At 57.9% G+C, this 57,671-nt stretch carries 50 protein-coding genes and 1 tRNA gene (1 of these 51 running past the window's edge); 29 read left to right on the forward strand and 22 right to left on the reverse strand.

The genetic code is table 11. The features are described 5' to 3' along the window. The 4 genes from AC2FLZ_RS05650 to AC2FLZ_RS05665 form a co-directional block, all read right to left on the reverse strand. A partial coding sequence (locus AC2FLZ_RS05650; RefSeq protein WP_496881932.1) for an ammonium transporter occupies positions 1-1,124 on the reverse strand: 1,124 nt, incomplete at its 3' end. A 210-nt stretch (positions 1,125-1,334) separates the two neighbouring features. Then, on the reverse strand, positions 1,335-1,802 hold the full coding sequence (locus AC2FLZ_RS05655; protein WP_480517247.1) for a CinA family protein: 468 nt from the start codon (positions 1,800-1,802) through the stop codon (positions 1,335-1,337). Further along, complete coding sequence (locus tag AC2FLZ_RS05660; RefSeq protein ID WP_480553687.1) at positions 1,799-2,296, reverse strand: phosphatidylglycerophosphatase A family protein; 498 nt, start codon at positions 2,294-2,296, stop codon at positions 1,799-1,801. Before AC2FLZ_RS05660 ends, AC2FLZ_RS05655 begins: the two co-directional genes overlap by 4 nt. Then, a complete protein-coding gene (locus tag AC2FLZ_RS05665) occupies positions 2,293-3,423 on the reverse strand; it encodes a bifunctional 2-C-methyl-D-erythritol 4-phosphate cytidylyltransferase/2-C-methyl-D-erythritol 2,4-cyclodiphosphate synthase (RefSeq protein ID WP_480624460.1) in 1,131 nt (376 codons plus the stop codon). The genes AC2FLZ_RS05660 and AC2FLZ_RS05665 overlap by 4 nt, the downstream gene beginning before the upstream one ends. A gap of 181 nt (positions 3,424-3,604) precedes the next feature. Here AC2FLZ_RS05665 and dusB point away from each other — a divergent pair, with 181 nt between their 5' ends. From dusB to AC2FLZ_RS05700, 7 genes are all read left to right on the forward strand, one after another. Further along, on the forward strand, positions 3,605-4,588 hold the full coding sequence (dusB, locus tag AC2FLZ_RS05670; protein WP_496811950.1) for a tRNA dihydrouridine synthase DusB: 984 nt from the start codon (positions 3,605-3,607) through the stop codon (positions 4,586-4,588). Continuing rightward, positions 4,585-5,673 (forward strand): two-component system sensor histidine kinase NtrB, encoded by a 1,089-nt coding sequence (locus AC2FLZ_RS05675; protein WP_480473074.1) that lies wholly within the window; start codon positions 4,585-4,587, stop codon positions 5,671-5,673. Before dusB ends, AC2FLZ_RS05675 begins: the two co-directional genes overlap by 4 nt. Then, complete coding sequence (locus AC2FLZ_RS05680; protein WP_480473072.1) at positions 5,673-7,040, forward strand: response regulator; 1,368 nt, start codon at positions 5,673-5,675, stop codon at positions 7,038-7,040. The genes AC2FLZ_RS05675 and AC2FLZ_RS05680 overlap by 1 nt, the downstream gene beginning before the upstream one ends. 123 nt (positions 7,041-7,163) lie before the next feature. Next, positions 7,164-9,428, forward strand: a complete 2,265-nt coding sequence (locus AC2FLZ_RS05685; protein WP_480476753.1) for a sensor histidine kinase NtrY-like — start codon at positions 7,164-7,166, stop codon at positions 9,426-9,428. After that, entirely contained in the window at positions 9,425-10,834 is a 1,410-nt protein-coding gene (ntrX, locus tag AC2FLZ_RS05690) for a nitrogen assimilation response regulator NtrX (RefSeq protein WP_480473070.1), read from the forward strand. Before AC2FLZ_RS05685 ends, ntrX begins: the two co-directional genes overlap by 4 nt. Positions 10,835-10,888: 54 nt before the next feature. Next, positions 10,889-11,470 (forward strand): helix-turn-helix transcriptional regulator, encoded by a 582-nt coding sequence (locus AC2FLZ_RS05695; protein WP_480553683.1) that lies wholly within the window; start codon positions 10,889-10,891, stop codon positions 11,468-11,470. Positions 11,471-11,513: 43 nt separating this feature from the next. Further along, a complete protein-coding gene (locus AC2FLZ_RS05700) occupies positions 11,514-12,695 on the forward strand; it encodes an MFS transporter (RefSeq protein ID WP_496715604.1) in 1,182 nt (393 codons plus the stop codon). 26 nt (positions 12,696-12,721) lie between these two features. On the opposite strand, the gene AC2FLZ_RS05705 is transcribed toward AC2FLZ_RS05700, so the two are convergent. After that, positions 12,722-13,201 (reverse strand): hypothetical protein, encoded by a 480-nt coding sequence (locus tag AC2FLZ_RS05705; RefSeq protein WP_480473064.1) that lies wholly within the window; start codon positions 13,199-13,201, stop codon positions 12,722-12,724. 96 nt (positions 13,202-13,297) lie between these two features. Between AC2FLZ_RS05705 and trkA the strand changes: the two genes are divergently transcribed. The 5 genes from trkA (at position 13,298) to AC2FLZ_RS05730 (ending at position 18,184) form a co-directional block, all read left to right on the forward strand. Then, entirely contained in the window at positions 13,298-14,674 is a 1,377-nt protein-coding gene (gene trkA, locus AC2FLZ_RS05710; protein WP_480553681.1) for a Trk system potassium transporter TrkA, read from the forward strand. Then, positions 14,674-16,212 (forward strand): TrkH family potassium uptake protein, encoded by a 1,539-nt coding sequence (locus tag AC2FLZ_RS05715; protein WP_480553679.1) that lies wholly within the window; start codon positions 14,674-14,676, stop codon positions 16,210-16,212. The genes trkA and AC2FLZ_RS05715 overlap by 1 nt, the downstream gene beginning before the upstream one ends. Positions 16,213-16,344: 132 nt before the next feature. Further along, positions 16,345-16,584, forward strand: coding sequence for an RNA chaperone Hfq (gene hfq, locus AC2FLZ_RS05720; RefSeq protein WP_005982826.1), 240 nt, complete (start codon positions 16,345-16,347; stop codon positions 16,582-16,584). Next, positions 16,584-17,855 carry a GTPase HflX gene (gene hflX, locus AC2FLZ_RS05725; RefSeq protein WP_480473058.1) on the forward strand — a complete coding sequence of 424 codons (1,272 nt, stop codon included), beginning with the start codon at positions 16,584-16,586 and terminating at the stop codon, positions 17,853-17,855. Before hfq ends, hflX begins: the two co-directional genes overlap by 1 nt. 20 nt (positions 17,856-17,875) lie before the next feature. Further along, positions 17,876-18,184: a putative quinol monooxygenase gene (locus AC2FLZ_RS05730; RefSeq protein ID WP_480493062.1), complete on the forward strand. Its 309-nt coding sequence runs from the start codon at positions 17,876-17,878 to the stop codon at positions 18,182-18,184. A gap of 1 nt (position 18,185) precedes the next feature. On the opposite strand, the gene AC2FLZ_RS05735 is transcribed toward AC2FLZ_RS05730, so the two are convergent. The 4 genes from AC2FLZ_RS05735 to hemB form a co-directional block, all read right to left on the reverse strand. Beyond that, complete coding sequence (locus AC2FLZ_RS05735; protein WP_480517229.1) at positions 18,186-18,581, reverse strand: nuclear transport factor 2 family protein; 396 nt, start codon at positions 18,579-18,581, stop codon at positions 18,186-18,188. 108 nt (positions 18,582-18,689) lie between these two features. Beyond that, complete coding sequence (locus AC2FLZ_RS05740) at positions 18,690-21,152, reverse strand: penicillin acylase family protein (protein WP_496714366.1); 2,463 nt, start codon at positions 21,150-21,152, stop codon at positions 18,690-18,692. 165 nt (positions 21,153-21,317) lie between these two features. Further along, positions 21,318-21,890: a lipid-binding SYLF domain-containing protein gene (locus AC2FLZ_RS05745; RefSeq protein WP_480473050.1), complete on the reverse strand. Its 573-nt coding sequence runs from the start codon at positions 21,888-21,890 to the stop codon at positions 21,318-21,320. Positions 21,891-22,033: 143 nt separating this feature from the next. Next, a complete protein-coding gene (gene hemB / locus AC2FLZ_RS05750; protein WP_480553669.1) occupies positions 22,034-23,032 on the reverse strand; it encodes a porphobilinogen synthase in 999 nt (332 codons plus the stop codon). 119 nt (positions 23,033-23,151) lie between these two features. Here hemB and AC2FLZ_RS05755 point away from each other — a divergent pair, with 119 nt between their 5' ends. After that, complete coding sequence (locus AC2FLZ_RS05755; protein ID WP_480486469.1) at positions 23,152-23,676, forward strand: component of SufBCD complex; 525 nt, start codon at positions 23,152-23,154, stop codon at positions 23,674-23,676. A gap of 21 nt (positions 23,677-23,697) precedes the next feature. After that, positions 23,698-27,156 (forward strand): transcription-repair coupling factor, encoded by a 3,459-nt coding sequence (gene mfd / locus AC2FLZ_RS05760; RefSeq protein ID WP_480517223.1) that lies wholly within the window; start codon positions 23,698-23,700, stop codon positions 27,154-27,156. A gap of 145 nt (positions 27,157-27,301) precedes the next feature. Here the strand turns inward: mfd and AC2FLZ_RS05765 are convergent, their stop codons facing one another. From AC2FLZ_RS05765 to AC2FLZ_RS05780, 4 genes are all read right to left on the reverse strand, one after another. Beyond that, the gene (locus AC2FLZ_RS05765; protein WP_480517221.1) at positions 27,302-28,960 is read right to left on the reverse strand and encodes a tetratricopeptide repeat protein; all 1,659 of its coding nucleotides are present in this window, start codon (positions 28,958-28,960) and stop codon (positions 27,302-27,304) included. A 58-nt stretch (positions 28,961-29,018) separates the two neighbouring features. Continuing rightward, complete coding sequence (locus tag AC2FLZ_RS05770) at positions 29,019-30,227, reverse strand: multidrug effflux MFS transporter (RefSeq protein WP_480517219.1); 1,209 nt, start codon at positions 30,225-30,227, stop codon at positions 29,019-29,021. Positions 30,228-30,303: 76 nt separating this feature from the next. Beyond that, positions 30,304-30,963 (reverse strand): DsbA family oxidoreductase, encoded by a 660-nt coding sequence (locus tag AC2FLZ_RS05775; RefSeq protein ID WP_480517217.1) that lies wholly within the window; start codon positions 30,961-30,963, stop codon positions 30,304-30,306. Then, positions 30,960-32,477 carry a class I adenylate-forming enzyme family protein gene (locus tag AC2FLZ_RS05780; protein ID WP_480517754.1) on the reverse strand — a complete coding sequence of 506 codons (1,518 nt, stop codon included), beginning with the start codon at positions 32,475-32,477 and terminating at the stop codon, positions 30,960-30,962. Before AC2FLZ_RS05780 ends, AC2FLZ_RS05775 begins: the two co-directional genes overlap by 4 nt. A gap of 65 nt (positions 32,478-32,542) precedes the next feature. On the opposite strand from AC2FLZ_RS05780, the gene AC2FLZ_RS05785 reads away from it, so the two are divergent. Further along, a complete protein-coding gene (locus AC2FLZ_RS05785; protein ID WP_209503779.1) occupies positions 32,543-33,166 on the forward strand; it encodes a helix-turn-helix domain-containing protein in 624 nt (207 codons plus the stop codon). On the opposite strand, the gene AC2FLZ_RS05790 is transcribed toward AC2FLZ_RS05785, so the two are convergent. Together AC2FLZ_RS05790 and AC2FLZ_RS05795 are read right to left on the reverse strand one after the other, a co-directional pair. Beyond that, positions 33,155-33,394, reverse strand: coding sequence for a hypothetical protein (locus AC2FLZ_RS05790; protein ID WP_480517215.1), 240 nt, complete (start codon positions 33,392-33,394; stop codon positions 33,155-33,157). The two genes, AC2FLZ_RS05785 and AC2FLZ_RS05790, sit on opposite strands and share 12 nt — an antisense overlap. Positions 33,395-33,948: 554 nt before the next feature. Next, positions 33,949-35,766 (reverse strand): extracellular solute-binding protein, encoded by a 1,818-nt coding sequence (locus AC2FLZ_RS05795; protein WP_480624452.1) that lies wholly within the window; start codon positions 35,764-35,766, stop codon positions 33,949-33,951. On the opposite strand from AC2FLZ_RS05795, the gene AC2FLZ_RS05800 reads away from it, so the two are divergent. From AC2FLZ_RS05800 to AC2FLZ_RS05810, 3 genes are all read left to right on the forward strand, one after another. Continuing rightward, a complete protein-coding gene (locus tag AC2FLZ_RS05800; RefSeq protein ID WP_480493162.1) occupies positions 35,705-35,929 on the forward strand; it encodes a hypothetical protein in 225 nt (74 codons plus the stop codon). The two genes, AC2FLZ_RS05795 and AC2FLZ_RS05800, sit on opposite strands and share 62 nt — an antisense overlap. 137 nt (positions 35,930-36,066) lie before the next feature. After that, positions 36,067-36,840, forward strand: coding sequence for a 3-hydroxybutyrate dehydrogenase (locus AC2FLZ_RS05805; RefSeq protein WP_496714354.1), 774 nt, complete (start codon positions 36,067-36,069; stop codon positions 36,838-36,840). A gap of 64 nt (positions 36,841-36,904) precedes the next feature. After that, the gene (locus AC2FLZ_RS05810) at positions 36,905-37,930 is read left to right on the forward strand and encodes a patatin-like phospholipase family protein (RefSeq protein WP_496714353.1); all 1,026 of its coding nucleotides are present in this window, start codon (positions 36,905-36,907) and stop codon (positions 37,928-37,930) included. On the opposite strand, the gene AC2FLZ_RS05815 is transcribed toward AC2FLZ_RS05810, so the two are convergent. The 3 genes from AC2FLZ_RS05815 to AC2FLZ_RS05825 all read right to left on the reverse strand — a co-directional run bounded on the left by AC2FLZ_RS05815 (position 37,931) and on the right by AC2FLZ_RS05825 (position 40,478). Then, the gene (locus AC2FLZ_RS05815; RefSeq protein ID WP_480553649.1) at positions 37,931-38,611 is read right to left on the reverse strand and encodes a DUF502 domain-containing protein; all 681 of its coding nucleotides are present in this window, start codon (positions 38,609-38,611) and stop codon (positions 37,931-37,933) included. Between the two features lie 65 nt (positions 38,612-38,676). After that, complete coding sequence (locus tag AC2FLZ_RS05820) at positions 38,677-39,588, reverse strand: pseudouridine-5'-phosphate glycosidase (RefSeq protein WP_480603481.1); 912 nt, start codon at positions 39,586-39,588, stop codon at positions 38,677-38,679. Next, a complete protein-coding gene (locus AC2FLZ_RS05825; RefSeq protein ID WP_496714351.1) occupies positions 39,585-40,478 on the reverse strand; it encodes a PfkB family carbohydrate kinase in 894 nt (297 codons plus the stop codon). The genes AC2FLZ_RS05820 and AC2FLZ_RS05825 overlap by 4 nt, the downstream gene beginning before the upstream one ends. A gap of 170 nt (positions 40,479-40,648) precedes the next feature. Between AC2FLZ_RS05825 and AC2FLZ_RS05830 the strand changes: the two genes are divergently transcribed. Beyond that, positions 40,649-41,791, forward strand: a complete 1,143-nt coding sequence (locus AC2FLZ_RS05830; protein WP_496714350.1) for a HupE/UreJ family protein — start codon at positions 40,649-40,651, stop codon at positions 41,789-41,791. Here AC2FLZ_RS05830 and AC2FLZ_RS05835 read toward each other — a convergent pair. Beyond that, the gene (locus tag AC2FLZ_RS05835; protein ID WP_480603486.1) at positions 41,788-42,408 is read right to left on the reverse strand and encodes a thiamine phosphate synthase; all 621 of its coding nucleotides are present in this window, start codon (positions 42,406-42,408) and stop codon (positions 41,788-41,790) included. The genes AC2FLZ_RS05830 and AC2FLZ_RS05835 overlap by 4 nt on opposite strands. A 154-nt stretch (positions 42,409-42,562) precedes the next feature. Between AC2FLZ_RS05835 and AC2FLZ_RS05840 the strand changes: the two genes are divergently transcribed. The 4 genes from AC2FLZ_RS05840 to yghX all read left to right on the forward strand — a co-directional run bounded on the left by AC2FLZ_RS05840 (position 42,563) and on the right by yghX (position 46,945). Continuing rightward, complete coding sequence (locus AC2FLZ_RS05840; protein ID WP_480473016.1) at positions 42,563-43,306, forward strand: RNA methyltransferase; 744 nt, start codon at positions 42,563-42,565, stop codon at positions 43,304-43,306. Positions 43,307-43,365: 59 nt separating this feature from the next. Then, positions 43,366-44,511, forward strand: coding sequence for a heme A synthase (ctaA, locus tag AC2FLZ_RS05845; RefSeq protein ID WP_496881933.1), 1,146 nt, complete (start codon positions 43,366-43,368; stop codon positions 44,509-44,511). Positions 44,512-44,515: 4 nt separating this feature from the next. Further along, positions 44,516-45,985, forward strand: coding sequence for a carboxypeptidase M32 (locus AC2FLZ_RS05850; RefSeq protein WP_496808764.1), 1,470 nt, complete (start codon positions 44,516-44,518; stop codon positions 45,983-45,985). A gap of 63 nt (positions 45,986-46,048) precedes the next feature. Next, the gene (yghX, locus tag AC2FLZ_RS05855) at positions 46,049-46,945 is read left to right on the forward strand and encodes a YghX family hydrolase (protein ID WP_480517197.1); all 897 of its coding nucleotides are present in this window, start codon (positions 46,049-46,051) and stop codon (positions 46,943-46,945) included. A 42-nt stretch (positions 46,946-46,987) separates the two neighbouring features. Here the strand turns inward: yghX and gyrA are convergent, their stop codons facing one another. Then, entirely contained in the window at positions 46,988-49,678 is a 2,691-nt protein-coding gene (gene gyrA / locus AC2FLZ_RS05860; RefSeq protein WP_480553885.1) for a DNA gyrase subunit A, read from the reverse strand. A gap of 222 nt (positions 49,679-49,900) precedes the next feature. On the opposite strand from gyrA, the gene AC2FLZ_RS05865 reads away from it, so the two are divergent. Next, a complete protein-coding gene (locus AC2FLZ_RS05865) occupies positions 49,901-50,170 on the forward strand; it encodes an usg protein (RefSeq protein ID WP_496881934.1) in 270 nt (89 codons plus the stop codon). 111 nt (positions 50,171-50,281) lie between these two features. On the opposite strand, the gene AC2FLZ_RS05870 is transcribed toward AC2FLZ_RS05865, so the two are convergent. Then, on the reverse strand, positions 50,282-51,235 hold the full coding sequence (locus AC2FLZ_RS05870; RefSeq protein WP_480517191.1) for a radical SAM protein: 954 nt from the start codon (positions 51,233-51,235) through the stop codon (positions 50,282-50,284). Between the two features lie 163 nt (positions 51,236-51,398). On the opposite strand from AC2FLZ_RS05870, the gene zwf reads away from it, so the two are divergent. The 4 genes from zwf to AC2FLZ_RS05890 all read left to right on the forward strand — a co-directional run bounded on the left by zwf (position 51,399) and on the right by AC2FLZ_RS05890 (position 56,941). Further along, the gene (gene zwf / locus AC2FLZ_RS05875; protein WP_496881935.1) at positions 51,399-52,853 is read left to right on the forward strand and encodes a glucose-6-phosphate dehydrogenase; all 1,455 of its coding nucleotides are present in this window, start codon (positions 51,399-51,401) and stop codon (positions 52,851-52,853) included. Beyond that, positions 52,850-53,521, forward strand: coding sequence for a 6-phosphogluconolactonase (gene pgl, locus AC2FLZ_RS05880; protein ID WP_480473002.1), 672 nt, complete (start codon positions 52,850-52,852; stop codon positions 53,519-53,521). Before zwf ends, pgl begins: the two co-directional genes overlap by 4 nt. 4 nt (positions 53,522-53,525) lie before the next feature. Beyond that, a complete protein-coding gene (gene pgi, locus AC2FLZ_RS05885; RefSeq protein WP_496881936.1) occupies positions 53,526-55,136 on the forward strand; it encodes a glucose-6-phosphate isomerase in 1,611 nt (536 codons plus the stop codon). 185 nt (positions 55,137-55,321) lie between these two features. Further along, positions 55,322-56,941, forward strand: a complete 1,620-nt coding sequence (locus tag AC2FLZ_RS05890) for a long-chain-fatty-acid--CoA ligase (protein WP_496714340.1) — start codon at positions 55,322-55,324, stop codon at positions 56,939-56,941. A gap of 22 nt (positions 56,942-56,963) precedes the next feature. Here the strand turns inward: AC2FLZ_RS05890 and AC2FLZ_RS05895 are convergent. Then, positions 56,964-57,038, reverse strand: a tRNA-Asn gene (locus AC2FLZ_RS05895). A 170-nt stretch (positions 57,039-57,208) separates the two neighbouring features. Here AC2FLZ_RS05895 and AC2FLZ_RS05900 point away from each other — a divergent pair. Further along, positions 57,209-57,671, forward strand: the 5' portion of a protein-coding gene (locus tag AC2FLZ_RS05900) for a hypothetical protein (protein WP_480553633.1). 302 nt of this gene lie beyond the right edge of the window; 463 of the gene's 765 nt are visible here — the first part of the coding sequence; it begins with the start codon at positions 57,209-57,211; its stop codon lies beyond the right edge, outside the window.

Here is a 57,671-nt window from a genome sequence, read left to right on the forward strand (position 1 = left end):
TCGGTCTCGGCGTTTACGCGAAGTGGTGTGATCTGTGCAACCAGTTTGACCAACACAAACGTGACAACTGCCGTGAAGGCACCCACGATAACCAGCCCACCCAACTGGGCAGTCCATGTGCCAAGGCCAAACAGGGCGATCATGATGGTGCCGAAGATGCCTCCGACGCCATGTACCGCGAACACGTCCAGCGTGTCGTCGATATTCAGCTTGTTGCGCACCAGACTGACGGCTTCCTGACACAGAATGCCCGCAACAGCACCGATGATGAGGGCCTGAACCGGACCCACAAAACCCGAAGCGGGCGTGATCGAGGCCAGACCTGCAATTGTTCCGGTAACAAGACCCACCATCGAGGCTTTGCCAAATCGGATGCGTTCCCAAAGCGCCCATGTCAACGAGGCAGTAGCGGCGGACAGGTGGGTAACGGTCATCGCCATCGCAGCACCTCCGTCCGCGGCCAGTTGCGAGCCGCCATTAAAGCCGAACCAGCCGACCCACAGCATCGCGGCGCCCACCATGACATAGCCGGGATTATGCGGCGGGGTCGTGCGGTTGCGGCGCGGGCCAAGGATGACGGCGATGATCAGGGCTGCCAGACCAGCGGTTTCGTGCACCACGATACCACCTGCGAAATCACGCACGCCAATGTCGCCCAAAATACCACCATCGGCCAGCATTCCACCGCCCCAGATCCAGTGAACCACCGGCGCATAGCACAGCAGCATCCATAGCGCCGAGAAGGTCAGTACAAAGCCAAAGCCTACCCGTTCGACATATGCGCCCACGATCAGGGCCGGGGTGATGATGGCAAAGGTCATCTGAAAGGCAAAGAACAGGATTTCCGGTAGAGTGCCAGCAAGGCTGTCCACATCAACACCGTTGAGGAAAGCCTTGCCCAAACCACCCCAAAGCCCACTTTCACCGGGCCCAAAGGCGATGGAGTACCCGGCCACCAGCCACAGAATGCTCATCAAACAGGCAATGGCAAAGCAATGCATAAAAACGCTGAGCACGTTTCGGGCACGTACGAGCCCGCCATAAAACAAGGCCAGCCCCGGCAATGTCATGAAAAGGACCAGTGCTGTAGCAACTATGATCCAGGCTGTATCGGCTCCATTCATGGGCCGCTCTCCTTTTCCCTGCATGGTTTCCCGGGCAGGTCATCTGACAACGCTCCGGGGTCGAGTGAGTGTATGTGCAGAGCCTTGAAGCGGAGGGCAGGTGAGGAAAAAAGAGGCAACACCCAAATTGGTCGCCTATTTTGTCGCCTTTTGTTCAAGTGATGACAGTTTTGGCGGCTATGGGCAGATAATGCCCAAAAATCGTGCGCGTTATGAAAGGCCAGTCAGAAGCAACGCCAGCGCATGATCCCGCGCGGCGCGGCGCACCGCATCCCGCCCTTGCGCGCCAAACTCAATCGTTTCGGTTTGGGTTTCCCGGCCTTCTCTTGCCAGTCCGAAACATACGCGCCCTTCGGGTTTGAACTCAGACCCGCCCGGCCCGGCAATGCCGGTAATCGCGACGGCAAGCTGAGCTTGTGAGTTGCGCAATGCGCCTTCGGCCATTTCGCGAGCGACCTGCTCGGACACTGCGCCGAAAGCCTGCAGGGTTTCTGCCAGCACACCCAGCATGTCCTGTTTGGCCCTGTTGGTATAGGTAACAAAACCCCGATCCACGACGGCCGAACTACCGGGTATATCCGTCAGGGCCGCAGCGACCATACCGCCGGTGCAGCTTTCCGCTGTCGCGATCACAACGCCCTGCGCCTTGGCGCGGTTCAGCAGGTCGGGCACGTTCATAGGCCCAGAACCCCGTGCGCGATGCCTGCCAGAACCATCACGCCAACGGCTGCGAAAATACCCGCAATCACGTCGTCCAGCATCACTCCAATAGGATCGCCGCGACGATCTGCCCAACCGACGGGGCCGGGTTTGGTGATGTCGAACAGGCGAAACAGGGCGAACCCGGCAACCCAGCCGGGCCAGAGGGCGGTAATGTCGATCCCATGCGCCCAGGACGGATATGAGATCGCCCAGAGTGCAATGAACTGGCCCGCAACCTCATCAATGACGATTTCCGACGGGTCGTGATCGTCCTGACCGTCGGTCATCACGCGCGTGGCCCACAGGCCGCCTGCGAACACCACGAGCGTTGCGATTGCCAGCAATGGGAATCCGCCCAGCGTGTGCAGGACCCAAGCCATCGGCAGCGCGGCCAGCGAACCCCAGGTGCCGGGGGCAGGGCGTATATATCCGACGCCGCCAACGGTGCCAATCAACTGCGCCGCGTTCATGATTTCACCAGACAGGCCGTCGCAAGCGATGCGATGCCTTCACTGCGACCGGTGAAGCCCAGACGCTCGGACGTGGTGGCCTTGACCGAGATCTGATCGACGCACAAGCCCATGATTTTGGACATTTCTTCTCGCATGGCAGCGGCGTGAGGGCCAATCTTCGGATATTCACAGACCAGCGTGCAATCCACGTTCGAGATGCGATATCCCATCTGTCCGGCCAATTCGACCGCGTGACGCAGAAAGATCTTGCTGGCGGCACCTTTCCATTGTGGATCCGAGGGCGGGAAGTGCTGCCCGATATCGCCTTGCGCCAATGCGCCATAAATCGCGTCGGTTACAGCATGCATCCCGACATCTGCATCCGAGTGCCCCTGCAACCCGCGATCATGGGGAACCTTTACACCGCAAAGGACAACATGATCCCCGTCGCCAAATCGGTGCACGTCATAGCCGTTGCCAAGTCTTACATCCATATCCATTCCCATGATACGTTCCGCCCGGGCAAAATCCTCGGGGCGGGTGATCTTCAGGTTGTCCGCATCGCCCGGTACGATGCAGACATCTACCCCCGCAGCGCGTGCAACCTCAACATCATCAGCAGCACCGCCCGGATGCGCCGCATGGGCGGCGGTGATGGTGTCATAGTGAAAGCCTTGCGGTGTTTGCGCCGCAAACAGGTTGCTGCGGTCTTGTGTGCCAGTCACGGCCCCGCCTTGTCCTATCCACAAGGCGTCAGTCACCGCCAGTCCGGGGGCGGCGGCCTGATGTGCATCCAATGCGTTCAAGACGTCCTGAATGGTGCGCAACGAAACGCAGGGTCTGGCAACGTCATGAATCAGGACGCGCTTCACGTCGAGGTGCGCCAGGGCCTTCAAACCGTTGCGCACAGAACCCGTGCGATCTGTGCCGCCCGAGGCGAGGATCAGATCGGTATCACGAAACTCCTCCCAGACCTGAGTGTCTTCGTCGGATAAGACCAGAACGATATGGGCGACCTGTCCGCGGAACCGATCGATTGTCCAGTCTGCCACGCGGCGTCCTGCAAGGCTGCGCCACTGTTTTGGGACATCGCCCCCTGCGCGTAGGCCGCGGCCTGCGGCGACTATGATGGCAGCTGTGGTCATGCCGCGCGCCCTCCATTTTGTTGCGTTTGTTTAGGCGGCGGTGATTGCAGAGGCAATCACCTATGGTCATGTGATTAAAAAATAGGCAGTTGATGGTTCTACAGGCTTGTTGCGCGTCGTTTTGTTGTTCATATGCGTAGAATTCGATATCAGAACTGCAGTTGCCCAAGGATTAAGCACGTTGACTTTGCGCTTCGCTGACAAACTCGTAACACCGCCGGTTTTGCTGGCCCCGATGGCCGGAATCACCGATCGCCCATTTCGGGATCTAGTTATGCGCTTCGGCGCCGGCATGGTCGTCAGTGAAATGGTCGCCAGTCAGGAAATGGTGCAGGCCAAACCCGGAGTGCGGGAGCGCGCCGAATTGTCTGCCGATGTGGAAAATACAGCTGTGCAACTGGCAGGGCGCGAGGCGCACTGGATGGCCGAGGCGGCGCGTCAGGTTGCTGATCGTGGGGCGCGGGTGATCGACATCAACATGGGGTGTCCCGCCAAGAAGGTTACAAATGGGTATTCCGGCTCGGCCCTGCTGAAAACACCAGACCATGCGCTGACGCTGATCGAGGCCGTAGTCAGTGCAGTTGACGTTCCGGTGACATTGAAAACCCGTCTGGGGTGGGATGACACCCTGCTGAATGCCCCTGAGGTCGCACGCCGTGCACAAGACGCAGGCGTTCAGATGGTTACGATCCACGGACGCACGCGATGCCAGTTCTACAAGGGGCGCGCTGACTGGAGCGCGATCCGGGCCGTGAAACAAGCCGTGTCGATTCCGGTCATTGCGAACGGAGATATCACGGATACTGCCGCCGCGCGAACGTCGCTGACTCAGTCTGGTGCAGATGGGGTCATGGTCGGGCGTGGCGCGCAGGGTAAACCGTGGCTTTTGGCGCAGATCAGTCACGACCTCTACGGGGAGGATGCGCCGGATATTCCGGTCGGGAATGTCCTGATCGACATGGTGCGCGCGCATTATCAGGCGATGCTGGGATTTTACGGTGCCGATCTGGGCCTGCGTGTCGCCCGCAAGCATCTGGGATGGTACATGGATCAGGCCGCAACCCCTGCGCCGCTGCGCCGGGCAGTTTTGACGTCGCGAAGCACGGATGAAGTCCTGCGTCTGCTTGGGGACGCACTTGCCGATACGGGCGAGGTGGCGGCATGAATTCCAACGCCAACATCTGGAACTCATTGCCGGTTCCGGCCTTCATAATCGATGAAGAAGATCGCATCGCAGATGTGAATTCGGCGGGCGAGGGGTTTTTGAATGCCTCGCGCCGGTCGGTAATCGGGCATCCGGTATGGGACCAGATCGCCGTTGACGCACCGCTGGAGGAAGCATTCCTGCGCGCCCGTTCTCAAGGCACGCCACTGTTCGTAAACGATGTGGATGCTGGTTCGGGGAACCGTGCGCCGTTGCAATGTGCGTTGCAGATCGCGCCTCTGGTTGGGCATCCGGGGTCGATGATCATGATTATATCACCTCGTGAACTGGCGGGCCGGATGACCTTGGGCAACACGGTCAAGTCAGCGGCGCAGTCGGCGATTGGCATGGCCGAGATGCTGGCGCACGAAATTAAGAACCCACTGGCCGGGATTACCGGTGCAGCGCAACTGCTGAGCATGAATATTTCGCCACAGGATCTTGAACTTACAGACCTTATTGTGGCCGAAAGCCGAAGGATCGTGAAGCTTCTGGAACAGGTCGAGCAATTCGGCAACTTGCAGAAACCGGACCTCAGGCCGGTCAATATCCACGATGTACTGGACCGTGCAAGGCGGTCCGCGCTGCTGGGATTTGGCGCGGATATGACAATCATCGAGGATTACGATCCGTCATTGCCGCTGGCCTATGGCGATCCGGACCAGTTTCTTCAGGTGGTTCTGAACCTGCTGAAAAACGCATCCGAGGCCGCAGGGCCTCAGGGCGGAACAATCCGTCTGCGCACGTATTTCGAACATTCCTTCCGGCTGCGCAGAAGTGATGGGTCGGGTCACTCGCTGCCGTTGCAGATCGAGATCATCGATGACGGTCCAGGGCTGCCCGAGGATATCCGCGGTGACATTTTTGACCCGTTTGTGTCGGGCAAGGAAAACGGCACCGGTCTCGGGCTGGCGCTGGTCAGCAAGATCGTTTCCGACCATGACGGCTGGATTTCCGCCGATTCCGTGCCTGGCCGCACCGTTTTCAAACTGTCGCTGCGCCGCGCGCCGCGAGATGCAACAGAACACAAGAAGGAGAGCACCTGATGGATGGCACCGTACTGGTTGCGGATGACGACCGCACAATCCGCACCGTTCTGACTCAGGCGCTGACGCGGGCCGGATGCAAGGTGCACGCAACGTCTTCGCTAACCACCCTGATGCGTTGGGTCGGCGAAGGTAAAGGCGACGTGGTGATCTCGGACGTTGTCATGCCTGATGGCAATGGTCTGGAGATGCTGCCGAAGATCGCAAAGGATCGCCCTGGATTGCCGGTTATCGTGATTTCCGCACAAAACACGATCATGACCGCGATTCAGGCGGCTGAGGCAGACGCATATGACTATCTGCCCAAACCGTTTGACCTGCCGGATTTGATGAAACGCACGGCGCGGGCACTGGATCAGAAGCAGCGCGCACAGCCAGAACCCAAACAGGCAGGCGGTGAGCGTCCGGATGAGCTGCCTCTGGTCGGCCGCACGCCAGTCATGCAGGCCTTGTATCGGTTGGTCGCACGCGTGATGAACACCGACCTGCCGGTAATGATCTCGGGTGAAAGCGGAACGGGTAAATCGCTGATTGCCCGGGCAATTCACGACTTTTCGGATCGGCGTACATTACCCTTTGTCACAGTCACCGCAGCCGACCTAAGCGATTTGGAGGGCCCGGCCCGCGTGATGGCGCGGGTGCGTGGAGGTACGCTGCTGATAGATGAAATCGCAGATATCGGCGATGAAATTCAAGCCCGCGTGGTGCGTATGATGGATACGCCCGGCGATCATGCTCCGCGTTTCATGGCTACCAGCCAGACAAACTTGACCGATGGGATGGAAAACGGCCGTATCCGTCAGGACCTGTATTATCGTTTGTGCGGGGCGACGATCCACGTGCCATCGTTGCGCGAAAGGGTCGACGATATTCCGCTGCTGGCCGAACATTTTCTGGCCCGGGAAGAGAAGGAAAACGGAAACAAGCGGTGGCTCAGCTCTGATGCGGTGGAACTGGTGCGGCGCTATTCATGGCCGGGGAATGTGCGACAACTGGAAAACGCTGTTCGCCGTTTGGGGCTGACCAGCCGGGCAGATGAGATTTCAAAGGCCGAGGTGGAAATGGTGTTGGGCAGCCAGCCCGAAGCCGCACCGGTTCTGAGCGGTGGCGAACGTGAAAAGCTTTCAACTTCGGTCGAGCGTCATCTGCGACGGTATTTCGATCTGCACGGCAACATTTTGCCGCCACCGGGCCTTTATCAGCGGATTTTGCGTGAGGTTGAGGCTCCGCTAATCGAAATCGCACTGGATGCAACTGGTGGGAATCAGGCAAAATGTGCTGATTTACTGGGGATTAACCGAAATACGCTGCGAAAAAAGATTACTGACCTCGATATTCAGGTGACACGGCGTCGCAAACTGATGTAATATCGCCACACAAACCGTGGCATCCTGGCACCTGTCAGGAAAAGATCACGATATATGGCGGTAAGCCGCACAAGCGGCACATCAGGATGAGGGCAGACGGTGGCAACCCGAGCACAGAGCGGGATGATCCTATCGATTGGTCGATGGCGTAAATCACGGAAACTGCGCAATTTCGGCACCTTTGGGCTGGTCCTCTTGGGGCCAGTTCTGGCGCTTGCCACATATCTTGTCATTGGTCCCTTTGATCTTGGTGCGACCGCGCCGACATTGCGGCTGATTCTGCTAGCCGATCTAGTCTATGTTCTGGTCGTTGCGGCTTTGGTGCTCAGTCAGTTGGGTAGCCTGATTGCGGCCAGGCGGGCCAAGTCGGCGGGCTCGCGCCTGCATTTGCGCCTCATCGGGGCGTTTACGCTGCTCGCGCTGGTTCCGACCGTTACGGTCGCCATTTTTGCCGGCCTTACCGTGAATATCGGTCTGGAAGGCTGGTTTTCGGATCGCGTACGGCAGGTTGTCGGGTCCTCCCTGACGGCGGCAGAGGCTTATGAGCAGGAACATCGCAGTGGTCTGACGCAGGACGCAACCGTTCTGGCGCGGTTCCTGAACAACGCACGTTCGGTGGAGTTTTACATTTCTGATGCCGAACTCCGCGAGGTTCTGGCGCAGGGGCAGGCCCGGATTCAGCGCGGGTTGCGCGAGGCCTATGTCATCGACGGCACGGGCGAAATCCGGTCGCGCGGGGATCGGTCCTATCTGTTCAACTATGAGGCGCCAACAGCCGAGCAAATGACGGAAGCGGCAGAAAAGGGGCTGCTGATCATTGCTGACTGGCCAAACAGTGAATTCCGCGCGCTGGTCCCGCTTACCGCCTATCTGGACCGTTACCTGTATGTCAGCCGCGAAGTGGACGGGCAGTTGTTGACGCTGCTGGATGACACCAAGGAAACGGCGCAGTTCTATCAGCAGCTGGAAAGTGAACGGGGCAGGGTGTTGTTCGAATTCGGCCTGCTCTATCTCGGCTTTGCGCTGATCCTGATCCTGGCTGCGATGTCACTGGGGATGTGGTTTGCCGAACGGCTGTCGCGCCCAGTCGGACGATTGACCACGGCAGCACAGCGGGTCGGTGCCGGAGACTTGAGCGTTCAGGTCATCGAAGAGGCCAGCGACGACGAGATCGCGATGTTGGGCCGATATTTCAACCAGATGACCCGACAACTAAAAGGACAGCGGGACACGCTGCTGGAAAACACCCAGCAAATCGAAAGAAGGCGTCGCCTGTTTGATTCCGTGCTCAGTTCGGTCACATCCGGTGTTGTCGGCGTGGACCCGGATGGATGCGTTACCTTCGTCAACCGTTCGGCCGAGCGCTTGCTGGACTGGTCACGAGGCGAAGAACACCTGGCTATCGGCATTGCAGTTCCCGAGTTTCTGCCCTTGTTTGAAAGCCTCAAGGACAGCGGGCAGGAGGCTGTTCAGGGTGAGGTTAAGGTCACACGCAAGGGGCGGCTGGAAAACCTGCTGGTTCGCATGGCCATCCGTCGCGGAGAGGATGGCGGGCTGGAAGGCTATGTGGTTGCCTTTGACGATGTAACCGATCTGGTCAGCGCACAGCGAATGGCGGCGTGGGGGGACGTGGCCCGCCGCATTGCACATGAAATCAAGAACCCATTGACGCCGATCCAGCTCAGCGCAGAGCGCATCAAGCGCAAGTTCGCCCGCAAACTGGATGAGGAAGACAGCGGCAGCCTTGAGTCGATGACCGGCGTCATCGTGCGGCAGACTAACGACCTGCGGCGTATCGTGGATGAGTTTTCCAAGTTCGCACGGATGCCCGAACCCGTTCGACGAGAGGAAGACTTGGTTGAACTGGTGCGCGAAGCCGTTCTTTTGCAGCAGGCGGGACAGCCGGACGTACAGATTGACGCCGATCTGCCGCAGCAGCCGATCATGGCGGATGTAGATGCGACCATGCTCAACCAGGCATTGACCAACCTGATTAAGAACGCTGGGGAAGCTATTGTTACCTTGCAAGAAAAGGGCGCCCCGAGCAACCTGGTGCCACAGATCAAGGTGGCGGTATTAAGCGACAGTGCGGGTACGGTCATTACCATTGCAGACAATGGAATCGGTCTGCCGGAGGACCGGGCGCGTTTGTTTGAACCTTATGTTACGACACGCGACGAAGGGACCGGGCTGGGCCTTCCGATCGTCAAGAAAATTATAGAAGAGCATGGCGGCGCGCTGACCCTTGAGGACGCGCCCGTATTTGACGGGCAGGACCATTTTGGCGCAATGGCTGTGATCCGTTTGCCTGGGGCAGGTATGTCCCCAACCGTTGCGCCGCAGAAGCAGGCAATTAGAACCAACAAACTGAAAGCAGGCCAAAGATGAGCGACATTCTGATCGTAGATGACGAGCGCGATATTCGCGAGCTGGTGTCCGACATTCTGGAGGACGAAGGCTATTCAACCCGGCTGGCAGCCAACTCGGACGAGTGCATGGCGTCGATCAATTCCGAACCGCCGGGGCTGTTGATCCTGGATATCTGGCTGAAGGACAGCCGTATGGACGGGATTGATATCCTCAAGTCGGTAAAACGCGATAACCCGGATGTGCCGGTGGTGATTATTTCGGGCCACGGCAACATCGAAATCGCTGTTGCTGCTATCAAACAGGGTGCTTACGACTTTATCGAGAAGCCCTTTAACATTGACCAGTTGATGGTGGTGATCCGCCGCGCGATGGAGACGTCTCGTCTACGGCGCGAGAACGCGTCGCTGAAGCGGAAAGAGGTCAACAACTCCGACATGATCGGCAAATCCGCGTCGTTCCGGGCGATGCAGGGGCAGTTGGACAAGGTTACCAAGTCAAACGGTCGCGTCATGCTGCGCGGGCCTGCGGGTTCTGGAAAGGAAATTGCCGCGCGCTATATCCATGCCCACTCCAACCGCGCAAACGCTCCCTTCGTGACCGTCAACTGTGCCGGGATTGAGCCTGAGCGTGTGGAAGAAGTTCTGTTTGGCCGGGAATCGGCCGAACGTGGTGTGGAATCCGGATTGCTGGAAGAAGCCCACGGCGGCGTGGTCTATTTTGATGAAGTGTCCGACATGCCTTTGGGTACACAGTCCAAAATCCTGCGTGTGCTGGTGGATCAGCAATTCCAGCGCGTGGGTGGCTCGGACAAAGTGCGCGTGGATCTTCGGGTGATCTCATCGACCAACAAAGATCTTGATGATGAAATCGCGGCCGAGCGGTTCCGGGAAGAGCTGTATCACCGTCTGAATGTGGTTCCGATCACCGTTCCATCACTCGAGGACCGGCGCGAGGATATTCCGGTTCTGGCCCAGCATTTCATCGAAATGTGCAACGAAACCCAAGGGTTGCCTATGCGGGAGCTGTCGGACGAGGCGGTCGCTTTGCTTCAGACAATGACGTGGCCGGGTAACGTGCGCCAGCTGAAAAACTTGATCGAACGTGTTTTGATTCTGGGTGACGGCACCGGCCCAATTGAGGCGCGCGAGCTGCCAAGCGAAGAAGACAAGGCCGAAGAGTCGGGCCGCGTTGTCTTGTCGGGGGCGCTGGCCACTTTGCCGCTGCGCGAGGCCCGCGAAGCGTTCGAGCGTGAGTATCTGCTGACCCAGATCAACCGCTTTGGCGGCAATATCAGCCGCACCGCCAGCTTTGTCGGGATGGAACGCAGTGCGCTGCATCGCAAGCTAAAGTCGCTGGGTGTTGTGACCTCAAACAAATCCGGTGCGCGGGTCGCGCAAATCGACGAGCCCGAACCAGCAGAATGAGTCTGGGGTCATAGTTCACGGGCAGATGGATGTGTGGAAGGGATGGCGAGAACGGTGAACTCTGATCGGTCTGGCCGGTTCGTCGAAGGCTACCCGGCTTTTGGCAGGCGGTTAAAGCGACTTCGACGGTCGATCGGATTGAAACAATCCGCGCTGGCAGAGGTTCTGGAGGTCGATCAGACCACGGTTTCCAGATGGGAAAACGGGATTCAGATTCCGACAACTGATCTGCAACACTCGGTGTTTGCTGCGCTGGCTCCTTTCAGGGCGGATGACAACGCGTTAAGACGGCTTGTCGTGAACTCGGCCGACTGCATCCATCTGGTTGAGGAGGCCAGCCATATGTGCCTGGCCTATTCCCGCCGGCGGGCGCGGGACTGGAAAACCACCCAACGGGCACTGCTTGGCGTGTCCCTCTGGCAATTTGCAACGGAAGAGATCCGGCAGGCTGAGGCCGAGCTACAGGACGAGGGGTGGTGGGATTTGCAAGCGCCCAACCCCAAGTCGTTTGTAACTTCCGAAGCGCGGCACGACCGTATCCGGATCAGCGCCGGACAGATCACCTGGGAACGGTTGTACCTGTCGGATGGAACGCCGGTTAGGCTGGTCAGTGGGGCACGGTCGGGACGCGCATAATTTATGCGTATTCCTGTGCGGTCGGGTGCAGTAGAACCGGGCTATGCCCCATCCATTACGCATCTTGTTACAGGTTTTGTTGCTTTGGCTTGCCGGGCTAGGTGCGGCGACCCAATTCGCCAAGATAGCGGTTCCTTTTGTTCAGGTCGCGGCCCTCTATCCTGCGCACGCGGATAAGATTGGCTGGCTTTTGTCAGTCATCAGCCTGATTGGCGCGATTCTTGGTGCATTGTCCGGCGCGATAGCGGGGCGGGTGGGGCCTGTCCGGTTGCTGATGTTTGGCTTGATCCTTGGCGGGGCGGTGTCCCTGTTTCAGGCCAGTATCCCCAGTTTAGGCCTGATGCTGGTCAGTCGCGTTGTCGAAGGGGTCTCTCATCTGGCCATCGTTGTCGCCGCGCCGACTCTGATTGCGCAAATCACGATTGGAAAATGGCGCAACGCGGCAATGGTTTTGTGGAGCAGTTTCTTTGGTGTCGCCTTTGCCCTGAACGCATGGCTTGGGCTTCCATTGATCGCTCAGGTCGGGCTGCCGGTTTATTTTGCTACCCATGGCGTTCTGATGTTTCTGATCGCCGTCCTGATCGTATCTTTCCGTCCCAACAGTGCATCGGCTTTGGTGAACAATCCTTTTTGGAGCGTTCGAACACTGATTGACATACACGTACAGACCTATCGCTCTGCATTTGTGTCGGCTCCGGCGCTCGGATGGTTCTTTTACACGCTGACCTTTGTCTCGCTGCTGGCCATTCTTCCGGGAAGATTGCCGGAAGATGTCAGTGCGATGATCGCAGGTTTGATGCCGTTGGCCGGGATCGTGATTTCCTGGCTTACCGTCCCAGTGTTGCTGAACGTTTGTTCTGGCGTATTCGTTGTTACCCTTGGTTTCGGGCTGTCTATCCTGACGATAGGCGCCCTGTTTCTTGGTGCCCCGTTGCCCGTTGTCTGCGTTGCGCTTTTTGCGGTGCTGGGGCTTGTTCAGGGCGGCAGCTTTGCAGCGGTACCGCAGTTGAACTCGACACCCGAAAACCAGGCGCTTAGCTATGGTGCGATGGCGCAGATGGGGAATGCGGGTAACCTTTTGGGCACACCTGTTTTGCTTGCAATTCTGTGGCGGACCAGTGAAGCAGGCATGTTGATTGCCGTGGTCGGGTTCTATGCTGTTGCCATGGCGCTGCATCTGTGGCTAGCCGCGCGGCGCAAACGCGCTTCGACCGAGCTGGATTGATCAAACATGCGGAACAGTGGTTTTTCTTATCCGGATTGCCCCGGTGTGATGATCTGAAACGACCCGTCATCGAATTTCACAAAGCATGAGGCACTGTTGAGGGGCGGCAATGTCGTTGTTCGCGCCAGTGGCACCCGTGATTTCACGTTTTGCTTGCAGGGCGGTAAGCTGACCGGACGAAATCCCTTCTCGGCCATGCATTGCGCCTCGACCGTGTTTCGCAGTCCCTGGTTGACATCGACGGTATAAACCCTGCCGGGTTGCCACCAGCCTGGGGATTGATAGCAACGACCCATGCCATCACAATACGTACGCCCAGGCCAATAAGTCGGCGGGCTTTGACGGATCTGATTGGCAACCGGCACCTCTTTTACCGCCCTAAGCTGGCACTGGGTGGTCTCTTTTTGCAGACGTGACACGGTTTCACCCTCACGATAGTAAAGCGAGAGTGGCCCACACGAGGACAGCACCATCAGGGGCACGAGCATAGGAAACAGCGTTTTCATATGCTTATCTTGCCGCAGCTGATCAGCGATGACAATTCAATTGACCGCTTTGGGGGCATCTGTCATTCAATCCTTTCAGGCAGAAGGGCCAGAAACATGAAGGTCATTATTTGCGGCGCGGGTCAGGTCGGCTGGCAGATTGCGCGGCACCTTTCGGGCGAATTGAACGATGTCACCGTTGTCGACAACAATCCCGATCTGGTACGGCGGGCGACCGAAACACTGGATGTGCAGGGGATCGCCGGGTTTGCAAGTTACCCCGATGTGCTTGAAAGGGCAGGCGCGCGCGATGCGGACATGATCATCGCTGCGACCCATTCGGACGAGGTGAACATGGTCACTTGCCAAATGGCGCATTCGGTCTTTTCGATCCAGCGCAAGATCGCGCGACTGCGGTCGAAATCCTATCTTGAAGCGATCCATTCGGACCTTTACCGGCGCGATCATCTGCCGATTGATGTGGTGATCAGCCCCGAACGCGAAGTGGCCGCAGCCGCGATGCGCCGCCTGTCGGCCCCGTCCGCCTTTGACACCGAGATTTTCATGGACGGCAAGGCGCAGCTTTTGGGAATTCGCGTTGATGAGGAGTGCCCGATCGTGAACACGCCCTTGCGGCAACTGACCGATTTGTTCTCGACGCTCAGTTCGATCGTAGTGGGGGTGCGTCGCGATGGAACGCTGTTTGCACCAGAATCCGAGGATCAGCTGTTTGTCGGCGACGAATGCTACGTCTTTACCAATGTAAAAGACGTGGATCGCACCATGGAGGTGTTTGGCAAGACCCAAAAGCGTCAGGATCGCGTGGTGATCGTGGGCGGCGGCAATGTCGGGCTTGAAGTGGCGCGAACTCTGGAAGAACAAAAAAGCCGCGTGCGCGCCAAAATCGTCGAGCGGGATCGCCGGTGCGCCGAGATCGCCGCCGAGGCGCTGGAACGAACGATTGTGCTGCACGGTGATGGTCTTGATGCCAGTTTGTTGAGCGAGGCCGGTATCGACAGGGCGGATGCAATGCTGGCGGTTACGGATGATGACCGCACGAACATGCTGGCCGCTGTGCGGGCCAAGGCCGAGGGTTGCACGTTGGCGATTGCTTTGATCAATGATCCCAGCATGGTGGCGTTGATGGGACCTTTGGGGATCGACGCGTATATCAATCCGCGGGCAACCACCGTCAGTTCTATCCTGCGCCACATCCGTCATGGCCGGGTGCGACAGGTCTACTCGATCGGAGATGCTGAGGCCGAAGTGATCGAGGCCGAGGTTCTGTCAACCTCTCCCATGGCGGGGCAAAAGCTGCGCGATATCGATTTTCCCGAAGGCGTACTGGTGGGGGCTGTGCGTAAGGGAGATGAGGTGATGCGACCGACGGGCAGCCTCAGGATCGATGAAAAGGATGTCGTCGCGATTTTTGCCATGGCCAAGGACGTGCCTGAGGTCGAACGCCTGATGCAGGTTTCAATCGATTTCTTCTGATGGCGCATGCGGGGATACAACAGATCGGGCTATTGCGGCGGTTGCCGCTGTTTCTTCTGATCTGGGCTATTGCGTCACTGGCAATGTGGGTTCCGGCAGTTTACGCGCTGGCGCTGGATGATCACGACACATCCCGATCGTTTCTGTATTCCGGTATCATAGGGTTGTTTCTGGTCGCCAGTATCGCATTGGCCTCGTCCAATCGCGTGCCACGGCGTGGGACTTTGGGACAATTGGCGGTGATGCTCGCATGTTTCACCATTCTTCCCGTCTTTCTTGCAATTCCATTTCACGACGCGCTGGGAACGACCACATTCCTGAACGCTTACTTTGACATGGTTAGTGCCCTTACGACCACAGGGGCGGATCTGTTTCCGGATCCAGACCGCCTGACGGCCCCGCTGCACCTGTGGCGTGCCTTGGTTGGATGGATGGGCGGTTTGCTGATGTGGATTGCCGCCGCGGCAATCCTTGCGCCTTTGTCGCTAGGTGGGTTCGAGGTCACGGCACGCGGTCAGCCGGGTCGCCCGGTATCGGGTGTTGCGCAAAGCGAACGCGTTGATCCACGAGGCCGGCTGCTCCGTGTGGCAAAGGGACTGACCCCGGTCTATGCCGGGCTGACGGCAGTGATCTGGATCCTTCTTCTGATCGCTGGCGAAAATGGTCTGACGGCCGTTTGCCACGCAATGTCGGTCATGGCGACGTCGGGAATTTCTCCGGTGGGTGGTATGGAAGGCGCGCAAGCGGGATTCACGGGCGAGGCGATCCTGTTTCTGTTCCTGTTCTTCGCCCTTTCGCGCCTGACATTTTCGACCGACACGGCAACATCCGGTTATTCCCGACTGGATACGGACCCGGAGTTTCGCATTGGCCTGATGATTGTGCTGGCCGTTGCTGCGTTACTGTTCTTTCGCGTTATTGCAGGCGTTACGGAAATCGGCGGGCAAATCGAACCTTTGCAGGCATTGCAGGTCATCTGGGGTATGCTGTTCACTGTTCTGGCCTTTCTGACAACCGCCGGGTTTGAAAGCGCAAACTGGGATGATGCGCAGCAATTGTCTGGTCTGGGAACGCCCGGATTGTTGCTGATGGGGCTGGCGCTGATCGGTGGCGGGGTCGCCACTACGGCTGGCGGTGTCAAACTGCTGCGCGTTTTTGCCCTGTACCTGAATGGTGCGCGCGAGATCGACCGGTTGATCTATCCCTCGTCAGTCAGCGGGGTTGGAGGCGGTAACCGACGCATTCAAAGGGACGGCGCGTTTATCGCCTGGATTTTTCTAATGCTCTTTGCGCTGACATTGGCAGTGTTCAACCTTTTGCTGGCCGCTATGGGGGCCGGGTTCGAACAGGCCATGGTGCTCAGCGTCGCAACGCTCAGCACGACGGGTCCGCTGATTGAACTGGCCACTGATGTTCCGATCCGGTTGATAGACCTGTCCGCAGGGGCCAAGCTGACGCTGTGCGCGGCGATGGTCATTGGCCGGCTCGAGACACTTGCGATCATCGCCCTGATCACTCCTTCGCTGTGGCGGGATTGAAGCGGTTGGGTCCGGCCGTTTTTTCTGCTTAATTTTTCGTCTGGAATATCTTTACGCGGCGCTCCATACTGAACCGGAGGGAGCGTGTTGGTCCGCAACGCGTGGCAAGAACAATGGCGAGATTATATAAATATGGCTTCGGACAGACAGAATCTTCAGGATGCCTTCCTGAACAATGTACGGAAAGCTAAGGTTCCGGTTACAATTTTTCTGATCAATGGCGTGAAATTGCAGGGTGTGATCACCTGGTTCGACAATTTCTGTGTATTGTTGCGCCGCGACGGACAGTCGCAGCTGGTGTACAAGCACGCGATTTCAACCATCATGCCATCACAGCCGATCAACCTGTATGAGGGCGAAGACGCCTCTTGATGGAACATGACCGGACGCGCACCCGGGCCTGGGTGCTGCATCCCGAAATCAAATCAGATGAACAGCGCCGCGTTCCCGAACCGGCGCTGGCCGAGGCGGTTGCGCTGGCCGCCGCTTTGCCCGATCTGGACGTGATCGGGTCTGAAATCGTTCGCCTGCAACGCGCCCAGCCCGGCTATTTGTTTGGCAGTGGCAAGATCGAGGAACTGGGCGAGCGGCTTCGTGAAAACGAGGTTGAACTGGTTCTGATCGATGGGCCGGTGACCCCGGTTCAGCAGCGCAATCTGGAAAAGGCATGGAAGGTCAAGATCCTCGACCGGACCGGGCTAATCCTTGAGATTTTCAGCGACCGTGCGCGTACCCGCGAAGGGGTGTTGCAGGTCGAAATGGCTGCGCTCAGCTATCAGCGGACGCGGCTGGTGCGGGCCTGGACCCACCTTGAACGTCAGCGTGGCGGCTTGGGATTTGTCGGCGGACCTGGCGAGACCCAGATCGAAGCCGACCGTCGCGCCATTGACGAACAACTTGTGCGTCTGCGTCGCCAGTTGCAGAAAGTAGTCAAGACCCGCACGTTGCACCGTGCTGCGCGGGCCAAGGTGCCATATCCGATCGTTGCATTGGTTGGATATACCAATGCCGGGAAATCTACTCTGTTCAATCGGCTGACCGGGGCCGAAGTGTTGGCCAAGGACATGCTGTTTGCCACGCTGGATCCAACTATGCGCCGCGTGCAACTGCCCGATGGCCCGGAAGTGATCCTGTCGGATACGGTGGGTTTTATCTCGAACCTGCCGACCGAGCTTGTGGCGTCTTTTCGGGCCACGCTTGAAGAAGTATTGGGCGCTGATCTGATTGTTCACGTACGTGATATCAGCCATGAGGAAACCGAAGCGCAGGCGCAGGATGTCGAAGCAATCCTGACCTCGCTTGGTGTCGACGAAGAACGCCCCCGGCTTGAGGTTTGGAACAAGACTGACTTACTGAGTGCCGAAGAAAAAGACGCTGCATTGGCAAGGGCGGATCGCGATCCGGCCATATTTGCCATCTCGGCAGTTACCGGCGAAGGCGTGACCCCTTTGCTTTCCGAGATTGCAGCAATCCTGCAAGGGGCCCGGCACGAGGATGTTTTGAACCTTAGCTTCGCTGAAGGTAACAAGCGGGCGTGGTTGTTCCGGCAGGATGTTGTACAATCCGAAGAGCAGACCGAAAAAGGGTTCCGTATTACTGTCCTTTGGACGGATAAACAGGCTGCTCAATTCGAAACACTATAGAAACGGCGAAGTGGCGGAACTTGTCTGACACATTGGATCAAAGAGTATTTCTGACCGGATTTATTGATGTCCCAGCGGATCGCCTTGAAGATGTGCGCGCCGCTCTGCCCACGCATATCGCCCTCACAAAGGCGGAAGAGGGTTGCCTGTCGTTCGATGTTGTCGAGGATCAGATCACACCCGGACGGTTCACTGTATCAGAGGTTTTTGTGAATCAGCGGGCATTTGATGCGCATCAGCGGCGGACGAAGGCATCCGAGTGGTTTCTGATTACGCAGGGAATACCGCGGAATTATGCGATAGAAACCGCGGGCAAAAAGACAACCTAAGTCATGTGCCGTAAAGTTGCCGCTGTATATCATCGGTGTCGAACCAGCCGACTGACGATTGTACAAGATGGTCAGGTGCAAGTTCCCATTCATCCCATCCGCGCGCGATAACATAGTTGCCGGTCTGGGCATGATGCCCTTCACGTGTCCAGACAAACAGGGCGTGAGAGCCAGCCCATCGCATCATGTCGCACCGCACTTCCAGATCCGGAAAATCGGCATAGACTTCTCGGGCCATTTCGGCAATCGCGGCACGCCCTTCGACAGGCTCACCCCGGTTGGTTGTGATCCGACCGTCCTGCGTGAAAAAACTGGCAACGGCATCGGCGTCACCTGAACTCCAGGCGATCGCGTAATCTCGGGCAAAGTTGTTCAGAGTATCCCGAATGCTGGCCATAGTTTCCCCCTGGTCCGAAACAGTTCGCCCGGTGATGGTAGGCGAAACTGCCGCGTGGCGTCCACGGTCCGGACAAAAAGGGGCGGGGACTCGCCGAAACCCCGTTGCTTAGCGTGGGATCAGATTGGTCACTCCGACAGCAGCGGCGCGGGCAAGGTCAAGGTCCAGCGACATGGGAATATATTCGCCACGCCGCCACAGCTGCGCCTGATCGTCGTAATAACGCGACAGGAAATGGCCCGATTGGCCGGTAGCCGTGATAAAGACCGAGCTGTTGGGATCGGCAAAGTCATACACACCGCGATACCCGGCTCCGTGCACGTTCTGAAACGGGTCGAGCCCTTCGCCCGACGTGCGCCCGCGCAGCAAGGTGTTGTCGCCGCCACTGGTCGATTGTCGAATGTTCACAAAATACCGAAGTATTGGCACGTTTCCCAGAACGGGGTGATCGTGGGTTGCCTGATGCGCATCACCCCAGCGTAGGGATTCAAGTGTGCTACCATAGCGTTCGGTGATCCAGATCAGCGCATCATCCAATGCAAGTCGAGCCATTTCGGTACAGGTTTCAATCGGCGCGCTTTGTCGTACATCGCACCAGACACCGGCGCCATCAATGTCACGATAGACCCGCTCGATGAACAAAGGCTCGACATGTTTGAATTCGCTGGCCAGCGGCCCCAGCTCGTCCGAGATCAGGCGGATCTGAAGGGCCCGCACCCAGGCTGCGTAGATCAGCGGTTCGGGCAGATGCTCGTTCATCTCGCCATTCCAGTCCGCCAGCAGCGACAGCGCAATCTGGCGCTGGCGCTCGGGCGTCCCTTCGGGGGCCGAGGCACCGGTATACCAAAGGTCAGCACCGATCAGTGGCAGTAGAGAGCGCGCGGTGAAACTGACGGTATCCAGTTGCGCTTCGATGAAACTGTCGCGGGTATGCACCTCACGCGATTGCATCAGGCGTTCCCAGCGATGCACGCGCTGAGTGTCTCCCCATTCGTAGGACACATGATCCGGGAACGGGCGGTTGATGATCTTGTTATTCGTGTTGCCTAGAACGCCGCCAGCAGGGGCCACAAATTCCGGGTTTTTGGTGTAGGGTAGGCGACCTTGCCAGCGGTTTGCTTCAATCCAGCCGGGTGTCGGAATGCGTCCGCGGCTCTGGTTTTGCAGATCACGCCGGGGCATGGCGCCAATCAGTTTCATCCCTATCGTCGTTTTGTCGACCAGTGACAGGTTCTGCGAAGGCGCAATGAATTGCCGCGCCACGGTTATGGCGTCCTGCACGTTGTCCGCGTTCATCAGGGCCATGGACGCCGACATCGAAGTGTCTTGCGGGCTGAGCGCAGTCCAGGACAAAGACGCAACATGGCCTGGCGGTGTGATAGTTTCCAGCTTGTAATCCGTACCGGGCAAAACCGGCCCGTTTTCAGTCCAGCGCAACGTCAGTGTAACCGGAGCTTCCCCTTTGATTTCAATTATCGAAGGACGGGTCTTGAATTCCTGATAACCGTCCGGGGTCAGGTATTCTTCGGGGTTGTCCGGGTTCAGCTGCTCAATGTGAATGTCCTGATCGTCAAGATAAGATGACGTCACCCCCCAACCCAACCGGTCACTACGGCCGGTCATGATTGTGGGAATACCAGGGATCGAGGCCCCAATGACGCTTCCCTTTGCCAGACCAAGATGTGCCAGATACCACACACCGGGGGCTGTGAAGCCCAGATGTGGGTCGTTGGCCAGCAACGTCCCACCGCTTGCCGAGCGCGAAGGCGCAGCAGTCCACGCGTTTGATGCGCCCGCCAACCCGCGTTTGGGAAGGGGTGACAGAGGTGTTTCGGGAAAACTCGTACCAGCGGCATAGCGTGGAAGGTTGGGAAACAGCGAAGCATATTCAGGCAGCGCGGCGATGCCGGGGCCGGGAACATCGGGCAGAATATCTGCCAGTCTGTCCGGATTGCTCAGCATCAAAGACGTCCGCGCCCGCAGAACCTCGTCGGTCAGGTGACCGGACAATTGCAGCGCCATGAGCTTGATCACGGCAATACTGTCGCCCGGTTGCCAAGGCGAGACGGGGGCATTGAACAGGAACATCTCTGGCGCGCCGCGCCCCAATGCCTCGTCGTTGATCTCGGCTAGGCGTGCGTTGACCCCGGCAGCATAAGCACGAAGGGCAGCCTTGGTATAATCGTCCTGTACCTCGACCGAGCGATGGGCAAGGCCGTACAGATCCAGCCGGCGCAACAGCTTGTCAACGCGCAGGGTGCGCGGGCCAAAGATCTCGGACAAGCGGCCCTGCGCGGTGCGGCGCATGACTGTCATCTGCCACAACCGATCCTGCGCGTGGGCATATCCAAGACCGAAAAACACATCCGGGTCATTTTGGGCCAGAATGTGCGGCACATTGGCGGTGTCGCGCACGATCTCAACCGGAGCGGTCAACCCGTTGACTTCAAGCGTCTGGTCATAATCCGGCAGGGATTGACTGGCCAGAAAATAGACGAGGCCCATTGCGGCGAGGATCAGCATGATCAGACCCGACACGATGCGCACCAGCCAGCGGAAAACAAGACCCATTACTGCCCCAAATTCTAGTACATGAAGGTTGCGCGGAGATTAGTGGATGGCGGGTCCAACCGAAAGAGGAACGCGGCGAGAACCTGCGCGGAAAGGATGAAAACAAACACCCCACCGCAGCATTCCGCTGTGATGGGGTTTGTCAGAAGAAGTGGGAAGCCCGAATTATGGGATAATTCGGGTATATTTCGTGCCTTCCACGGTCGCACCGATCTGAAGCCCAGCCTGTCCGAAGATGGCAGCCAGAACGGGCGATCGCAATGTCGTTGTGTCTGTCGACACGGAATCGCCCTGATCGCTGACCACATAGCCAATATCTGCTCCGGCTGTCCAACCACTGGAACGACGGAAATCGTTCAGGGCGTCTTCGGTCATGAAAAACAGGACATGCGCATATTGCTGCGCGCCGATCTGTAGCCCGGCCGTGCCCTTGACCGCCGAGTAGAAGTCAACTGTTGCACCGCTGATGCGCAGCGCGCCGCGGCCGTAACCGCCACCGAACACGAAACCGGCTTCGGTAATCAGCGGCATGACCAGCATGCCGTTGGCCTTGTTCGCAATTTCAACCGTGTTGGGATAGCGGCTGTACATCTCGGTCAGCGTGGCGTCGACACGGGCATCGATTGTTGCTGCGTTGGAATTGCCGACGCCGTTGCCACAGGCGGCGGTCAAGCTCAGACCTGCCATGCCCAAGGCAAAGCCGCGACGATTCAGTCGGGGGGAATTGGAACTGCTCATGGTTTTTTATCTCTGTAACTGTGCCTGAAATGCCGGGTGATCCCGGTCTTGGCGGCAAGGATACGCCGATCAGGGCGATGTGTCACGGGAAAGCTGCCCGATCGGGAAATCTTATCGGCGAAATATCGCGAAACTTGCGGGCTTTATCCCTGCAGGATGCGCGCAACCTGAGGAGAGAAATAGGTCAGAATTCCATCGCATCCGGCGCGTTTGAAGGCCAGAAGGCTTTCCAGCATCACCTTCTCGCCATCGATCCAGCCGTTCTGGGCTGCGGCCTGAACCATCGCGTATTCGCCCGATACCTGATAGGCATATGTCGGCGCACCGAAACTGTCTTTCACGCGGCGGCAGATATCCAGATAAGGCATGCCCGGCTTGATCATCACCATATCGGCGCCTTCAGTCAGATCGCGTTCGATCAGGCGCAGGGCCTCGTCCGAGTTCGCGGGGTCCATCTGGTAGGTCTTTTTGTCGCCCGTCAGGGCCCCCGATGCACCGACTGCGTCGCGGAAGGGTCCGTAGAACGCACTGGCATATTTGGCGGCATAGCTGAGGATCATCACGTTGTGATGGCCCGCACGTTCCAGCGCGCGACGCATTTCCCCGATCCGGCCGTCCATCATGTCCGACGGGCCGATGATATCCGCACCGGCGTCTGCCTGTGCCAGTGTCATCTTTACCAGCGCCTCGACGGTCTGGTCGTTCACGATTTCTCCATCAACGACATATCCGTCGTGGCCGTTGATGTTATACGGGTCAAGCGCCACATCCGTCATTACGGCGACGTCTGGGGCCGCCGCCTTGATTGCCCGGATGGCCCGGTTTGACAGGTTGTCGGGGTTCCATGCCTCGGCGCAGTCTTCGGTTTTCAGCGCTGGGTCGGTGTAGGGAAAGATGCAAATTGCAGGAATCCCAAGGGCCTGGGCCTCGACCGCCGCTTTGGCAATCAGGTCAACCGATCTGCGAACCACACCAGGCATCGAGGGCACGGGCTCTTCAATACCTTCGCCATCGCGCACGAAAACCGGCCAGATCAGGTCATCCGTTGTCAGAGTGTTCTCACGCACCAGCGCACGAATTGCCTGTGATTGACGGGCTCGGCGAAAGCGGGTCATGGGAAATGGGGCAATGGTCGGTTTCATGGCGCGTTCTCCTTGAACATTCGTGCATTGGGTGGCATGAATTCACAAAGGTCTCAAGGGTATCAATGGACGCGCGCCTAGATGGAACCCCCCTGAGTAGTGCGAATAAAGGGTTGGGTTTGGACTGGTACTCTTCGATCTTTGAACTCATCGACATGCGCAGCTTTTCGAATCTGTGGTTCTGGATCGTACTGGCGGTACTCTGGTCGTCTGCCAGCCACTGGGTGATGGGCATCCCATATGATCTGGTTGTTCGTGCCCGCCGGATCGGAGGTCAGGTCGAAACCGATCTGCTCGACATCGTTCGCATCCATACAAATCGGATTCTGCTGATCGTCGACATGTCTGGCACCATCCTTTTGGCGTTTGGGTGTTTTCTGTTCACCGGGATGGCCACGCTTGGGTTTTATTATGATGTCGAGTTCGCGCAGGCCCTGTTTTTGCTTTTGTTCCCAATGACCTTGGTGCTTTTAGTGAATATCGTGCATGCAAGGCGTCTCCGGCGGCAGGAATTGACACTCGAAACTGTCTCGAAAACGATTTCCCGCTGCCGTCTGTATACCCAGATCATCGGCATGATCTCGATACTGGTCACTTCGTTCTGGGGCATGTATCAGAACCTTTCGATTGGCGTTCTGGGATAGAAGATTCTGAAAGGCGAGGCGATGAAGGCTCCGAACCACGTGACAGTTGGCGGCGCCCCCGAAGGGTTTGACGCGCAGCTGGTGCTGAACGAGATCGCCCGCAGCAGGGGGCCGGTGGCCCATGTCGCACGCGATGACAAGCGGATGGAAGCGATGCGCGCTGCACTGGCGTTCTTTGCGCCTCAGATGCCTGTCTTTGTGTTTCCGGGTTGGGATTGCCTACCTTATGACCGGGTCTCGCCTAATGCGGATATCTCGGCGGCGCGCGTCGCTACTCTGGCGGCGCTGGTCCACCAGATGCCCCAACAGTATGTATTACTGACCACGCTGAACGCCGCGACCCAACGCGTCCCGGCACGGGAGGTTTTGCGAGAGGCGGCGTTTACTGCCCGAGTTGGCCATCGCATAGATGAAACCGCTCTGCGAAACTTTCTGGTGCGTATGGGGTTCACACAAAGTCCAACGGTGATGGAACCCGGCGATTACGCCATCCGTGGCGGCATCATCGACATCTTCCCTCCGGGAGAGGCGGGCCCGGTTCGGCTGGACCTGTTCGGTGACGTCCTGGACGGCGCGCGCCGCTTTGATCCGGCGTCCCAGCGAACAACCGAAAAGCTGGACATCGTTGAACTTGCACCGGTGTCCGAAGTCATCCTGGACGAGGCCGCCATAACCCGGTTCCGTCAGAACTATCGCATCGAGTTTGGTGCCGCCGGTACGGATGACCCTTTGTATGAGGCCGTAAGCGCAGGCCGCAAACATCAGGGGATCGAACACTGGCTGCCGTTCTTCCACGAAAAACTGGAGACACTGTTCGACTACTTGCCGGATGCGGTGATCACTGTCGATGATCAGGTGACGCCCGCGCGTCTGGCGCGTTGGGATACGATTGCCGATCAGTACGAGACCCGACGACTGGCGCTGGAAAACCGATCTCGCATGGACACGGTCTATAAACCCACACCTCCGGGGTTGTTGTATCTTGACGATACCGCCTGGGAGGCGGCTGTCGCGGATCGTCGGGTTTTGCAGTTCAGCCCGCTGCCGCAAGCCTCTGGCCCCGGTGTCATCGACGCGGGTGGGCGCATCGGGCGCAACTTTGCGCCGGAACGCCAGCAGGAAAGCATCAGCCTGTTCGGTGCTTTGGCCAGTCACATCACTGCAAAGCTCGACAAAGGACCGGTGCTGATCGCCTCATATTCCGATGGCGCGCGGGAACGCCTGACCGGCCTGATCGAAGACGAAGGGCTGGCCGAGGCGATACATGTGGCTAACGGCACCCGCATTGGAAAACGCGGCTTGCACCTTGCCGTCTGGGCGTTGGAGCACGGGTTCGAAACTCCTGATCTAACGGTGATCGCTGAACAGGATGTGCTGGGCGACCGGCTGATCCGTCAGCCCAAAAAGCGCCGCAAGGCCGAAAACTTTCTGACCGAAACCCAGTCGCTCAGCCCCGGTGATCTGGTTGTTCACGTGGATCACGGTATAGGTCGTTACATGGGAATGGAGGTCGTCACCGCAGCCGGTGCCGCCCATGAATGCCTGTTGCTGGAATATGCCGAGCAGGCAAAGCTGTACCTGCCGGTCGAAAACATAGAATTGCTTTCGAAATACGGCCATGACGAAGGTCTGCTGGACCGTTTGGGTGGCGGTGCATGGCAGGCAAAGAAGGCCAAGCTGAAAGAGCGCATCCGCGAGATGGCGGATAAGCTGATCCGCATCGCCGCTGAACGTGCATTACGTAAAGCCCCGGTCATGGATCCACCGCCCCACGCGTGGGAGGAATTCAGCGCGCGATTCCCATATCAGGAAACCGAAGACCAGTTGCGGGCGATCTCGGATGTGATGGAGGACATCCATTCCGGCGCGCCGATGGATCGTCTGATCTGCGGTGATGTCGGATTTGGAAAGACCGAGGTTGCCATGCGTGCCGCATTTGTCGCCGCCATGTCGGGCGTTCAGGTTGCGGTTGTGGCACCCACGACCCTGCTGGCCCGCCAGCATGCCGCGAGTTTCAGGGAACGCTTTCGGGGGTTCCCGCTGGAGGTCCGGCAATTGTCACGCTTTGTTTCGGCGAAAGAAGCCCAGCAAACCCGTGACGGTCTGGCCCGCGGGACAGTGGACATCGTGATCGGAACGCACGCGCTTTTGGCCAAGAACATACGGTTCAACAATTTGGGGCTTCTGATCATCGACGAGGAACAGCATTTTGGCGTGGGTCATAAGGAACGGCTGAAACAGCTGCGCTCAGACATTCACGTGCTGACCCTGACCGCGACACCGATCCCGCGAACGCTGCAACTGTCGTTGACCGGCGTGCGCGATTTGTCGATTATCGGCACGCCTCCAATCGACCGACTGGCGATCCGTACCTATGTCAGCGAGTTCGATGCCGTTACAATCCGAGAAGCGCTGCTGCGTGAACACTATCGTGGGGGGCAGAGTTTCTATGTTGTACCGCGCATCTCGGACCTGCCTGAGATCGAAGAATTTCTGAAAAATCAACTGCCTGAGCTCACTTACGTGGTTGCCCATGGCCAGATGGCAGCGGGTGAGCTCGATGATCGGATGAACGCGTTTTATGACGGGAAATTCGACGTGCTGCTGGCCACAACCATTGTCGAAAGCGGGCTGGACATCCCGACCGCAAACACGATGGTCGTGCACCGTGCGGACATGTTTGGCCTTGCCCAGCTCTATCAGATTCGGGGTCGCGTTGGGCGCTCGAAAACCCGTGCCTATGCTTTCCTGACCACCAAACCGCGCCAGAAACTGACCGCTGCCGCCGAAAAACGCCTGCGTGTTCTGGGCTCGCTGGACACGTTGGGGGCCGGGTTCACTCTGGCCTCGCAGGATCTTGACATTCGTGGTGCGGGCAACCTGTTGGGTGAAGAACAATCCGGCCAGATGCGCGATGTGGGCTATGAGCTTTACCAATCCATGCTGGAAGAGGCGATTGCCAAGATCAAAGCCGGCGAGATGGAGGGGTTGTCGGATGCGGACGATCAATGGGCTCCGCAGATCAATCTGGGTGTGCCGGTTCTGATCCCCGAAAACTATGTGCCAGATCTGGATGTGCGCTTGGGGCTCTATCGCCGCCTGTCGTCTCTATCGACAAAGGTCGAACTGGAGGGCTTTGCTGCGGAATTGATCGACCGTTTTGGCAAATTGCCGAAAGAGGTGAATACCTTGATGCTGGTTGTGCGGATCAAGGCCATGTGTAAACGCGCCGGGATCGCAAAGCTCGACGGTGGGCCGAAAGGTGCGACCATCCAGTTCCACAATGACAAATTCGCCTCGCCGCAGGGACTGGTTGAGTTCATTCAAAATCAACGTGGTATGGCCAAGGTCAAAGACAACAAGATCGTCGTGCGCCGGGACTGGAAAAAAGACAGTGACAAGATCAAAGGGGCTTTTGCAATTGCCCGGGATCTCGCTGAAAAAGTGGTCGCGGCGCAAAAAAAGGTCAAAGCAGGTTGAGATGTGAGAGGGGGCTCTGCCCCCGCTGCGCGTTCCGCGCATCTCCCCCGGGATATTTATGGCCAGATGAAGAAGCGGATCCCTGCTTCATCTGGCTAAAAATATCCCCGCCGGAGGCATCGTGCGTCAGCACGATCAGGACACTTTAGCTACGCATTGCCGCCTGCGCGCAGAAGCAGGACGCAGCCACCATGCGGTCGGCACGGGCCAACGCCAGGTCAAGCCGTTGTTTGATCTGCAGGACTTCGACCTGTTCGCTGCGTGCCTTTAGACAATCGTAAAGGCCCTTCAAACTCCAGACGTTGTCAGGATGTATCGAGGCGCGACTTAGCGTGCCGCCCAAGCCCAAATCTTCACGATAGGCGTCTTCCGCTTCGGCCAGCCGTCCTTGCTCGAATAGAAGTGCCCCAAGCGCGTGGCGGGTGGGCTGCATCCATCCCCAGGGTTCGTCATAGGGCAAGGTATCGTCCAGCTCGACCGAGCGGCGCAGATGGGCAAACGCGATTTCCAAGTTGCCTTTGCGGTACTCGATCTCACCGCGCAGCATTTCCCGCGCAATTTCCAGCAGGTCAATCACACGGTTGTTGTGCAGCCTGCGTGTTTCCGGAACGCATTCTTTGGCGGCAAGGAACAGATATTCTTCGGCCTCGGCATTGGCGATATCACCGGTTGCTGCATGAGCGATGGCGCGCGCGTAGTGTGTCGTGGCCGTCAGGGTGCGGAACAGGTCTGGGTCTGAGGGCAGTTCCAGTGCCTTAGCCTCGTCCCAGCGGCCAAACCGGATCAGGATGTGAGGGCCCATGGACATGTAGCTTTCGAAGTAATCGGCCATCGGGGGGCTTTCGATGCGCAGCAACTCTTCGGGTGTTGTATCCCACAATCCCTGATTGGCACGTAGGGCCGGTTCCATCTGTCCAAGAAAAAGCGCACCGTAGATGGCAAAGTGATAATTGTGCTGGCGATAGCCTGTGTAAATGTTGAACGCGCCTTCGCGTTCGTAATATTTCAGGTCGGCTTCCGAGGCTTTTTCGTTCCAGTGCACAACGTTGTGGTAATGTCCGCAGAGCACATCGATATGTGTCGGCATATGTACTAAGTGGCCGGCATCTGGAACCAGTGTGCGCAGGACATCCCCTGCTTTCAGGGCTTTTTCTGGTGTTGTAGACATCTCCATCAGATGAACATAGAGGTGCAGCAGGCCCGGGTGTGACATCGCAGCCGGATCGTTCGCCATGGCCCATTCAAGCGCATCTTGCGCTTCCTTCGTTGCCGCGCCCTGGGCGGGTTGGCCCGTTTTCAGATCCCACATCTTCCATGGCGTCAGGTTCAGCAGCGCTTCGACATAGATGGTACGCAAGTCGAGGTGGTCCGGGTGCGCCGCAAATGCCGCGCGCATCGCGTCGGCAAAACCGTGGTCCCATTGGTGCATGTCCTGAACCGGATCACGTTGCGGGTAACGCGCGGGCAGGGCCTGAATCAGGGCCTGTTCGACGGCAGTGCACCCTGCGAGCAGACCAAGGGCTTTTTGCATCGCGTCGTAAGCCCGTGCCAGCGCTTCTTCCTGACCCTTCTCATCCAGCAGGTCCCAAGGGAGGTTGTAATTGGGACCGGCTGCATAGGCGACACCCCAATGGGCCATTGCGCAATTCGGATCATGCTCGGCCGCGCGTTGAAAACAGGCTACCGCCTCTTCGTGATTGTAGCCGTATGTCCAGTTCAGCCCGCGGTCGAACCACAGCTGAGCTTCGGGGCTGGAAGTGGAAACCGGGCAGGAATAGCTGCCCAGATCGTAGTAATCGTTCATCACAGTTCCTCCCCCTAAGTTCGGGGTAGGATAGCGTGTTTCACCCGAGATTCACAGGTCAGGCCGGCAGCCGTTCTTCGATGCGACCCATGTGGATCATCAGGCCAAACGACAGCACGCACATACTCAGAATGCCAATTGTCAACGGCGCGATGGATCCGTTGAACAGAAGCCCGATCGGCGCGGCGATTGCTGCAGCCATTACTGTTGAGATCGACCCGACAACTGAAGCGGCCATGCCTGCGATGTGGCCCATGGGCTCCATGGCAATGGCATTCAGATTGCCGATGGTTACACCAGCCATGAAAAAGACCATCGTCTGCCAGAAGACAAACAGGGCAAATGACATATCGGGCGAAAGGTTCGCCATGTTCAGGATGATGACGACAGACGTGATGGCTATCTGCGCGCCGAAGGCGAATGTGACCATCCGGCGCATCCCGACGCGCACCACCAAAGCTGCGTTCAAAAGGCTGGCCGAACCTGACATCAGGGCGACAAATCCGAACCAGAAGGGAAAGCTGTCGGCCCGATCATGGATCACATCATAGACCGGTTGCACCATAGTCAGCATGGTGAACAAGGTCCCCATGCACAAGGTCTGCACGAAGATAGACAAGCGCACGGTGGGATGGGCAAACATTTCGTTCACGGCCGCAATCATCAGGGGCAGGCGAAAGGGGCGGCGGTTCTCGACGGCCAGGGACTCGGGCAGTCGTGTACTCACCCAAAAAAGGACGACCAGCGCGAACAGGATAAAGGACATGAATATCCCGCGCCAGCCGAAGAGGGCGATAACACCAGCGCCCAGCATCGGGGCCGCTGCTGGTACCAAAGTGAAGATCATCATAGCGATTGAGATGATGCGCGCCATTTCCCGGCCTGAATACAGGTCACGGATGATGGCCATTGCCACCACACGTGGTCCAGCAGCGCCCAGCCCCTGTACAACGCGCGCAATCAGCACCAGTTCCAGCGAAGAACTGGCCCAGGCAACAGCCGAAGCCGCAATGTACAATAGCGCGCCGCAAAAGATCACCGGCTTGCGTCCCAGCGCATCCGATAGCGGGCCGGTAAAGAATGTACCGATACCCATTCCCAGAACGAAGGACGTCAGAATCAGTTGGGCGCGATTGACATCATCGGGGCTGAGCTGCGCGCCGATTTCGGGCAGGGCAGGCAGCATTGAATCGATCGAAAACGCGATAGTGGCGAACATCATTGCGATCAGCGCAATGAATTCCGCCTTCGACATGCGGTTGGCCATGAAGCACTCCTAACCTGTTCGCGCTATCATGGTGAGTCAGGTTAGGCCAGACTGGAAATTCGCACAGACCTCTGTGCTATTCTGCGGGGGAAGCCTCAAGTTGAGACATTATTTCGGCGATCACTTTTTCCCACATTTCAGGTGGTTGAGCACCCGGAACGGCATGTTGATTGGCAACTATGTAGGTCGGGACCGAACTGACGCCCATTTCGCGAGAATGAGTATCACGGTTGCGAATATCCTCGCGGTCGGCGTCGGATTTCAACAGCTTCATGACCACTGCGGCGTCCATTCCGGCACTGTCTGCGATGTCGGACAGGACTTCGGGGTCGCCGATGTCTCGGGCCAGAACAAAATAGGCATCGAACAGCGCATCCACAACGGCATTCTGTTTGCCTTCGATCCCCGCCCAATGGATCAGGCGATGTGCATCCAGTGTATTAGGTGTGCGTTTCATGCCTTCAAAGTCAATCTTCAGACCGGCGCTTTCAGCATGTTCAACCACCGGCGCATAAGCACGCACGGCACCATCTTTGCCGCCGAACTTGCGTTCCAGATATTCGCGACGATCCATACCTGCGTCCGGCATATCAGGGTTCAACTGAAACGGATGCCATTCGATGACAAAAGGGTGGTCCGGCACATTGGCCAGTGCTTTGTCGAGATGCGTTTTACCGATATAGCACCACGGACAGATCGGATCGGACAGGATGTCGAGCTTGACAGTCTGGGTCATGTGGCTGGTGCCTCGAAATAGGCCGGCAACGCCCGGCGCAGGAGTTTGCCATTGCCGCCGGTTGGTAGCGCAGACAGGTGGATGAAGGCGCGTGGTTGTTTATAACGTGCCAAGTTTGCCTCGACATAAGCGCGCAAGGCCGCATCGTCCAGCTTTTCCGGGCCGGTATAGAAGGCTGCTATCACAAATGTGTCCGGTTTGACCTCGACCGTAGCTGCACCGACCTGCGTGATACCGGGAAAACGGGACAGGGCGGCTTCGACCTCGACCGGGGACACGCGGTAGCCACCGGCATTCATCATGTCGTCGTCCCTGCCCAGATAACTGACCTGGCCGTCCACTGCCATTGCCCCCTGATCTCCGGTCAGGAACCATTCGCCCTGCATCCGGGATTCAACTTCATCGGGTGCGTTGAGGTAGGTCAGCATCAATCCGGGATCAGACCGATGAATGGCGATGGTACCTTCTTGCCCCTGCGGCACCGGGCCGTCCGGGCCCAGAATGGCCACGCGACGACCCGGTTGCGGGTGCCCCAATGCGTCGCCGCGCGCGGGGTGGGCCGGGCTTGAGGATATGAAAGTCGAGCATTCGGACATGCCGTAGGCTTCGAACAGTTCCGTACCGGTGGCGCTTAGCCATTTCTCGTGCAGAGCGCGCGAAAGCTTTTCCCCAGCGCATAAACCGTGGCGCAGGTCAGGTAAGCTGATTTGCTCATACTCTTGCACCAATTTGCGAAAGACCCCTGGTGCCGCCGCAAAGATGGTTGCACGATGCTGGTGGAGCAGAGCAGGCAGGGCGGTGATGTCCGTGCCCGGTTCCGGGATCAAGGCGGTTGCGCCGATGGTCCACGGGTCCATCAGTCCGGTGCCAAGTGTATAGGTCCAGTTGAACGCTCCGGCGTGACACAGCCGATCGGACGTGCGCAGACCATACCAGCCATCGACCATCATCTGCCGCGCCCAGATTGCCCGATGCGCGTGGGCCACGGCACGCGGACTGCCCGACGTTCCCGAGGTGTAGACGACATATGCCATACGCTCGGGGTCGCCCAGTTCAAAGCTGGCAGGGGGCAAATGGTGCATAGCCTTCAGTTCATCCAACTCGATCTGTCTGGGATGAGGCGCGCATGAGACAGCGGGATCACGAAGAACCGCGGCTGGGGACAGATCGTCGATCATTCTGGCGGTTTCGGGTTCCGTCAGTTGCGACGATGTGGGCACCGGAATGATACCCACTGAAATCGCGCCCAGATAGGCAATCGGGAAATCCACCGTATTGCCGAGCCGCATCAGAACGATTTCGCCGGGTGTCAGACCTGCTTGCAGCAATCCTGCGCCAGTGCCCAGTACGGCGGATTGCAGGTCGCGATAGGTCCAGTCCAGCGCGCCGTGGGGCATTAATACCGACAAAGCCACTTTATCAGGGACCTGATCCGCGCGGCCAAGGACGTGCGCCGCCAGATTGAAGGGTGCAGGGCAGGGCGCGGGCGCCCCCTGATCGAAGACAGAAAACATGGCCATTGGCTAACGCGGTGTCTGGCGCGTTGCAAGCGCGGCTGGCCAAGCCTATAGAGAATGGCATGAGCACCCAAGATCCCAAATCCCTGATCCGAATTGCCCGCGATTCCGGCGATCACACCGAAGTTGAACCGCTGGACCTTGGCGCGCGCGTGCGCGAATTGCGAAAAGCGCGGAAATGGACGCTGGAGCAGGCCGCCAGTCAGGCCGGTTTGGCCCGTTCGACCCTCAGCAAGATTGAGAACGGGCAGATGTCACCTACCTATGACGCGCTCAAAAAGCTTGCGGTTGGGTTGGAAATCTCGGTTCCTCAGCTTTTCACACCGCCACAGCGGGATCAGGTCATCGGACGGATGGCGATTACCCGGATGGGCGAAGGGGCGGCTCACGCGACAACGACCTACGAGCATGAGTTGCTGGCCGAAACCCTGACCAAGAAGCACATGCTGCCCTACCGCGCGCGGGTTCGGGCGCGGTCCATGGATGAATTCGACGGCTGGGTGCGCCACGATGGCGAAGAGTTCATGTATGTTCTGACCGGTGTTGTCCGGCTCTATACCGAGTTTTATGAGCCGGTCGAAATGCGCAGGGGTGACAGCGCCTATTACGATGGCAGCATGGGCCATAACGTAATCTCCGTCAGTGACGAAGACGCGACAATCCTTTGGGTCACATCACTTGCTTAGCGACGCGCGGCAGTATTCTCTGTTCAGGCCTTCGGTAAACAGGAAATCTTCGACCTCTTCATGAGCTTCGTTCATGGTTAACTGGTGACGCTCTGCCAGATAGGCTTCGAACCCTTTACGATCTTGTGATACGCGCATCATGTCTTGGTCACGCAAATTCGGAAAACGCCGCTTTGCACGTGCGTAGGCCGCATTCCAGTCTTGTGTCAAATCCGTCCAGTTCATCATGTATGAGCTTTCCTTATGTAGCGATTAGGACTGCTCTCCCCCTCCTTAGGGTACGTAATGGGTGCCGTAAGGGAAGACATGACAAAATGTCGCAGCATGTCACTGCATTCCTTTTACAAGATTGTGCCTCTGCAATAGCTGCCGCAACAGGGCGGCGGGCTTGAAATTATTCAAAGTACTTGCGGATCAGGAGACCTGTTTGTTGCGGCACCGGGAAATCCCGGCGAGCAGATTGTAAAGGCGATCTCGATCTTTGGGCTACGTCTAAATATTTCGATTCAATGTAGCTTTTAGTGTTGGCCAAAGCAGGCCGAAGGCCCGTCTCATGGGATCATCCGGCGTCCGATATGGCCTGCATGTGGTGCTGCGATTTGTCGTCGCCAAACGTATACCTGAATGTGATGGCAATGTGCTGATTTCCGCCGACAGGCGTGGTTTTCATGGGCCAATCGGGAAGGAAGAGCAAAGGAATCGTGTATTTCAAGGCGTCCGCCAACACTCCGCGGTGAACAGCCGGTGTTTTACAAAACCCGGCTGCCCTGATCTTCATGTGACTACCTGGCGTCGTACCACCACACTTCCGGCATGTATTGCGGTCCATCGCCATAGATTGGCACAGTGTCGGGGAACCTGAGCTCGCGTATGTGGGCAATCCGCCCGACATCAAAACTCCAGATCGGGATGACATAGCGACCGGCCGTCAGAACCCGGTCAAGCGCGCGGGTTGCCGCGGTGAAATCTTCACGTGTTTCCGAGGCAAGCATGGCGTCAATCATCGCATCAACAGCGGGCGAGGCCACGCCCATCAGGTTGCGTGTGCCGGGTGTGTCCGCGTTCTCGCTTCCCCAATACAAACGCTGTTCATTGCCGGGAGACAGTGAAAGAGCACGCCGGAAAGGCGTAACATCAAAATCCAGTTCCCCAGTGCGCCCGACATACTGCGCGTTGTCGACCTGTTCCGTCGTAACCTGAATGCCAAGCCGTTCCAGAGCGCGGGAATAAATCTCGACCACCGACGCCATCTCGCTGTCACCCTGCTGCAGCAAGACCGTCATTTTGAACGGGTCACCATTCGTGTTGCGCAAGACTCCGTCCTGAACGGTCCAACCCGCTTCGGTCAACAGTTTGGTGGCTTTGCGAATATTTGCGCGGTTGCGGGCTGAACCGTCGCCCTTCGGCAGTTCATACCCTTCCAGCGTGCCGGGGATCAGATCCGAGGCAAAGGGTTCCAGCAGGGCTTTTACCTGCCCTTGGGCCGGTCCGGGCTGCATGGCCAGGTCCGAGCCTGAAAAGTAGGACGTGATCCTTGGCTGCGCCCCACCAGTGATCGTGTCGTTGATGAACTCGAAGTTGAAGGCCAGCGTCATGGCCTCGCGAACGCGCCAGTCGTCGAACGGGGCTTTGCGGGTATTCATCACGAACCCGGTCATGCCTGACGGTTTGCCATGCGGGATCTCGGTCTTGATGACATCGCCGCGCTGAACGGCGGGGAAGCTGTATTGCGTGTCCCATTTGTCGCCGTTGAACTCACGCACCGCTGATAGCTCGCCGGCTTTGAAGGCCTCGAACAGGACGCTGCCGTCGCCGTAGAACTCGATCCGCATTTCATCCAGATTCATGGTGCCGCGACGGAACGGGATATCCTGCCCCCAATACTCAGGGTTGCGACGAAGGTTCACATAGCGCCCCGCCTCGTAGCTTTCGATCACATAGGGGCCGGTTCCGATTGGGACATCGTGCAAGGCGGCGTCGGCAAATTTCTTGTCCTTCCACTGCGCCTTTTGGAGGACCGGACGCATCCCTGCGAGCAGGGCAAGTTCGCGATCCGGCACGTTGAAAGTAATCCGAACCGAACGCGGGCCGGTCTGTTCGATCCTGTCGATTTTGTCCCAAAAACCGCGATAGCGCAGATGCCCCTGAGTGCCGAGCGTCTCGTATGACCAGATCACGTCGTCAATCGTGACCGGGCTGCCGTCGGAAAACCGGGCCTCTTCCCGCAGGGTAAATTCAACCCATGACCGGTCGGGAGCCGTCTCAACTGATTCGGCTAACAGCCCGTAAAGTGTGAAAGGTTCGTCCCAGGATCGCCCCATCAGGCTTTCATGGGTCCAAAATGGCAATTGCCAGGGCGAGGTGCCTTTTTGCAAAAACGGGTTCAGGCTGTTATAGCCGCCAGTATTTCCGAAAACGACTTTGCCGCCTTTGGGCGCATCGGGGTTGGCATAGGGTAGGGACACAAAATCCGGTGGTAGGGCCGGGTCTCCATACATAGCTATGCCATGAGACGATTCTGCATGGGCGGACGAGATCATGAAAATGCTGGCGATTCCCGCCGCAAGTGGTCGAAACGGTCGGAGAAAATCCGGGCTCATTTTGGAAACAATCCTGCTCTGGCCTTATTTTGTTGGGATTCACCGTAGTGATGATTTTTCATATTATCAAACTTTTAGCTTGGACGAAGGCGTGGAATTGCTTATAAAGGATGCACTGCTCGATAGGTTTCTTGCCTGTATGAAACCTGCCTCAATAACTTAACGCCCGCTTCGTGCGGGCGTTTTTTTTGGCTGCTTGAGAAGTGTCAGGCTGGGATTTCAGACCAGTGTGTTTCCCCGTTTTCTTTGCAGGTGCAGCATGGCATTGTGCACCAAATCATCGCATCAGGGAGAACGGTCATGAGCCTTTCCGGCAAAACAGCAATCATCACTGGGTCTAATTCTGGCATCGGTCTGGGGGTCGCGCGCGAGCTGGCGAAGGCCGGAGCAGATGTCGTCCTTAATTCCTTTACGGACCGTGACGAAGATCACGCGTTGGCTGCTGAGATTGCCAAAGAGACCGGAACCAACGCGCGTTACATCAAGGCGGACATGTCAAGAGGCGATGAGTGCCGCGCGCTGATTGAGCAGGCCGGATCTTGCGACATACTTGTGAACAACGCGGGCATTCAGTTTGTGTCCCCGATCGATCAGTTCCCGGTGGATAAATGGGATGCGATTATTGCGATCAACATGAACTCGGCCTTTCACACGACCGCGGCCGCACTGCCGATGATGCGCAAAGCGGGATGGGGTCGTATCGTGAATATCGCCTCGGCGCATGGTTTGACGGCGTCGCCGTTCAAGGCAGCCTATGTTGCCGCCAAGCACGGGGTGGTGGGGATGACCAAGACCGTTGCCTTGGAAACGGCGCAAGAACCGATCACCTGCAACGCCATTTGCCCGGGCTATGTGCTGACGCCTCTGGTCGAGGCCCAGATCCCGAACACGATGAAAGAATACAATATGAGCCGCGAGGAGGTCGTGAAAAACGTGCTTCTTGAACGGCAACCTTCCAAGGAATTCGCCACCGTTGAGCAACTGGGCGGGACAACCATTTTCCTGTGCTCGGACGCGGCGGCGCAGATCACGGGAACCACGATTTCTGTCGATGGCGGCTGGACCGCCTTGTGATTGGCCTTGGGGGCGCTGCCCCCAAACCCCCGGAGTATTTCTGAAAAGATGAAGGGTGAGGGCGGTGATACGGATCAATCTGGCTTTGCAGGGCGGCGGTGCGCATGGGGCATTCACCTGGGGTGTGCTTGACCGGCTGCTGGATGAGGAAGACATCGAGGTTGCTGCGATCACTGGAACATCCGCCGGTGCGTTGAACGGTGCGGCGTTCAAATCGGGGATGGTTCATTCAGGACGTGAGGGTGCGCGCGCGCAACTGGATGGGCTTTGGAGGCGTATGGGCGCGATTGGTGACATGCGTATCGCCAATTGGTTTCGCGGGTTGGAACCGGCTGTAATCGCGCAGGCGATGGAATATTCGGTGCCGTTTTCCTTCGGTGATGCCTGGTCGCGGATGGTGTCGCCTTATGCTTATGGTCCATTCTACAGCAATCCGCTGGAGCCGGTGGTGGACAGGTTCAATTTTGCGGAAGTTTGCGCCGATGCGGGACCCCGCCTGTTTGTGTGCGCCACCTGTGTGAGAAGCGGCAAGATCCGCGTGTTTACCGGGGAGGAAGTCTCGACAGATGCCATTTTGGCTTCGGCCTGCCTGCCGACCCTGTTCAAGGCTGTCGAGATATTTGATCCAAAGACAGACCGGATCGAGGCCTATTGGGATGGCGGTTATACTGGTAATCCGGCGCTCTATCCGCTGTTCAACAATGATCTGCCGGATGATGTGGTGATCGTGAATATCAACCCGTTGGAGCGCGACGCGGTGCCGGTCACACCGCAGCAGATCCAGAACCGGATAAACGAGATCAGCTTCAATTCATCCCTGTTTCGCGAATTGCGGGCAATCAGCTTTGTTCAACGGCTTCTGAAAGAGGGCAAGCTGAAGGCCGGGGACATGAGCCGCGTTCTGGTGCATATGATTGCCGATAACGAGTTGATGAGCAGCCTGTCTGTTGCCACTAAAACCGTGCCCAACCCGGTTATTTTGCACAAGCTGAAACAGGCGGGGCGGGTAGCGGCGGATCGTTTTCTGGCCAAGCATAAGAGTGATCTGGGTCAGACCAGTACTGTCGATCTGCCAGCTATGTTCGGTTAATCACTCGGGCGGTTGCGTGGGGTCTTTTTCGTTGGGATAAACGAGCCCGGCCGAAATCACCAGTTTCGCGGCATCCTCTATTGTCATGTCCAGCATAATTACGTCTTCCATCGGGAAAAACAGCAAAAAGCCCGAGGTCGGGTTGGGTGTAGTCGGGACAAAAACGCTGAGCAGCTCTCCTCCAGTTTCCGCGCGTTTGCTGATTTCGCCTTTGGCGGTTGTCGAGACGAATCCAATGGCCCAGATCCCGCGGCGGGGATACTGGATCAGGCATGCCTTTTCAAAAGAGCGTTCGGTTTGGGCAAATACGGTTTCCGAGATCTGTTTGATCCCGGAATAGATCGAGCGGACGACCGGCATCCGATCTACCACGCTTTCAGCGAACAGGATCAGGGACCGGCCCAGAATTCCTTTTGCGATCCACCCTACGATAACGGTAAAGATCAGGAAGATCACGACGCCCACGCCGCGCAGGTTGATACCGACGTAACGTTCCGGTTGGAATTGATGAGGAACCAGTGGCAGGACCGCACTGTCGATCCAACCGACTACCGACCAGATCAGCCAGACCGTCAGCCAGACCGGCGCAATGACAACCAGCCCCGTCAGGAACGACGCGCGCAGCCGTGCCAGCATGCCGGGGCGGCGATGAAGCGGTTCTTCGTCGAACGGTGTATTCATCTTGGATCCGAGTGGTTATCGGGATTTAGGTAGTCAATCGGTAGCCTTGGCACAATAGGCTTGCGTTATCCCTGTTCTACCAGTGCCCGTGCAATCGCCGCCGCGAGGCGCGCATTGTTGCGCACAAGGGCAATGTTGGCAGTCAGCGAACGGCCTTCGGTCTTTTCAAAGATACGTTGCAGCAGATAGGGCGTCACATCTTTTCCGGTAATCCGATGCGCATCAGCATCAGCCTGTGCCTCGGCGATGATGGGGGCCAGTATTTCGGCAGGGATCTGATCCGCGATCGGGATCGGGTTGGCCACCAGCTGCCCGCCAGGCAGGCCCAATGCGCGACGGGTTGCATGGGCCTTGGCGATAGCTTCTGGAGTGTCCATGCGCAGGGGGGCAGCATAGGGTGACTTTGCAGACCAGAAGGCAGGAAACGCATCCTGACCATGGGCGATGACTGGAACCCCCAGCGTTTCCAGAACCTCAAGGGTTTTGGCCAGATCAAGGATAGCCTTGGCTCCGGCTGCGACGACGGTGACCGGTGTATGGCCAAGTTCGTGCAGATCAGCCGAGATGTCGAACGTGGTTTCGGCGCCCTGATGCACGCCACCGATGCCGCCTGTAGCAAACACCTCGATCCCGGCGTAATGCGCGGCGATCATAGTGGCGGCGACGGTTGTGGCTCCGGTGCCGCCGGTCGAGATGCAGGCCGCCATATCCGCGCGCGAGATTTTGGCAACGCCTTGCGCCTGACCCAGCCACTGCAACTGGTCCGGCTCGAGCCCCACATGCAGTTTGCCTTCAATCACCGCCATGGTCGCCGGAACCGCCCCCGCATCGCGGATGTCCTGTTCGACCTGAGCCGCAACTTCGACGTTTTGCGGGTAGGGCATGCCGTGGGTGATGATGGTGCTTTCCAGCGCAACGATGGGATGGCCCGCGTCCTTGGCGGCGCGGACCGCGGCAGAATATTGGATGTCGATCACAGTGGGGTTTCTCCGGAAACGTAGGTTGCTGCGGCATGCAGAGCGCGGGTTAGAGCCTCGTCACTTGATGCGCCGCCGGATTCTGAGGCGATATGAGCCGCCATGAAGGTATCCCCGGCACCGGTCACACGGGTGACCAGAACGGAGGGGGGTGTTTGGGTCAGAATTTCGTCTGAACTACCGACCGTGGCCGAGTTGCCGCCATCTGTGACCAGCACGCGTAGCGCGCCACGATCCAGAAGGCCTTTTGCGGCAGATTCAGAATCGGTGAATTCGCGCTGGCACAATATTCCTGCCTCTTCGAGGTTCACATAAAGCGTGGCGCGGGCATGTTTCAGGAAGGGCAATAGGCGCTCTGCTTTACCGGGCGAGGCCGGGGCAACACGCAGATCGGCACGGGCGAAAGCAGGACTTTGGGCGATTTCTTCCAGCAGGTTCAGGGTCAGGTTTCCGTCAAGTGCAATGGGGCCCTCAAAGGGCATGTTTTCATGACCAAGCGGGCCGTGCATCAGCGGACGCAGGATCTTTGCTCCAGCGGCTTCCAGCGAATGCGCGTCGGCAATGGCCGCGATCAACCCGTTGGCACCTTCGACGGCCATATACCGGTCGGTTGGCAGGTCCTGCGAGCGATAGATGTGATCCGTGATCATGCCGAGGCGGGAGCAGGCATGAATCAGTTCGTCGCCCTCGGGGTCACGACCGATGGCCGTCAGCAGGGTGGGCGTCATACCAAAACGCACCAGCGTCATGGCTATGTTCATCGCAACACCACCCGGCAGGCGAGTAATCCGGCCGGGCACGTCCGAGCCATGCCGCATGGCACTGGCTGATCGTCCGATCACGTCCCACAGGACCGAGCCGATACACAGGATATTACTGTTCTGAGTCATAAAGGACGTCATGCCGCAGCGGTGATGCCCATGCAAGTCAGAACGTTACCGCAATCAGAGATTTACGATCCACAGGTCCGATATACCCTTTGGGCTTGCGATCTGCGGCCTTCGCGGGAACAATCGAAAGCAATGATTGGTGATTTGATTTTCCTGTTGGAGCTTTTCGTATGAATGGCCCTGCTTTCCGCGCCATCTTTCGAACCCTCAAAACCTGTGCCCTGAGTTTTTTTGTTCTTGCAACTTTATATCCCGGATCGGGCAGGGCGCAATCCGCCCCGCCGACCGTTGTTGATTTCTGGATCAAGTCCAACACTCTGTTTCTTGAGTTGAAATGGAATGCCGAGGCCATGTTGACCGGGAACAATCCCGCGCAGCCCGCTGCGTTTTCCAACGATCCAAACTACAAATCCTTGCGGCGAATGGTTTCGTCTGAGCTGGAACCCCAGATCAAAGAGTTCGTTCATCTCTGGAAACAAAATCTTGTAGTGGAGGCACCAGAGCGATTGAGTTTGTCTTATGAAGGCGTGCGTATCCCTGTTGTGGGAGATACGGAGAAAGTGCGGGTTTCCAAACTGTTGCTGACTGCTCCTTTGCCCGATCAGGCGTCAAACCTGCGTCTGACCTGGCCGTCAGAAAGCGGACCAATCGTTCTGCGACAGCAAAATGTCGCGGCGCCATACACCGGGTATTTGGCTGCCGGTGAAGCCAGCCCGCTGATCCCCTTACAAGGCGGGGCGTCTCTGACAACGCAACAAACATTGCAGACATATTTCACAAAAGGGGTCGATCAGTTTCTCCGAAACCCAATTAAGCCATCCATTCTTGTTTTGGCGCTAGTGTTTCTGTCTTTGAAATTGCGCCCGGTGGTATCTCAACTGATGTTCCTGTCAGCGGGCGCCCTGATCGGGCTTGGGCTGGGATTGTATGGCGTATTGGATGCAGGAAAAGTGAGCGAGGCCCCTGTTCTGGTTGCTTCGACCATCGTTCTGGCGCTGTGGAACCTGGTTGCCCGGCGATTGCAGGTCTGGCGTTTGTTGGCGGTTCTCGCCATTGGCGGTTTTCAAGGTCTGGTAATTGCCTCGAACCTGATCGGGATCGGGGTGCCACCAGATCATTTGCCCCCGGCCATCCTGGGCTTTGGCGCCGGGAGTATTCTGCCGCTTGTTGTTGTGGCCCTTGCTGGGCTTGCTCTGTCGCTTTTGTTTTCTGGCGGCTCGCACCGAACCCGAGGCCGGATATCGGTTCTGGCCTCGATGCTGATTGCAGGTGCCGGTGTCTTTTGGATTGTCGAGCCTTGGGTGCTGGGTTAAAGCAACGCCGCCAGCAGCGTTTTCAGCGCCGCCAGCGGATCGTCACTGCCCCAGATCTCATCGCCAATGCCAAAGAAATCAGTGCAGGGGGCCAGGTCGCGGATCAGTTCGGGTGTCAGCCCACCTTCGGCCACAACCGGAACCTCAATCATCTCGGACCACCATTGGAACAGGTCCTTTTCGGCGCGGGTTCCGTCCCTCAGTTTGGCCGAGCCGACAGGACCGAAGGCCACATAATCCGCTCCGTTTTCGCCAGCAGTCATACCATCATGGCTCGACGCGCCGCAAAAGCTTCCGACGATTGCATCAGCGCCCAGTTCCTTGCGCGCGGTGCGGACCGAGCGTGCAGCATCATCCAAATGCACCCCGTCCAGCCCCAGACGCTGCGCCAGCAATACATGGTTCGAGATTACGATGGCCACGTCGCGCGCGTGGGCGATTTCACGGCAAGCGTCGGCCGCGCGAGCGATGGTATCTTCGTCACTTCCGGCCAACGCGAGGCGGACACAGGCAATCTCGACCCCGTCCAGCACAGTCGCCAGCTTGTTCGTGAACGTGCTCAACTCGATAGTCGGAGGCGTGATCAGGTAAATCTGCGGCTGCTCGGGGGTGTCCATGGGCGCGTCCTTCGGCTTTCAGTCTTTGGCGCGGTTTAGCGGATTGCGGCTGGGAAGCAAACTTTTATGGTCAAGAGCCTGCAAATAACGCCCTTGCGCCTTGCCCTGCAAGAGCCTGCCAATTACAGCAGGCCAAGTTTTCTTAAGGTGAGCCATGCCCAGCGACAAACCCCAGCCTTCCTTCGTTCTTGTGCGCCCGCAGATGGGTGAAAACATCGGCGCTGCTGCGCGGGCGATGTGGAACTTTGGGCTGGACCGGATGCGTATTGTAGCCCCCCGTGACGGCTGGCCGAACCCCAAAGCGGTGGCAATGTCCAGCGGTGCAGGGCGCTTGCTGGATGAGGCGCAGTTGTTTGATGATCTGGCCGGATCGCTGGCCGACAGCACGTTTGTCTTCGCCACAACAGCTCGTCAGCGGGGCTTGACCAAACCTGTCTACAGCCCCGAACACGCAATGAGGATTGCCGCCGAAAAGATCGCTGCGGGCGAGAAGGTTACAGTTCTGTTCGGCCCTGAACGCGCGGGGCTAGAGAATGAAGACATCGCCAAGGCCAACGCGATCATCTCGGTGCCGGTGAACCCGGAATATGCCTCGCTGAACCTTGGTCAATGCGTATTGCTGACCGCCTATGAGTGGATGCGCCAGACCGGGGATGTAGTGCATGAGTCGACCGACCTGGGCAAAGGCGACTGGGCCACGGGGATCGAAGTCGAAAAACTTGTCGAGCACTACGAGGACAGGCTGGAGGAGGCGGGGTTCTTCTACCCTCCCGAAAAGGCCGAAGGGATGAAGGTTAACCTGCGCAACCTGTGGTCGCGGATGCGGATGACACGGGCCGATGTGCAGATGTTGCACGGGATCATGCGGCAGATGGTCCGCTGGAAGGATAAAGGCTGAGGCTGGACCTATCTTCACCCAAGCCCTAGCTTGTGGCGAAATCAGGACATGAGGACAGCATGAGCGGTAAGCGCAGCATCTTCGAAGAGGTCACGGACACCGAAAAACAACAGGCGGTTCAACCCGGTATGATCGACCGGGGGCGCGGCGGCGCGCGCAACGCGATCCGCATCTGGCTGATGATCCTGATTGCTCTGGTCGTTGTGATGATCGCGGTTGGCGGCCTGACGCGCCTGACTGACAGCGGCCTCTCGATCACCGAATGGCGCCCGATCACCGGAGCTTTGCCGCCGATGACCGAGGCGGACTGGCATGCAGAGTTCGACAAGTACAAGCAGATTGACCAATGGCGCATCCAGAACCAGTGGATGGAGTTGGGTGACTTCAAATCCATCTATTGGTGGGAATGGGGCCATCGTCAGTTGGGTCGCATGATCGGTCTGGTCTGGGCCGTTGGATTTCTGACCTTTCTTCTCTCCCGCAAGATCCCGACAGGGTGGACGGGAAAGTTGATCGTTCCGGGTCTTCTTGGCGGTCTGCAGGGCGCTGTTGGTTGGTGGATGGTGGCCTCGGGCGTCACCCAGGGTGAAGGCATGACGGCTGTTGCAAGTTACCGTCTGGCAATACACTTGGGGCTGGCCTTTGTGATCCTGGGAGCCCTAGCCTGGTACATCTTTGAACTCGGCCGGGAAGAACGTGATCTGATGCAGGCGCGCCGGGCCAAAGAGGTCAGGCTGTTTTCATTGTCCACAGGGCTGATGCATTTCGCCTTTTTACAAATACTCATTGGCGCGCTTGTCGCCGGGATCGACGCCGGGCGGTCTTACACCGACTGGCCGCTGATGGGGGGGCACGTGCTGCCCCCGGATGCGACTATGTTGGAACCGATGTGGCGAAATTTCTTTGAAAGCCCCGGTCTGGTACAGTTCATCCATCGCTGTGCGGGGTATCTGCTGTTCATCTTTGCCGTCGTCGTCTGGCGACGTGGTGGCGGCAGCGCGCATCCGCAGACACGTTTTGCCTTTAACGCTGCTTTCGCCGCGCTTACGTTACAGGTCGTCGTCGGCATCGTGACCGTGGTTTATGGCGCGCCATGGCAGATCGCTATCTTCCACCAGTTTATGGCCGTTATCGTCTGGACGCTGATCCTGCGCGCGCGGTTCCTCACGGCTTATCCAATCGCAACATCTGTGCGCGGAGTTTAAAACTATGACCGCTTTCAATGAACTGATGACCTTTCAGCGGGAAACTTCGGCTTTGGGCCAGATCGCCGGTCGGCTTGGCTGGGATCAGGAAACCGTCATGCCGCGCGGCGCAGCGCCTCAGCGTGCCGAAGAAATGGCAGCTATCGAATCTGTCCTGCACGCGCGCCGTTCCGATCCTCGTGTTGCCGAATGGCTGGATCAGGCCGCACCTCAGGATGAGGTCGGCAAGGCGCAGATGCGTGAAATCCGGCGCGCATATGATCGCGCGGTGAAGGTGCCTGCCGATCTGGCGACGGCGATTGCCCGTGTGACGTCCGCTGCACAGGGAAAGTGGGCGCAGGCGCGCGCAGACGAAGATGTCTCGGCCTTTCTTCCCGTTCTGGAAGAGGTCGTGTCGCTGAAACGACAGGAAGGCGAGGCGCTGGCGCAAGGGGGCGACGTATACGACGCCATGGCCGGAGATTACGAACCTTACACGACCAGCGCCCAGATCGCGGATATCTTCGACCAGATGCGCCCACGACTGGTAGCCCTGCGTGCCGCCGTGCTGGAGCGGCCCGAGCCCGCTGCCCTGAACCGCAGTTTTGATGAGCAGACCCAGATGCGTCTGACACAAAAACTGGCGGTCGCCTTTGGCTATGACCTGAACAATGGCCGCGTGGACAAGGCGGTTCACCCATTCAGTTCCGGCAGCGGTCTTGACGTCCGCATCACCACGCGAACCAGCGAAACAGACCCGTTCAACTGTTTCTATTCCACCATTCACGAGGTGGGCCACGCCGCCTATGAACAGGGGATCGACGAGAAATACCTCCTGACACCGCTCGGGTCTGGCGTGTCGATGGGCGTGCATGAAAGCCAAAGCCGGATCTACGAAAACCAGTTGGGTCGGTCGCGGGCCTTTACCGGATGGTTGTTCGAACAAATGAAAGAGGCGTTCGGCGATTTCGGCATTGCCGATCCGGACGCGTTTTATGCGACGGTCAACCGCGTCCATAACGGCTATATCCGCACCGAGGCGGATGAGGTCCAATACAATCTGCACATCATGCTGCGGTTTGATCTGGAACGCGCGCTGATGGCCGGAGACTTGCAGGTCGGCGATCTGGAGGCCGCCTGGAATGATCGGTTCAAGGCAGATTTCGGTTATGCGGTCGACAAGCCCTCGAACGGTTGTTTGCAGGATGTGCACTGGTCGGTTGGGCTGTTCGGTTACTTCCCGACCTACTCGCTGGGCAATGTCTATGCTGGGTGCCTCTATCAGGCCTTGCGCGTCTCTGAACCCGATCTTGACGCGCAACTGGCCCGAGGCGACACGTCCGGCGCGACCGGCTGGTTGCGTGAGCATGTGCAGCAGCATGGCGGCCTTTATGCACCGCGCGAGGTGATTGCCCGTGCCAGCGGTGTTGAACCCGGACCGGACCCATTGCTAAGCTATCTTGAGGCCAAGTTCGGCGCGCTCTACGATTTGTGAGTTTCCGAATTGCCTCCCAAGCGTTAGAATCGGTGCACCGATACCATCGCCTGGGAGGCAACGATGACCGGAAAAGCCCGCAAGAAAGCCAGTGATTTTGATCCGCGTATCCTCGAGATATTCGACGGATATGTGCACGGCACGATGTCCAAGCGTGAGTTCATCTCAAAAGCCGGTAAATACACGGCTGCTGGAGTGACAGGCGCAATGATTCTGGACCAGTTGCAACCTAATTACGCCTGGGCGCAACAGGTGGCCCCGGACGATCCCGCGATCCAAACCATGGTGGTCGCATATGACAGCCCGGATGGGCATAGCGAAACTAGCGGCCTGATGGCGATGCCGGCAAATGCCGAAGGTAAACTGCCTGCGGTACTGGTCGTGCACGAGAACCGGGGTCTAAACCCTTATATCGAGGACGTTGTGCGCCGCGCGGCCAAGGCCGGTTTCCTGGCTTTTGGACCTGATGGGTTGTCCCCCCTTGGCGGCTATCCCGGTACTGATGAAGAAGGGCGCGAGATGCAGCGCTCGATGGACCGGGAAAAACTGATGGCGGATTTTTTTGCGGCTTTTGAGTTCTTACGTGATCACGAACTTTCGACAGGCAAGGTTGGCGCTGTCGGATTCTGCTATGGCGGAGGTGTTTGCAACGCCTTGGCCGTGGCCTATCCGGACCTTGCGGCCTCGGTGCCATTCTACGGTCGGCAACCACCAGCCGAAGATGTTCCGTCCATCGAAGCACCTCTTATGATTCACTATGCCGGTCTGGACGAGCGTATCAACGCTGGATGGCCTGCATATTCAGAGGCGTTGAAAGCCAATCAAAAGAAATTCAGCGTGCACTTCTATCCGGACGTCAATCACGGTTTTCACAACGATACGACGCCCAGGTATGACGAAGCCGCGGCAAATCTGGCATGGAGCCGGACCATCGCTTTTTTCAATGCCTACCTGACATGAACTGAACCCCGGGAATCGTCGAACCGGTGCCCGGGGTTACTGTCATTCTTCCTCGTCGCCCTGATCGGCGATCCACGCGACGCTGACGACTTCTTCGCCCTTGCCGGTATTGAATACCTTCACGCCACCTGCGGAACGTGAGCGGAACGAGATTCCATCGACCGGCACCCGGATAGATTGGCCTTTCGATGTGGCCAGCATGATCTGATCGTCGATCTCGACCGGGAAGGATGCAACCAAATCCCCACCGCGCATCGCTTTGTCCATCGCGGCTACGCCCATGCCGCCACGTCCGCGCACCGGGTAGTCGTGGCTTGAACTCAACTTGCCAGCACCACCGGCGGTGATGGTCAGGATCAGGTTTTCAGCCGCCGACATCTCGGCATATTTTTCCTGGCTAAAATCGCTGCTTGCTGCGGCTTCCTCCTCGTCACCAGCGTCTTCTTCGGTAAGCCCTGCAACTGCACGCCGCATCTTGAGATAGGCCACACGATCTTCGGGGGTCGCCTCGAAATGACGGATCACGGACATCGACACGACACGGTCACCGTTGGTCAGCCTGATCCCCCGGACACCTGTGGATTCGCGTGAGTTAAAGACTCGCACGTCGGTGGTCCGGAAACGGATCGCGCGGCCGGAATTGGTGACCAGCATCACGTCTTCGTCTTCTGAACAGATGCGTGCATTCACCAGTTCGACGCCGTCGGGCAGTTTCATCGCAATCTTGCCGTTGCGCCGGACATTGGTGAAGTCTGACAAGCGGTTACGACGCACGTCACCTGCGCTGGTGGCAAAGACGATCTGGAGGTTTTCCCATTCTTCGTCGGGTACATCCACGGGCATGATTGCGGCGATGGAAACACCGGTTGGGATCGGAAGAATGTTGACGATGGCCTTACCTTTGCCGGTACGCCCGGATTGGGGCAAGCGCCAGGTCTTGAGCTTGTAGACCATCCCATCTGTTGTGAAGAACAGCAGCTGAGTGTGGGTGTTTGCAACGAAGAGGTTGGTAACAACATCCTCTTCCTTGGTCTGCATCCCCGAAAGGCCCTTGCCACCGCGTTTCTGGGCGCGGAAATCTGCCAGCGGCGTTCGTTTGATATAGCCGCCCGAAGTGATGGTCACGACCATGTCTTCACGCTCGATCAGGTCTTCGTCTTCCATGTCGCCCGACCAGTCGACGATCTCAGTGCGGCGGTCGACCGCGAACTGTTCACGCACGCTGCGCAGCTCATCAGCGATGATGCTCATGATCCGTTCGCGTGAGGACAGAATATCAAGGTATTCCTTGATCTTGGCTGCCAGTTCTTCCAGTTCGTCCGTGACTTCTTTGACGCCCAATTGGGTCAGGCGCTGCAAGCGCAACTCCAGAATGGCGCGGGCCTGCACCTCGGTCAGGTTATAGGTGCCATCGTCATTCATCTTGGACAGAGGATCGTCGATCAGGCGCAGATAACTTTCGATTTCGGAGGCAGGCCAGCGGCGGGTCATCAGCTTTTCACGCGCTTGCGCCGCGTCCGCAGACGACCGGATCGTTGCGACCACTTCATCGACGTTGGACACCGCCACAGCCAGACCACACAGGATGTGGCTGCGTTCGCGCGCCTTGCGCAGGTCGTAGGCGGTGCGGCGGGCAACGACATCTTCACGGAAGTCGATGAACGAGGTCAGGAACCGGCGCAGGGTCAACTGCTCGGGGCGGCCACCATTCAGCGCCAGCATATTGCAGCCAAAGGAGGTCTGCATCGGCGAAAAGCGATAGAGCTGGTTCAGCACCACCTCGGGCGTCGCGTCACGTTTGAGCTCGACCACAACGCGCACACCGTTGCGGTCGGATTCGTCTTGTACATGGGCCACGCCTTCGATCCGCTTCTCGCGAACCGCCTCGGCGATCTTTTCAATCATCGCGGCCTTGTTCACCTGATAGGGAATCTCGTCGACAACGATGGCATAGCGGTCCTTGCGGATTTCTTCTACTCGGGTCTTGGCGCGGATGATGACGCTGCCACGGCCCTCCAGATAGGCCTTGCGCGCACCGGAACGCCCCAGCATCAGGCCACCGGTCGGAAAGTCGGGACCGGGGATGTATTCGATCAGCTGTTCTGATGTAAGGTCGGGATCGTCGATCAGCGCCAGAGTCGCATCGACCACTTCACCAAGGTTGTGCGGCGGAATGTTCGTCGCCATCCCCACGGCGATACCACCGGCGCCATTGACCAGCATGTTCGGGAAACGGGCCGGCAGAACCGTCGGTTCCCGGTCCTTGCCGTCATAGTTGTCCTGAAAATCAACCGTTTCTTTTTCGATATCAGCCAACAGGGAAGCGGCGGGCTTGTCCATCCGCACTTCGGTGTAGCGCATAGCCGCCGGGTTATCGCCGTCCATCGAGCCAAAGTTGCCCTGACCGTCCAGCAGCGGCAGCGACATCGAGAAATCCTGCGCCATCCGCACCAGTGCGTCATAGATCGCGCTGTCACCATGCGGGTGGTACTTACCCATCACGTCGCCCACCGGACGGGCCGATTTGCGGTACGACTTGTCGTGCGTGTTCCCCGTTTCGTGCATCGCATACAGAATGCGGCGGTGCACCGGTTTCAGCCCGTCGCGCAAATCAGGGATCGCGCGGCTAACGATGACCGACATGGCATAGTCCAGATAGGATGTGCGCATTTCGGATTCGATGGAAACCGTCGGGCCGTCGTAGACTGGGCGCTCGGGCGGGGTTTCATCCATGTTTTCAGGAATTTCTGGCGTATCGCTCACGTAAACTGCCCGTGTCTTGTTCTGGGTCTATATCTTGTGGGTGTATCTTATCAGACCCGGCACATAAGGTGCAAGCAAGCAGCGCCTTTACGGGGATTTTCCGCGGTAATACTCAAGTAACATATTGTTATATAAGTATTAGAAGTTTTTCGTGGTATCTTGAATGGACCTTGTATCAAGCAGGAGGTCTGCATGAACCCAAGCGAAACCGAATTGATGCTCAAGGGGTACGGGCTGACAACGGCTGAGTTTTTCTATCATATGCCCGACTATATCCACGTCTTGAACACGTTCATCTGGCAGGATTACGACCTTGCGCCGGATCATCCGAAACTGTTCAAATTCATCGACTTCTGGCAGCGCGAAATCGAAGGCCCGCTGCATTCGGTCAAATTCACCCATCGCAAAATGATCGCACCGGGTGAGTGGCGCAACACGGTGGGCGAGTTTCGTGTGAACTGAGCGAGAGGCAGGTACGAGTTCCGTTGGTGCATGCTCTTCAATCATTGAAGCGAAATGGTCGGCGCGTGTCTGATGATCCGTCCGAAGCGAAATCAGGAATTCCTGAATCGTTCAGCCAGAGCAACTGGCACCGCCCAGCACGCAGAATTTGGCACAATGGGGGTGGTTCAGGTGAACGTCAGCCTCGGATTCGGCCAGAGAATGCCCCATCTCGAACTCCGACTCGTAGGGCAGCAGGGTGCAGGCCAACACGGCAGGCCGGTCAGCGCCTTTCCGTTTCACCACCATGCGGGCGCTGGCGCACATCAATGCATCGGGTGACTTGTTCAGTATTCCCCAGCAAGCCGTTGTAATCTCGGGAACTTCGACAGTTTCGTCCATTTCCGGGAACAGGACGGTCCGAGCCGGGTTATGCGGGTCAATGTCAAAGCCGTGCTCTGTAAAGAATGCGGCATAACCCGCGCGACTTTCCGTGTCAGACTCACCCCAAACGGTGCGCCCGGCAACAGCCATGTTAAAGCCGTGATCGCGCAGCCACTTCATACCCGTCAGGGTTTTTTCAAAGCTCCCCTTGCCGCGTTCAAGGTCGTGCAGTTCTGCGCGGTAATGATCGACGGAAACACGCAGGGTCAGCTTGTCATTGAAAGTCCTTTGCAATGCCAGTAGCCCGTCGCGCACCTTGCGGCGCATCATCGGGGCCATCGCGTTGGTCAGGATCAGAACTTCGTATCCACGCTCCAGCGCGGCGCGGGTCATATCGATCATCTCGGGGTTCATAAAGGGCTCGCCGCCCGTAAAACCGATTTCACGCACAGGCCAATTGCGGGCTTCGATCTGATCCAGGTAGTCACGAACCTCGTCTGCAGTGATATAAACCAGTGCGTCATTGGTCGGGCTGCTGGCGATATAGCAGCTTACGCATTCAATATTGCACAGCGTGCCGGTGTTGAACCACAGGGTCTGAGGGTTGGTCAGGGAAACCTTTGCGCGGGTCTGGCCATCGGCCGTTACCAGTTTACGCTGAAACTTGCCGATATTGGCAAGCTGAGGGGCGTTGTCTTTCATTCCCGCATCCGGTTCGTTGAAGTCATCAAACTGATCTAGCCCTTTGTCGCGGATTTGGTAAGTCTGGTGCAGGGGTTCTGACAGAGTTTTGATCAACAAGATTTATTGAGCTTTGGTTGCGCTAACATTGGACATGCCGGAAGGGTCAGGGTAAGGACAACTCATGGTTTCACGTGTCATCCCTGTTGATCCATTTGATCTGATCATTTTCGGCGGCACCGGTGATCTGGCGCAGCGTAAGATCCTGCCTGCGCTTTTCCGTCGGTATTGTGCGGGTCAGTGGCACGAGGATGCCCGGATTATCGCAGCGGCGCGCGCCGGTCATTCGGCGGACGCCTTTCGTAAGATGGTTGCTGAGTCGCTGCAACGGCACGCTTCGGAACGCGCCCGGGATTCGCAAGCCCTGACCCGGTTCCTGCAACGGGTCGACTATGTATCGCTGGATGCCTTGACGTCGGAAGGTTGGGATGTACTGGGCGAAAAGCTCTCGCCGGACCGGGTTCGCGCTTTCTATTTCTCAGTCGGTCCCAGCCTGTTCGGGCCATTGGCCGAGCGGGTTAGGGCGTATAATCTGGTGACAGAAGAAACCCGCATCGTGGTCGAAAAGCCGTTTGGACATGATTTGGCAAGCGCGCGGGACTTGAATGCCACGCTGGCCGCGCATTTTAATGAAAATCAGATCTACCGGATCGACCATTATCTAGGCAAAGAAACCGTCCAGAATCTGATGGCGGTCCGCTTTGGCAATATGCTGTTCGAACCGCTGTGGAACAGCCAGTATGTCGACCATATCCAGATAACGGTTGCGGAAACTGTCGGTATCGCGGGGCGCGAAGATTATTATGAGCGCGCGGGTGCGATGCGGGATATGGTGCAGAACCACCTGATGCAGCTGCTCTGCCTGATTGCGATGGAACCTCCGGCCAAGTTCGATCCTGACGCAGTTCGGGATGAAAAGCTCAAGGTGATCCGGGCGCTTAATCCGGTTGAACCGCATCACATCGTGCGGGGGCAGTTTGCGGCCGGATCGGACGGGCCGGGATACCGGGACTGCGTTGGCAACCTGCGATCAACCACCGAAAGCTATGTGGCGTTAAAGGCCCATATCAGCAATTGGCGTTGGGCAGGTACACCGTTCTACCTGCGCACCGGCAAGCGTCTGGTGGCGCGCTCGTCGGTGATCAACGTGATGTTCAAGGACGCGCCGCACTCGATTTTCGGGGAAGAAGCGGGGCGTCACGCCAACACGTTGTCGATCCGGTTGCAGCCGAATGAGGGGATCACGCTGAAGGTGACGATCAAGGAACCGGGGCAGGGCGGGATGCGTCTGATCGATGTTCCCTTGGACATGAGCTTTGCCGAAGCCCTCGGCCCCGAAAATCAGGACCCGCCAGATGCGTATGAACGCCTGGTGATGGACGTGATCCGTGGAAACCAGACCCTGTTCATGCGCGGGGATGAGGTTGAGGCCGCCTGGGCCTGGACCGATCCGATCATCGCTGGATGGTTGGCGCGCGGGGACGTGCCGAAGCCTTATGACAGCGGCAGCACGGGGCCGGGCGACGCTGAACTGCTAATGAAACGTGATGGACGCCACTGGCAAGGGATAAAGCCATGAAAATTCAGGAATATGCTGATCGCGAAATGCTTGCCATCGACGTGGCCAACGTGTTGGCGGGCGATCTTGAGGCCGCATTGCTGCACCATGATACCGTTGCAATGGCCGTCCCCGGGGGAACAACTCCGGGCCCGGTATTTGACAGCCTGTGTGCCGCCGATCTTGAGTGGGATCGTGTGCGTGTGTTGCCAACGGATGAACGCTGTGTGCCAGCGGATCATGACCGCTCTAACGAGCGTTTGATCCGCGAAAGATTGCTGACCAGCAGGGCCTCTGTGGCGCAATATATTCCGCTTTATGTCCCTGGTGCAGAACCTGAGGCAGCGTTGCCCGAAATCGAGTCGCTGATTGCGCCGGTATTGCCATTGTCGGTGCTGGTACTGGGAATGGGTGAAGACATGCACACGGCCTCTCTTTTTCCGGGGATGGAAGGGCTGGAGGAAGCTTTGCGCAGTGATGCACCTACGTTGATCGTTGCCCGGACCGAAGTGCAGCCAGAGGCACGAATTTCCCTGACCGCTCCGGTCCTGGACGGGGCGCTGTCGAAACATCTGATCATCTATGGTCAGGCAAAGCGCACTGTTCTTGAAAAAGCTATGTCGCTACCGCCGGAAGAGGCACCGATCGCCGCAGTTCTTGGTGGCATGACCGTACACTGGGCGGAGTAAGGCAATGCATCTGGATGCTTTGAAAACACTGGCTCAGTCGAAAAGTGACCGTCGTATCCTTGACCTGTTTGCGGCAGATGCAAACCGGGCTGGAGCTTTTTCAACCTCATCCGGGGATATGGTCTTCGACTATTCAAAAACACAGATCGATGATGCGGTGCGATCCGCGCTCATTCAATTGTGTGCAGAGGCTGATCTGGCGTCTCGGCGTGATGCGATGTTTGCGGGCGAGAAGATCAACGAGACCGAAGGGCGCGCGGTGTTGCACACGGCCCTGCGCAACCTTGATGGCGGGCCGGTTGAGGTGGACGGTCAGGACGTTATGCCCGAGGTTCTGGACACGCTGCATCGGATGCGCGTGTTCACTGAAGAGGTGCGTGGCGGCGCCATCGCTGGGGCGGGGGGCAACTTTACCGATGTGGTCAATATCGGCATCGGCGGGTCAGACCTTGGCCCGGTCATGGCCACGTTGGCGCTGGCACCTTATCACGATGGGCCGCGGGTGCATTACGTCTCGAACGTCGATGGGGCGCATATCGCGGACACGTTGCGGCAGCTCGACCCGACGCGCACGCTGGTCGTTGTCGCCTCAAAAACCTTTACCACAATCGAAACGATGACCAATGCGCGCACCGCCCGTGCGTGGATGTCCGATGGCGGGGGGGATCCGTCGCGCCAGTTCGCCGCCGTTTCCAGCGCTTTGGACAAGACGCAGGCCTTCGGTATTCCCGAGGCGCATGTATTTGGTTTCGCCGATTGGGTCGGTGGGCGTTATTCGATTTGGGGGCCGGTCGGCTTGCCGGTCATGATTTCGGTTGGTTCAAAAGCTTTTGACGCGTTTTTGCGTGGCGGGCAGGCGATGGATCTGCACTTCCGCTCGGCTGACTGGGATGAAAACATGCCCGTGATGCTGGCATTGGTTGGCATCTGGCATCGACAGGTTCTGGGATATACCAGCCGTGCGGTGCTGCCTTATGACCAGCGGTTGTTGCGTCTGCCCGCTTATTTCCAGCAGTTGGAGATGGAATCGAATGGCAAATCCGTGGCGATGGACGGGTCGTCCTTAACCATGCCTTCAGGACCTGTCGTCTGGGGTGAGCCGGGCACCAATGGACAACACGCGTTTTACCAGCTGATCCATCAGGGCACGGATGTCATTCCCTGCGAATTCATGGTTGCGGCCGAGGGGCACGAACCCGAACTGACCCATCACCACCGTCTGCTTTTGGCCAATTGTCTGGCCCAGTCCGAGGCCCTGATGCGTGGCCGTTCGTTCGAAGAAGCGCGACAACGCATGGCGCAGCAGGGGTATCTGGGTGATGAACTGGACCGGCAGGCCCGGCACCGGGTCTTCCCCGGTAATCGTCCTTCGACAACGTTGATTTACCCCAAACTCACACCGTTTGTGTTGGGTCAGATTATTGCGCTTTACGAACACCGGGTGTTTGTCGAAGGCGTGTTGCTGGGCATCAACTCTTTCGACCAATGGGGGGTTGAGCTGGGCAAGGAACTGGCCAATTCGCTCGGCCCCATTGTGGACGGTGAAGAAAGCGCCGAGGGCAAGGATGGGTCGACCGCGGCCTTGGTCGCCTACGCACTGAAACACCGGGATTAGGCGGCGGGAATGTAGTCCGCTATCGGTGTGGGTTGCATTCTCTTATTGTCAGACAATTAAATGATTGGCAGGGTTCCGTCTTAGGAAACGGCTGGACTGACGTGACAGGGAACACCTCTGCCTGTCAGTGCCAGACGGAACAGGCCGGGGCCAGGCAAGGTCCCGCCCATGACGGGAGGATGTCCATGCTGGGACAGATGATGACGCAGCCTTTGCTGATTTCGTCGTTGATTGATCACGCGCAGCGCTACCACGGCCAGACCGAGATCATCTCGGTCGAAACGGATGGAACAGTGACCGAAACCAACTGGTCCGAGATAGCCGTGAACGCCCGGCGTTTGGCGTCGGCCCTGACGCGGCTGGGTCTGGAGCCGCAGGACAGGGTCGCGACGCTGGCCTGGAACAATCGTCGCCATCTGGAGATCTATTATGCCACCTCGGGTGCGGGATATGTCTGTCACACGGTCAATCCGAGGCTTTTTCCTGAACAACTGACTTATATCATCAACCATGCTCAGGATCGGGTGTTGTTCTTTGATGCAACCTTCGTCCCGCTGGTTGCCACCTTGCACGGTGCGCTGAGGGATGTTCGCCATTTTGTTCTGATGGGCCCCCGCAATGATGACGCCGCCGCACAGATACCCGACGTGAAATTCTGTGATGAGCTGATCGAAACCGGTGACGCGGCCTTTAATTGGCCTGAACTGGATGAAAATACGGCCTCGGGGCTCTGTTACACGTCGGGCACAACTGGCCATCCCAAGGGGGTTCTTTATTCCCACAGATCGACGGTCCTGCACAGTTTCGCGTCGAATACGCGCGACGTGATCGGCTTTTCGGCGATGGATGTCGTGATGCCCGTTGTTCCTATGTTCCACGTTAATGCATGGGGGTCGCCTTATGCCTGCGCCATGTCAGGCTCGCGTCTGGTTTTGCCCGGCCCGGATCTGCATGGCGAGGCGCTGGTTAATCTGATCGACACCTATGGCGTGACGCTGGCCATGGGGGTGCCAACCATCTGGCAGGGACTGTTGGCACATGCCGCCAAATGCGGGACGAGCTTGAAAAGCCTCGAACGGACCGTGATCGGAGGAGCTGCTTGCCCGCCCTCGATGATGGAAACCTTCCGGAATAAATATGGCGTCGATACGGTCCATGCGTGGGGAATGAGCGAGATGAGCCCACTTGGTACGGCCAACTGCCCATTGGCCAAACATCTGGTGCTGCCGCTTGAAGAACAACACCTTATCCGTCTGAGTCAGGGCCGGCCTCCTTTCGGGGTTGAACTGAAAATCGTGGATGATGACGGAAAAGATCTGCCACATGACGGTGAAACGCAGGGCGATCTGATGGTGCGGGGGCATTGGGTGCTGGACAGCTATTTCCTGATGCAGGATCAGGATCTGTTGCAAGACGGTTGGTTCGCCACAGGCGATGTCGCAACGCTAGACGCCGATGGATACATGACCATTCGTGACCGATCCAAGGATATCATCAAGTCCGGAGGGGAGTGGATCAGCTCGGTCGAACTTGAAAACATCGCTGTTGCGCACCCGAAACTGGCAACTGCAGCCGTGGTCGGTGTTCCGCACCCGAAATGGGACGAACGGCCGTTGCTGGTCGCTGTAAGGGCCGAGGGGGAAAATCCAAGCGAAGAAGAGGTTCTGGCCTTCTTCGAAGGGAAAATCGCCAAATGGCAGATTCCGGACAAGGTTGTCTTTGTTGACGCGCTGCCGCTGAACGCAACCGGAAAGGTGCTGAAACGCAACCTGCGTGCGGATTTCAAGGATGCCCTTGGGGGGTGAGACGCGATCTGGCGGGGTGAATTGGCTCCGGCGGTAGGGATCGAACCTACGACCAATTGATTAACAGTCAACTGCTCTACCGCTGAGCTACGCCGGAACGGTCCGCGCCGTATAGCAACCGGAGTATCTGGCGTCCAGAGGGAGAGCAGCATTCTTGAGGAAAATCTTCCCAGCCCGAAATCTGAGCGTCAAGCTGTTCCTTGGGTCATTGCTGTTTGCTTGATGCTTGTACGGTAAGCTGTCAATCCCGGCTCAACTGAAACTTATATGTCGGGGTGCCGTTGTGGTGGAATCTTTGCCTGGGGAATCAAGTCGTCGCTATTGATTTCGCTGTCATGTGATGAGAATTCTGTAGGGGTAGATTGTGCCGGTTCAGAAACCACGGTGAATTGCAACGTCAAGCATCAAAAGCGAAAAGACCCGGAGATCAAATTGAATACGGCAAGCCTTGAAAGACCTGTTTTAACCATGCCGGAAAATGCGCAGCGTGTCCTGCGAAAGCACTATGATGCGGCCTCTGTAATTCTGGAATATGGCTCGGGCGGTTCGACTGTGGTCGCTGGGGAGATGGAAGCAAAAACTGTTTTCAGTGTCGAAAGTGATCGAGGCTGGGCTCGCATGATGCGGCGTTGGTTTCGTGAGAATCCTCCTAGTAGAGGGACTGAGGTCAATATTTCATGGGTCGATGTCGGTGAAACCAAGAAGTGGGGTTTTCCGGTAAATCAGGACA

The organism is Ruegeria sp. YKSF131, assembly GCF_059612645.1.

Excerpts from the sequence above, each read along its gene's own strand:
- AC2FLZ_RS05655 (WP_480517247.1), bottom strand. The coding sequence starts at position 1,802 with ATGAACGTGCCCGACCTGCTGAACCGCGCCAAGGCGCAGGGCGTTGTG.
- AC2FLZ_RS05660 (WP_480553687.1), bottom strand. The coding sequence starts at position 2,296 with ATGAACGCGGCGCAGTTGATTGGCACCGTTGGCGGCGTCGGATATATA.
- AC2FLZ_RS05665 (WP_480624460.1), bottom strand. The coding sequence starts at position 3,423 with ATGACCACAGCTGCCATCATAGTCGCCGCAGGCCGCGGCCTACGCGCA.
- AC2FLZ_RS05675 (WP_480473074.1), top strand. The coding sequence starts at position 4,585 with ATGAATTCCAACGCCAACATCTGGAACTCATTGCCGGTTCCGGCCTTC.
- AC2FLZ_RS05680 (WP_480473072.1), top strand. The coding sequence starts at position 5,673 with ATGGATGGCACCGTACTGGTTGCGGATGACGACCGCACAATCCGCACC.
- AC2FLZ_RS05685 (WP_480476753.1), top strand. The coding sequence starts at position 7,164 with ATGATCCTATCGATTGGTCGATGGCGTAAATCACGGAAACTGCGCAAT.
- ntrX (WP_480473070.1), top strand. The coding sequence starts at position 9,425 with ATGAGCGACATTCTGATCGTAGATGACGAGCGCGATATTCGCGAGCTG.
- AC2FLZ_RS05700 (WP_496715604.1), top strand. The coding sequence starts at position 11,514 with ATGCCCCATCCATTACGCATCTTGTTACAGGTTTTGTTGCTTTGGCTT.
- AC2FLZ_RS05705 (WP_480473064.1), bottom strand. The coding sequence starts at position 13,201 with ATGAAAACGCTGTTTCCTATGCTCGTGCCCCTGATGGTGCTGTCCTCG.
- trkA (WP_480553681.1), top strand. The coding sequence starts at position 13,298 with ATGAAGGTCATTATTTGCGGCGCGGGTCAGGTCGGCTGGCAGATTGCG.
- AC2FLZ_RS05715 (WP_480553679.1), top strand. The coding sequence starts at position 14,674 with ATGGCGCATGCGGGGATACAACAGATCGGGCTATTGCGGCGGTTGCCG.
- hfq (WP_005982826.1), top strand. The coding sequence starts at position 16,345 with ATGGCTTCGGACAGACAGAATCTTCAGGATGCCTTCCTGAACAATGTA.
- hflX (WP_480473058.1), top strand. The coding sequence starts at position 16,584 with ATGGAACATGACCGGACGCGCACCCGGGCCTGGGTGCTGCATCCCGAA.
- AC2FLZ_RS05735 (WP_480517229.1), bottom strand. The coding sequence starts at position 18,581 with ATGGCCAGCATTCGGGATACTCTGAACAACTTTGCCCGAGATTACGCG.
- AC2FLZ_RS05740 (WP_496714366.1), bottom strand. The coding sequence starts at position 21,152 with ATGGGTCTTGTTTTCCGCTGGCTGGTGCGCATCGTGTCGGGTCTGATC.
- AC2FLZ_RS05745 (WP_480473050.1), bottom strand. The coding sequence starts at position 21,890 with ATGAGCAGTTCCAATTCCCCCCGACTGAATCGTCGCGGCTTTGCCTTG.
- hemB (WP_480553669.1), bottom strand. The coding sequence starts at position 23,032 with ATGAAACCGACCATTGCCCCATTTCCCATGACCCGCTTTCGCCGAGCC.
- mfd (WP_480517223.1), top strand. The coding sequence starts at position 23,698 with ATGAAGGCTCCGAACCACGTGACAGTTGGCGGCGCCCCCGAAGGGTTT.
- AC2FLZ_RS05765 (WP_480517221.1), bottom strand. The coding sequence starts at position 28,960 with ATGAACGATTACTACGATCTGGGCAGCTATTCCTGCCCGGTTTCCACT.
- AC2FLZ_RS05770 (WP_480517219.1), bottom strand. The coding sequence starts at position 30,227 with ATGGCCAACCGCATGTCGAAGGCGGAATTCATTGCGCTGATCGCAATG.
- AC2FLZ_RS05775 (WP_480517217.1), bottom strand. The coding sequence starts at position 30,963 with ATGACCCAGACTGTCAAGCTCGACATCCTGTCCGATCCGATCTGTCCG.
- AC2FLZ_RS05780 (WP_480517754.1), bottom strand. The coding sequence starts at position 32,477 with ATGTTTTCTGTCTTCGATCAGGGGGCGCCCGCGCCCTGCCCTGCACCC.
- AC2FLZ_RS05785 (WP_209503779.1), top strand. The coding sequence starts at position 32,543 with ATGAGCACCCAAGATCCCAAATCCCTGATCCGAATTGCCCGCGATTCC.
- AC2FLZ_RS05790 (WP_480517215.1), bottom strand. The coding sequence starts at position 33,394 with ATGATGAACTGGACGGATTTGACACAAGACTGGAATGCGGCCTACGCA.
- AC2FLZ_RS05800 (WP_480493162.1), top strand. The coding sequence starts at position 35,705 with ATGAAAATGCTGGCGATTCCCGCCGCAAGTGGTCGAAACGGTCGGAGA.
- AC2FLZ_RS05795 (WP_480624452.1), bottom strand. The coding sequence starts at position 35,766 with ATGAGCCCGGATTTTCTCCGACCGTTTCGACCACTTGCGGCGGGAATC.
- AC2FLZ_RS05805 (WP_496714354.1), top strand. The coding sequence starts at position 36,067 with ATGAGCCTTTCCGGCAAAACAGCAATCATCACTGGGTCTAATTCTGGC.
- AC2FLZ_RS05815 (WP_480553649.1), bottom strand. The coding sequence starts at position 38,611 with ATGAATACACCGTTCGACGAAGAACCGCTTCATCGCCGCCCCGGCATG.
- AC2FLZ_RS05825 (WP_496714351.1), bottom strand. The coding sequence starts at position 40,478 with ATGACTCAGAACAGTAATATCCTGTGTATCGGCTCGGTCCTGTGGGAC.
- AC2FLZ_RS05830 (WP_496714350.1), top strand. The coding sequence starts at position 40,649 with ATGAATGGCCCTGCTTTCCGCGCCATCTTTCGAACCCTCAAAACCTGT.
- AC2FLZ_RS05835 (WP_480603486.1), bottom strand. The coding sequence starts at position 42,408 with ATGGACACCCCCGAGCAGCCGCAGATTTACCTGATCACGCCTCCGACT.
- AC2FLZ_RS05840 (WP_480473016.1), top strand. The coding sequence starts at position 42,563 with ATGCCCAGCGACAAACCCCAGCCTTCCTTCGTTCTTGTGCGCCCGCAG.
- ctaA (WP_496881933.1), top strand. The coding sequence starts at position 43,366 with ATGAGCGGTAAGCGCAGCATCTTCGAAGAGGTCACGGACACCGAAAAA.
- AC2FLZ_RS05850 (WP_496808764.1), top strand. The coding sequence starts at position 44,516 with ATGACCGCTTTCAATGAACTGATGACCTTTCAGCGGGAAACTTCGGCT.
- yghX (WP_480517197.1), top strand. The coding sequence starts at position 46,049 with ATGACCGGAAAAGCCCGCAAGAAAGCCAGTGATTTTGATCCGCGTATC.
- gyrA (WP_480553885.1), bottom strand. The coding sequence starts at position 49,678 with ATGGATGAAACCCCGCCCGAGCGCCCAGTCTACGACGGCCCGACGGTT.
- AC2FLZ_RS05865 (WP_496881934.1), top strand. The coding sequence starts at position 49,901 with ATGAACCCAAGCGAAACCGAATTGATGCTCAAGGGGTACGGGCTGACA.
- AC2FLZ_RS05870 (WP_480517191.1), bottom strand. The coding sequence starts at position 51,235 with ATGAAAGACAACGCCCCTCAGCTTGCCAATATCGGCAAGTTTCAGCGT.
- zwf (WP_496881935.1), top strand. The coding sequence starts at position 51,399 with ATGGTTTCACGTGTCATCCCTGTTGATCCATTTGATCTGATCATTTTC.
- pgl (WP_480473002.1), top strand. The coding sequence starts at position 52,850 with ATGAAAATTCAGGAATATGCTGATCGCGAAATGCTTGCCATCGACGTG.
- pgi (WP_496881936.1), top strand. The coding sequence starts at position 53,526 with ATGCATCTGGATGCTTTGAAAACACTGGCTCAGTCGAAAAGTGACCGT.
- AC2FLZ_RS05890 (WP_496714340.1), top strand. The coding sequence starts at position 55,322 with ATGCTGGGACAGATGATGACGCAGCCTTTGCTGATTTCGTCGTTGATT.